Here is a 57,671-nt window from a genome sequence, read left to right as displayed (position 1 = left end):
ATCGCGAAGACCGACGCGAATCGAAGACGAAGACGGATGGGAACAACGGGGGGCCGGCTATGCATCCGATGGTGAAGCCCGCGCTGCGGCGCGCCTGGCGGAATCTGCAGTTCGTGCAGTTCGGCGCTGCGCCGGCGCATGCGGTGGTGGTCGGTCCATTGGACACGACGACGGGCAGCCTCCTCTCGCTGTTCGACGGAACGCGGGGGCTGGGGCTGCTGCGCGAGGAGGCGCGGGCGCTGGGCCTGCCGGACGGGCGGCTGGAGGCGCTGCTGGACCGGCTGGCCGGGGCGGGTCTGCTGGACGACGCGACAGCCGGTGGTCCGGCGGCCGAGGTGCTGCGGAAGGAGGACGGCGCGCTCGACCGGCTGCGCGCCGATCTGGCGTCACTCTCCGTCGTCCACCGGGAGCCGGGCGGTGCGGCAGGGCGCTTGGCGGCCCGGCATGGCATGCGGGTGCAGGTGCGGGGTGCGGGACGGGTGGGTGCGAGCGTCGCGGCGCTGTTGTCCGCTTCGGGCGTGGGCCGGGTGGACGTGCTGGACGGCGAGTGCGTGGAGCCGTGGGACGTGGCTCCGGGTGGTCTGCCGGCCGAGGCGGTCGGTGAGCGGCGGGACGCGGCGGCCCGGCGGTTGGTGGGGCGGTCGGCGCCCGGTGGTCGTGCGCCCCGCGCGGTGCGGGCGGGGAGGGGGGCGGCGTCGGAGCCCGGGCTGTCGCTGGTCGTGGTCGCTCCGCGGGACGGCCTGGCGGCGTACGCGCCGGATCCGGTGCCCGCCGACGACTGGGTGGCCACGGGCACGCCTCATCTGTACGCGGGGGTGATCGAGGCGACGGGTGTGGTGGGGCCGCTGGTGCTGCCCGGCGGCACGGCGTGCGCGGGATGTGTGGAGCTGGAGCGGTCCGATCGTGACCCGGCGTGGCCGCGGATGCTGGCCCAGTGGCGTTCGGGGCGCCAGAGCAGGGTGCCCGCCTGTGATCTGGCCCTGGCGACCGCGGTGGCGGGCCTTGCGGCGGCGCACGCGCTGTCGTTCCTGGACGGGGAGCTGCCGGCGAGCACGGGGACCCGGTGGGAGACCTCGCTGCCGTTGCTGGAGTGGCGCTCGGAGCGGATGTCACCACATGTCGGCTGCCCCTGCGGGGCGGCCGGGGGTGGACAGGGGGAGCGTGCCTCGGGGCCCGGGAGCGGGCAGGACACAATGGCGGGGTAACCGCGGTCGACGCAGTGACGCCGAGGGCAAACGCGGCACGGATTTCTGGGATCTGGAGGGGCGTATGTCTGATCTTCCCCGGAAGGCGGTAACCCGTACCGCCAAGTTGGCCGCGTTGCCATTGGGCTTCGCCGGCCGGGCCACATGGGGGCTGGGCAAGCGGATCGGGGGCAAGTCCGCGGAGATCGTGACGCGGGAGCTGCAACAGCGCACGGCGGAGCAGCTGTTCCGCGTGCTGGGCGAACTGAAGGGGGGCGCGATGAAGTTCGGGCAGGCGCTGTCCGTCTTCGAGTCCGCCCTTCCGGAGGAGGTCGCGGGGCCCTACCGGGCGGCGCTGACCAAGCTCCAGGAGGCGGCTCCACCGATGCCGACCCGTACGGTCCACTCGGTGCTGGAGGAGCGGCTCGGCGAGGACTGGCGGGAGTTGTTCCTGGAGTTCCAGGACAAGCCGTCGGCGGCCGCGTCGATAGGCCAGGTGCACCGGGCCGTGTGGCACGACGGGCGTGAGGTCGCCGTGAAGGTGCAGTATCCCGGGGCGGGTGAGGCGCTGTTGTCCGACCTCGCGCAGCTGAGCCGGTTCGCCCGGCTGCTGGGGCCGCTGATCCCGGGCATGGACATCAAGCCGCTGATCACCGAGCTCCGGGACCGGGTGTCGGAGGAGCTGGACTACGGCCTGGAGGCCCAGGCCCAGCGGGAGCACGCCGAGGAGTTCGCGGACGATCCGGACGTGGTGGTGCCGGATGTGGTGCACCAGTGCGATCAGGTGCTGGTGACGGAGTGGATCGACGGTATACCGCTGGCGGACGTCATCGCGGACGGTACGCCGGAGCAGCGTGACCGGGCGGGGCAGTTGCTGGCGCGGTTCCTGTTCTCGGGTCCCGCCCGCACGGGGCTGCTGCACGCGGACCCGCATCCGGGCAACTTCCGGCTGTTGCCGGGCGCGGACGGCGGCGAGGACGCGGAGTGCTGGCGGCTGGGTGTGCTGGACTTCGGCACCGTGGACCGGCTGCCGGGCGGCCTGCCGGAGACCATCGGAACCTGTCTGCGGATGACCCTGGGGGGCGAGGCGGAGACGGTGTACGAACTGCTCTGTGCGGAGGGGTTCGTCAGGGAGACCATCGAACTCGACCCCGACGCGGTGCTGGAGTACCTGCTGCCGATCATCGAGCCGGCCGAGGCCGATGAGTTCACCTTCAGCCGTGGCTGGATACGCACCCAGGCCGCCCGAATCGCCGACATCCGCTCCCCTGCCCACCAGTTGGGCAAGCAGCTCAATCTGCCGCCCTCGTACTTGCTGATACACCGGGTGACGTTGAGCACAATCGGGGTGCTGTGCCAGTTGAACGCGACGGTACGGCTGCGGGACGAACTCGAGTCGTGGCTGCCGGGTTTCCTGCCCGAGGACGACGAGGAAGTGGTCGCGGCCACGGTGCACGCCTGACGCGGTCCGGCCGGTGGGCCGCGGTGGTCACCACCAGGCGGAGTCGAGTCTGCTCTCGATGGCTCTGAGGTTTTCCCGGGCGCAGTCGTCGCAGAAGTAGTGGCGCGTGCCGGCCTCGACGGAACAGGTCCAGGTCACCGGGAGGCTGTCGGCGGCCTTGCCGCAGCGGGAGCACACCACGCTCTGCGCGCCCGGCTGCGCGGGGTCAGAAGTCTGGTCGTTCACTACGGGACGATAACTCCGTCGGCGGCCGTGGGCGCGCGCAACGCACCGCGGGGGCCGGTCCGTTAGGACCGGCCCCCGCGAGTGGGTCAACGCCGGGTGGCGCCGGTTGCCGGTGGCGTCGCTTGCCGGGTGGCTCTGGCGCGGCCCGGGTGGCTCTGGCTGCCGGGTGGCTCTGCCGGGTGACTTAGTTCATGACGGCCATGGCCAGCGCGCGGCGGGCGCGCAGGGACACGCGCTCGGCGCGGCGCTGCATGCGCCGGGCGGCGACCAGGCGCACGGCCTGGCGTTCCGCGTCGGCTTCCCGCATGCGGTCGTGCATATGAGCACGAGCCAGGGCTTCTTGGATGAGTTGCATCTCACGGTTCCTGTTCTGACGCGAGGCGTTCGCGCCGAAGGTGGTGACGGCTGGGGTCGCGGAGCCGGACGGCTCGCTGGGGGAAGAGGTCATCGGGGCCTGCTTCTGGGGATCGTGCGTGAGGGGGCGGTCGATGGTTCCGGTCGTGACGTTCATGCCGTGACCGGGTTCTTGCGCGGGCGGCCACGGGGCCGCTTGCGGGCGACGACCACACCCTGGACGAAGAGCTCACCGCCCCAGACGCCCCACGGCTCGCGGCGCTCCTTGGCGCCCGCGAGGCAGGCCGCCATGAGCGGGCAGGTGCGGCAGAGGGACTTGGCGTACTCGACGTCCGCCGGCGACTCGGCGAAGAAGACCTCCGGGTCGTAGGAACGGCACGGGACGGGTACGCCGAGGTTCTCGATGGCGTCATCGAGCGCGGTGAGCGCGGTGAGGGGGGTGAGGGCGGTCAAGGTGGAGTCCTCCGTGAGGCCGGGCGGGGGGATCGTTTCGGAAGGCGGTACGGACGGGGCGTGCGCTTCGAGTTGCACGGTGTCGTTTTCCTCGTCTGGTCGGTCCGGCCGGTTGGCCGGTGGGCTGGTACCGGGTTCTGCTTTGTCCCGAGGCCCCTTCGCTCCGCTCCGCCCGTTCGGGCAAAACAGAAGGGCCGCGGATCCCGGGTGGGGTTCCGCGGCCCTGAAGGCGCCGGCCTGATGCTGGATCAGGCTGGATCGCTCCAGGGTTCGAGCCCACGGAAGGCCCACATCATGTGGTGGTGCTGCGTCTGCGTCTTGGTTTCGGCACCGGTCGCCGCGAAGGCATAGGCCTTGGCCTCGCCTGCTGCTACTCCTGCTTCCAGTGCCTTGGTCGGTCGCTCATTGCGCTCCAGGACGGGGAGAGCCGCCAGGAGCGTGGCAGGGCGGACGGCCGCGAAGCCGGACACACCGGTGCCGATGAACGCCGGACCGGAGAAGCCGAGCGAGCAGGCGGAGACGACCGAGCGATCGGTCATTTTGTCGGTGCTGACGAAGCTGGTGTTGATGCTGATCACTGGAATCGCCTCCTCTCGGCGTCTCGGGGGGGATCGGTCGAAACCGGTCCCGCGCGTATTCGGATAAGTACAGCACGAAGACAGGGCTTCGGAGAAGCCGCCGTTTCCGTGGTTAAGAACCTATGGGGCTTCCCGGGGCGGGCGCAAACTATTTTTGCGACGAGTTCGCATCAGACCTCCTCGTCGCCCTCTCCAGGTTCCTGACCTGCACAGATGGCGAGAACGTCGGCCCCGAAGCGGTCGAGCTTGCGGGCGCCGACACCGGAGATGCGGGCCAACTCCCCATCCGTGGACGGGACCGCCTCGGCGATCGCCATCAACGTCTTGTCCGTGAAGACGCAGTACGGGGGCTGGCCCAGCTGCTTGGCCTGTTCCGAGCGCCACTCCCGCAGCCGCTCGTACAGCGCCTCGTCCATGTCGGAGGGGCAGTCCTCGCAGCGCGTCAGCTTCATCTCGCCCGCGTCGGTGAGTGTCGCGCCGCAGACGCGGCAGCGCACCGGACCACGGCGGCCCCGCCGCCTGTCGGCACTCCCGCCGCCCCGTTCGACGCCGCCGCCTCCGCCTGCGGTGCGGGCACCCGGCGCGGTGGAGCCGGGGCGCAGGCCCGAAAGGAACCGGGTCGGGCGGCGCGAGGCGCGGCCACCCGGGGAGCGGGCGAGGGCCCAGGACAGGCAGAGGTGGAGCCGCGCGCGGGTGACGCCCACGTACAGCAGGCGGCGTTCCTCCTCGACCTGTTCATCGGTCTTGGCGTACGTGATCGGCATCATGCCCTCGGTGAGGCCGACCAGGAACACCGCGTCCCACTCCAGGCCCTTCGCCGCGTGCAGGGAGGCGAGCGTGACGCCCTGGACGGTGGGGGCGTGCTGGGCCGCGGCCCGCTCGTCGAGTTCGGCGACCAGGTCCCCGAGGGTCGCCTCGGGCCGGGCGCGGGCGAAGTCCTCGGCGAGCCGGACGAGCGCGGCCAGCGACTCCCAGCGGTCGCGGACCGCGCCGGAGCCGGCCGGGGGCTCGGTGGTCCAGCCCTTGGTGGACAGCACCGCCCGCACCTGCGAGGGCAGGTCACCGGCGTCGTCCAGCAGCGGGTCGTTGCCGCCCGCCCGGGCCGCGCCACGCAGGGCGACGCCCGCCTCGCGTACCTCCGCACGCTCGAAGAAGCGCTCGGCGCCGCGCAGCTGGTAGGGCACGCCCGCGTCGGCGAGGGCCTGCTCGTAGATCTCGGACTGGGCGTTGATCCGGTACAGCACGGCGATCTCGCCGGCCGGGACGCCCGCGGCGATCAGGTCACGGATGCGCCGGGCGGTGCCCTCGGCCTCGGCGGGCTCGTCGGCGTACTCGGTGTAGGCGGGCTCGGGGCCGGGGTCGCGCTGGGAGATCAGCTCCAGGCGGTGTTCGGCGGCGCGACCACGGGCCTGGCCGAGCAGGCCGTTGGCGAGGTGGACGATCTGAGGGGTGGAGCGGTAGTCGCGGACCAGCTTCACCACGGTGGCGTTGGGGTGGCGGGTGCGGAAGTTCAGCAGGTGGTCGGGGGTGGCGCCGGTGAAGGAGTAGATCGTCTGGCTGGCGTCGCCGACGACGCACAGGCTGTCGCGGTCCCCCAGCCACAGGTCGAGGAGCCGCTGCTGGAGCGGCGAGACGTCCTGGTACTCGTCCACCACGAAGTGCTGGTACTGGTGGCGGATCTGCTCGGCGATGTCGTGCCGGTCCTGGAGGATGCCGACGGTCAGCAGCAGGACGTCCTCGAAGTCGATGGCTCCGCGGTCGCGCTTGAGCTGTTCGTACGTGGCGTAGATCTGGCCGATTTCGGCGGGGTCGCGTGGGGCGTCGCGCAGGGACTTGGCGACGGCGGCGGGGTAGTCGGCGGGGACGGTCTGGGTGACCTTGGCCCACTCGATCTCGCCCGTGGTGTCGCGCAGCTCGTTGCGGTCGAGCCGGACGCGGCAGCGGGCCGCCGCCTCGGCGACCAGCTGGACCTTGCGCTCCAGCAGCCGGGGCAGGTCACCACCGACGGCTTTCGGCCAGAAATACTGCAGCTGGCGCAGGGCCGCCGAGTGGAAGGTGCGCGCCTGGACGCCGCCCGCGCCGAGCTGCCGCAGCCGGCCGCGCATCTCACCGGCCGCCCGGTTGGTGAACGTGACGGCCAGCACGCTGGCGGGCTGGAGTATGCCCGCACGCACCCCGTACGCGATCCGGTGTGTGATCGCGCGCGTCTTGCCCGTGCCGGCGCCCGCCAGCACGCACACCGGACCGTGCAGGGCAGTCGCCACCTCGCGCTGCTCGGGGTCCAGCCCGTCGAGCACCGCGTCCGCCGTCTGCGGGACCTGCGGGAAGAGAGTGGAGTGCGTTGCTGCTGTCACCCTGCCATGCTGCCAGGTCGCCGGTTGCCCGAGTGACGGTTGTCCACAGGGCCGGAGTCGCAGTCGTACTTATACGTACATCCGCTTATACGTACACGTGCTGGGTGGGGGCCGCGGGCGCGGGACGCCGGTGCGGTGTGCGGGGTGCGGGCTGGGTGTGGGAATGGCGGCGCGAAGCCGTACGTTCTGCTGAAGGACAACGCACCACCAGTGAACGCCGAGGAGCGCGAGACGATGCAGGGATCCGTCACGATGTACAGCACCACCTGGTGCGGCTACTGCCGCCGGCTGAAGAGCCAGATGGACCGCGAGGGCATCGCGTACACCGAGATCAACATCGAGCAGGACCCCGAGTCGGCCGCGTTCGTCGAGAAGGCCAACGGGGGCAACCAGACCGTTCCCACGGTCCTGGTGGTTCCCTCCAACGGTGGCCAGAACGTCGTGATGACCAACCCCAGCCTGGCCCAGGTCAAGCAGGCCCTGGCCGTCTGACGCACGCCTCCCTCCTCTGGGACCGGCCACGGATCACGCCGGGCCGGCTCAGGGGGTGCGGGCTGCGTCGCCGTCCCCGATACGCGCGGAGATGGCCCGCAGGCGGCGCTCCGTCCACGCGATGGGCCGGCGGTCCTCCCCCGCGGCCTCGTGCCACATCGCCAGCACGTGCCGGCCGACCTCGAGGGCGGCCGAGGGGTCGGCCACCTCTTTCCAGCTGGCGTAGGCGTTGCGGGCCGCCTTCTGAACGGCCTCGTGCGGCGCCCCGGCCGCCGCCATACGGCGGGCCGTGTGCGCGTACAGGAGGGCCGCCCGGACGTGGTCCCGGCCGAGCAGCGCGAAGTACGCCTCGGTGAGCTGCGCGTTGAGGGTGAGCGGATGGTCGGGGCCATGGCTCTGCGTGAGCACGCCGACCAGCTCCGCGACGAGTGCCGCCGCGGACCTCAGGTCGCCCCGCTGTTCGGCCGCCCGGATCCTGTCCCACCGCGCGGCGTGCTCCGCGGGCAGCGGAGCGTCCCAGTCGGCCGCCGGCTGCGCCGGAGGCCGGGCGGGCGCGGGGACGGGGGCAGGCGCGGCGGCGGGGGCGGGGGCGGGCGCCGGGATCTCCGCCTCGGGCCGTGGGTGCGGCTCGGCCAGTGGGGTCACCGCTCCATCCACATCCACGATCAAGGCCCAGGCGGACCCGTCGGGCTCCTTGGCGATGACCCGGACGGGCCGCCCGAGGAAAGCGGCCTTGATCCGTACCTCGGCCAGTCCGGCCACCCGGGGATCACCATCGGCGGGCAGCACCTCGCCGTTCACGCTGACGCTTCCATCGGCACCCAGCAGGATGGTGACGACGGGCGTCAGCGGCACGGTCGAAGGGTCGGCGATGACAGGCACGGGTATCAGTTCCTCCCCAGGTGACGCGCCGGCTCACGGTACTGGAGCCTACGGCCTGGTGACCGGCTCACGCTCATCCCCCGTTGGGGTAGTAGGGCGGTGACCAGCCGAGGTACGTGGCCCCCCACTTCGTCTCGGGGTCGGTGGCCGGCACCACGTCGATGTATCCGGGGCGCCTGATGTCGTTGCTCGCGATCTTCCCCTCCCCCACGTACACCGCCACATGGCCCGCCCGGCTTCCGGTGTCCCAGTACATGAGCGCTCCGGGCGGAGGCTTGCGGTCACCGTCGTGACGCATCGAGGCCGGCATCACCTTCTGGTAGTGGTCGATGGCGTACGCGGTGCCGGAGAAGCCCCAGCCGTACGAGCGTGCCGTGAACGCCAGGCACATCCGGTACCAGTCCGGCCCTCCGTGGGCCTCCTTCTTCGCCCAGGCGATGGCGTCCGCGGTGGAGCGCGGGTTCTTCACCTGCGCGGGCCAGTCGGCGGCTCCGTCGTGGAACGGCTCCCCCGGCTTGCCGGGCTCCCCGCCGTCGCCGCAGGACGTGCCGCCGTCGATCGGCGCGACCGGCTCCCCGGTCGCGCCGCCCGCCCGCTCCAGGTCGATGCCGGCCTGCCCGGCGATGGTCCGGGCCTGGCCCTCGCGCGGCGCGTACAGATCGGGGAAGGCGGAGACCTGGACGGCCTGGGCCACCACCCCGAGCGGCTTGAGCTGCCAGTCCTTGATGTCCACCAGACCGCGCGGGTGACCGGCCCCGCGTCCGCCGAAGAAGGCGTTGGCGGAGTACTCGGGGTTCATGATCTGCGCCACGCTTCCCCAGCCGGCCGAGGGCCGCTGCTGGAAGAGGCCGACCGAGTCGCGGTCCCCGTAGTCGATGTTCCGCAGCCCCGATTCCTGAAGCGCCGTCATGAGGGCGATCAGCGTCGCCCGGCCCGGGAGCTTCCGCTTCACCGCCACACCATCGATGATCTTGGCGTTGGTGATCTGGTCCTGGCTCGGCGGCAGTCCGGTGTCCCCGACGTCGCCCACGTCCGCGTTGCCGGGACAGCTGCCCGAGTCGGCCGCCGACTCCCCGCCTCCGGAGACGAAGCCCAGGAGTACGAGGAAGACCAGGAACACCGCGGCGCCGAAGGCACCGACCTTCAGTCCCAGCGCCCGGCCGGCCACCCCGTTGAGTACGGCTTGGCCCTTCACCGCTAGACCAGGTCCAGGATCCGGGCGACGAGCCAGCCCTCTGTGGTGTAGACGAGTTCGAGGTGCAGTGTGCGCACCTCGGTCTTCGTCTCCCACTCCTTGACGGCGATCGATGCCCGCACTTCGCGGAAGGCGCGCACCTTGGGGATGTCGACCGGCAGCTCGTCACCGGCCTCGGCGACCTCGACCTTGCCGACCGTGGCGACTCCCCCCCGGATGACGAGGCGCTTGTAGGCGGGGTCGGGGTGGGCGGCGAGGTTGTCCCGGAGACTCTTCGTCATCCAGGGCTCCGCCCGCTCCACGGACGCCTGCGGTCCCTGGTCCTTGACGGGGTCGCGCGTCAGGTACGCCTTGATGAAGGCGGCGCTGACCTCGTCCGGCTGCGACAGGTCGACGGCCGGTGCCGAGGGCGAGGCCGAAGCCGGCGGCTGTCCCGCCGTCCCGGAGGAGGAGTCCGCCCCGGAGACGGCGGCCGTCGGGCTCGCCTGCACATGGTCCGCCGCTTTCGCGTCGTCCTCGGAGTCCTTGGGGAACAGCCAGGAGGCGACCCCGCCGATCACCAGGAGCGCCACGATCAGCACGATGACCCCGCCGGGGGAGGCGGGCTCCCGTTCCCTCACGCCGCGTATGTAGGCGCGGCGACTCTCGCGGTCGGCCTCGCGCCACTCCTTCTTCGCTCTGCGGCGCGCCTTGCGTCCCGCGCCCTCCGGGGCGAGATCCTCCGGGTAGTCGTACTGGGTCCTGAGGAGTTCCCTCCAGTCCTCCGGCCCGGACGGCCGTTCCCGAGGCTTCTTCTCCACCGATGTACCTTCCCGTCTCGTGATGTGGCTGGGGGCCCCGTCTCGTGATGTGGCTGGGGGCGGGACGCCGGCCGGGGCGGGCGGCCTGCCCACCCCGGCCGGCCGCCGTCGCGGCTACCGGTCCCCGGTGGTGCGGCGTTCACCGGCCGGCTGCTGGAGCAGGGCCGCCCTGCTCCCGCGCTGCACCGGCAGGGTGCGGGGGGTGGAGGAAGGTGCCGGCCGGCGGCTGGGCTGCATCCTGCGGAAGTTGAAGTCCGAGGTGCTCGCGGCCCGGCGGCGCGGCTTGGGGACCTGGCCGCCCTGACCACCGCGGCGCTCGGCACGGTCGAGGCGTGCGCGCTGACGGTCCTGCATCGCGTCCAGCGAGGAGCTCTGGCGCTGCGGCGGCGCGGTCCGTCCGCGCCGTTGCGCGGCGCGCTCGCCCGCGGCCTTGTCCCCTTCGGGCCTGCCGTACTTCCCGCGGGTTCCGGGCCCGCCCGGGGCGCCGACGGACTGTGCGCCGTCGCGCCCGGCCCCTTGGCCCGGCCCCTTGCCCAGGTCCTGGCCGGGACCCTTCCCGAGGCTCTGGCCGGGTCCCTTGGCGAGGTCCTGGCCGGCGCCCCGGCCCGTGAGCTGCTCGCCCGGAGGGGGCGGTGGCGGGCTGCTGCGGAACCGGCCGCCCCGAGTGGTCACACCGGCCACCGTGCCGCCTTCGGCCGCGCCGTCCGCGCTCCCACCGCCGCGCCCGCTCATCCGCTTCCCGATGAGGTCGCCGGTCTTCCTGCCCGCCCTGAACGGTGCCCTGGCACCAAGGGCCGCCGCCTTGCCCGCGAGAGCGCCGGCCTTGGCGGTGGCGAGTCCGGCGATACCCGCCTCGCCGCTCAGCCCGCTCATCGAGCCCATGATCGTCTCGACCAGCCGGCGCAGCTTGAAGGCCACGATGGCCGCGGTGATCGACAGGCCCGAGGACAGCAGCCAGCCGAGCCTTCCGGCGGTCTGCGTGCACACGACCGTGATGATCAGTACGCAGGACAGGACGAGGGTGGCGATGCAGGACTGCAACACCATGCCCAGCAGCGCGTCGAACCACTTGACACCCCACTGCCGGGGCCGTCCCGGGATGACCCACAGACAGGCGAACACCGCCCCGGCCACCAGCAGCATCAGCGCGCCCAGCAGGGACGCGATGGACGCGAAGGCCAGCATCAGCGCCAGAACCGCGTAGATCACCACGGCGACGATGCCCAGGAGCAGCACCATCATCCGGCCGGAGGGGTTCATGCCCTGTCGCCAGTCGACGGAGGCGTCGCCGACGTAGGTGCCCGAGTTCTGGTCCGGGTCCCCGTGGACGTTGTGGTGCAGCCACTTCCCCCGGTCGCCGCCGTCCTTCTTGGCCTCGTTCAGCAGGCCCTCGCCGGCCTTCTCGCAGACCTCCAGGCTGCCGAACTCCGCCACGCACCAAGGGGTCGCGACGTAGGTCCGCCATACGGCGTCACCGGCCTTGCGCATCACGGTGTTCTTGGCGTCCCCCGCGAACTCCGGTTTGTGCGACAGCTTGATGGGGGTGTCGCCGGGCTGGCCGATCCCGGCGTTGGCGACGGTGAACGAGACGTCCGAGCCGATGTTGCGGACGGAGTTGATGCCGTCGACCCACACGGCGGGGCTGGTGAGGAGGGACAACGAGAAGATCGCGGCGGCCGCCAGCCAGCCGATCTGCGACATCTGGGAGCCCTGTGCCTTGCGGTGGTTTCCGTAGGCGACGAGGGCACCGATGACCAGACAGGCCGGCAGGACCGTGGGGACGAGGGTGCCCGCGGCCCCGGAGACCGCGTTGACGATGGGCCCGGTCAGCTCGTCGATCGAGGCGCCCTTGATCGCCCACTGGGTGATCACCACGCAGGCGCGGCCGACCAGCACGATGATGCCCATCAGCACCTGGTTGATGAGGTGCTGGGCGTAACGGGCGTTGTTCTTCCACTCGGTGACGCCGGTGTCGAGGTCTTCGTCGAGGGTCCAGACGCCGAGGTCCGTGGAGTACGTCTCATAGAGCGTGCCGGCCCCGCTCGGGGGGCCGGTGACCTCGGGGATCAGCCCGCCCGCGCCGATCGGCGGGATGGGGTCGGCCGCGTAGGCGACGTTGGCGAGGAGCATGACGGTGGTCAGCGCCCCCATGGCGGGGACGGCGAGCGTACGCAGCCTCATGGGCGCCGCCCCCCTCGTACGGTGTCCGCGCTTCGTACGGTGTCCGCGGTCCCGCTCACGCCATGGCCTCCCGCATCGTGTCCGGCCCGGTGCCGGTGGCCGCCCCGGCCGCCGCCTCCGCGCCGAAGCGGCTGATCTTCGGGGTGGTGCTGAGCAGACGGAGCAGGTCGCTGCTGGGGATGTCGAACTGCGTGGTGGCGCAGGAGAACCGGCGGTCGCGGGTGATGCAGTGACCGTGCCGGATCTCGCCGTCCGGCTGGAGACCGATCGCCTGGATCAGGCGACGGGTGTGCTCGTCGTCCGGCAGCCCGAGCAGCGCGGCGAGCGCGCTCTGCTGCTGGGGCGTCGTCAGCTGGAAGCCGAACACCGTGGTCAGCTGCTCGACCAGGCCGGTGAGGCCGGCCAGGCTCTCCGGGTCCTGGGTGTCCACGACCAGTGCGGTCGACAGCGCGCGGCCGACCCGGGCGATGTACTGGAGGAACGCGCTGCCCTCCCGGGTCGCGGTCAGCACGTGCACCTCGGGGACGGCCACGACCTTGCGCAGTCCGCGGAGGTCCTTGCGGCCGGCCGTGGTGACGGCGTAGGCGATCATCGAGTGCATCAGGGCGACCGACAGACGCTGGGTGACGTTCCAGTCCTCGCGGTCGCTGTCGGCGTCGGGCAGCGACAGCCCGGGCATCTGGACCACCCACAGGCCGGGCCTGGGCACCAGCATCGGCTCGCCCGACGGCCGCCCCATGAAGGGCGCCCCGACACCGGTGAGGGACAGTTCGTAGAGGGCCTCGCCGGTCTCCTGGGCGAGGGGGTCCTCGCTCGTGCGCAGGCGCTGGATCACCTTCCAGGTGGCCGGTTCGCCCTCGGCGACGACCTGGTTGACGGCCTTCTGGATCGGGGTCTCGGCGCCACGGGCCCGCAGGTGCGAGGGCAGGGCGATGCCCAGCTGGGCCGGCACCTCGACCTGTGCCCGCTCGTCCTCGCCGAGCATGCCGAAGAGGTCGGCGACGCCCGCGTAGTGCGTACCGGTCTGGACGAGATGGGAGTTGAGCCCGAAGGACTGGGCCGCGGTGACCAGTCCGCCGATGTCGCCCTTGAAGTCGAGGGCGAGCACGAACGCCTCACGGAAACCGGCGTCGAGCAGGCTCAGCATCATGCCGGTGGTCTTGCCGCGACCGGAGCGGCCGATGAAGGCGGTGGTGGTCGCGTCTCCGCGCTCACTGCCCGCGGTGAGGTCGTTGCGCACGACGCCGGGGGTTGAGCCGGTCAGGTAGCCGATGATCGGTCCCTTGTCGTCGCCGACCTGCGCGCCGCCCCAGAACCAGGAGCCGGCGAAGGCGTCCACCGTGCGGGTGTGGCCGAGGTCCGCGACCCGGACGAGGTCTCCGGGCTGGGACTCGATCCACAACTCCCGCTGCTCGTCGGTGCCGACGACGACCTCGATGCCGAGACCGCCGTAGTAGGAGATGACGGCGTCGACCTTGGCCCGCAGGTCCTCCACGCCGACGTCGCTGGTGACGACGAGCCGCGGGTGGTCCTCGATCAGGGTCACGTCGTCCCGCTTCATGTCGCGGGCGAGCTCGGCCATGACCTGCTCGGTCTCCTCGATCTCCCGGCCGGCCTCGCCCGCCGAGTGCTTGGCGGCCGACTGGCGCTGCTCCTTGGCGAGCCTGCGCACCTCGTCGATGGTCTTGAGGGCGTCCCGCTTGTGCATCACCTCGAACCGCACGGAGACCTCGGGATTGACGGGTACGACGGGGATCTGCCCGTAGTCGTGGAACGTCTCGCCCTCGTTCTCCGGGATGTAGGTGATCTCCGAGACCGCCCGCAGCCACTCGCCGCTGCCCGGGCTCTCCATCTCCTCCGGGAATCCGGTCATGGCCAGCACCGAGACCCAGGCCGCCACCTCGCCCCGGCCGTCGACGATCTGGAGGTGGTCGGGGTGGGGCATGACCTTGCCCTGGGTGAGCTGGGCGAGTTTGGCACCGGAGATCGCTCCGTCGCCGTTGGCCGCGGGGAGCGGCGCGGCGCGGTGCTGTTCGCGCGCGATCATCCAGGCGAGCATCTCCACCGTGGCGGGCCGCGCCTTCCAGGGGGTGCTCTCCAACTGCCGCCCGAGGCGCCGCGTGAGCGCGTCGAGGCGGGCGAGTTCCTTGTACGAGACGGCGCGCGTGCCCAGTCCCAGGGCCTCCTGGAAGCCGGCCCGGCTCTTGGCCTTGGTCTGGTTGTTCCGTTCGGCGATCCGCACGCCCAGCAGCAGGTGCCTGCTGGGGAGCTGGAGCATGTCGAGCCGGTCGACGCGCAGTTGCGTCCAGTCCCGGTAGCGGCCGGCGGAGAACAGTTCCTCGGACTCGTCGACGTAGTCGGCCGCGTTGAGCGGCGACCACAGCACCTTGAGGTGGCATTCGTAGCCGGCGAGGGTACGGGCCAGGACGGAGGCGATGGTGTCCTGCTCGGCGTCGCGGGCCGGCTCGGCCATGAGGTCGGTGTTGGATCCGGAGAGCACGAACCATGCCTCGGCGGCGGTGTCGGTGATGACCAGACCGTCCGCGAGCGCCTCGTAGCGAGGGGGAGGCAGGGCTCGCTCGGGTCCGAGGCCCATGAAGCGTCCGAGTGCCTTGGTGAGCTTCACACCTTCGCCTTCCTGCTGGGTCGGGACGTCTTCTTGTCGGTCAGGCCGGCCTTCTTGCGCGCGTGCCACACGCGGTCGGGGCCGTACATGCGCGCCCGGGCGTCCAGCCGGACGGGGGAGGCCGCCGGAGCCGGCTTGTTCTCGCCGCTGAGCAGGGGTTCCAGGCCGCCGAAGCCGGGGAGGTCGAGCAGCTTGTCGATCCGGTCGCCCCAGCGGGCCCGCACCGGAATCCACTCCGAACGCTCGGCGGCCCGGCGGCCGCCGTTGATCAGGGGGCGGTGGCCGCTGGTGACGTACCGCCAGGTCAGCGCCCAGCAGGTGAGGTTGCGCCGCCGGTCCACCCTGCGGTTGCGCTGGGCTCCGAGCACGGCGATGATCAGCGGCGGCAACATGTACGCGGAGAAGGTGTACTTGGACGGCGCGCCGAAGATCAGCACGAGAGCGCCGCACCACGTGGCGAACAGCGCCACTCCGAGTATCAGGGTCCGCCTCGGCACACCTTCACCCAGGTCCAGGCCCATCAGCTCGTGCTGCCGCGTCTCCAGGTCGAAGTGACGGGTGAACGTGTAGCCCTTGCGCATCAGGCCCCCGCGACCTTCTCCCAGATCCCCCGGAACAGGCCGATGGCGACGTTCGGCGCGTACACGATTCCGGCGATCACCACGGCGGCCATGAGGTGGCCGATCAGCTCGCCCCATTCGCGCTTGGCGTAGTAACCGATGCCGCGGACCGCGAGGATGACGATGAAGATGTTGCCTGCGATGAGCAGAACCCAGTCCTTGAGCTGCCCCCCGTCCGTCAGCGGAGCGGCCATTTCGATCATGGACATGCCATGCCCTTTCAGTGGTTCCTGTCTTCGATGAGCCTGCGCACCCGTGCTCCGGGTCTCAGTACGCTCCGCCGTGGAGCCCGGAGACCTGCCAGCGCCCTGCCTCTGCGGAGGCCACACGAGTGATGCTGACGCGATACGTCTGCGAAACGGTTCCGCCGGAGGTACTCCACGTCACGACGGCCGTCCCTGTCCGGTCGTCACCCTTGGCGAAGTCGACCGCCCAACTGTTCACCGACACCAAGCCGTAGCCCTTGGGCAGCGGCGGGATCCGCACACCAGGCGCGGCGACCGCTGAGGGGTCCCCGGTCGCGTACTGCCGGAAGAACTGGTCCACGACGCTCTTCGTCCGTGTGGACATCTCGGCGTCGGACTCCGGTGCCTCCCAGGCGGGCGGCGCGCTCGGCCTGCCGAGCGCGACGGTTCCGGGCGCGCCGGTCACCACGATCCGCTCGCCCACCTGGACCACCGGAACGTCCAGCCCGATCCACCGCGCCGGCGCCTTCGCCTTCGGGGCGGCGCCGCCCGACACCAGCGCTTCCACCCGGACCCGCGCCCGGCCGTCCTTGAGCACGGTCACCGTCCCCGCGTACAGCTCCTCCACGCGCTGGGCGCCCTTGCCGTCCCAGCCGAGCCTGACGTCCACACCGGGCGCCAGGTCCAGGGACAGGGCACTCTCCCGCTGCGCCACGGCGTCCTCGCTCCACGTCAGATAGGCGCGGGCGAAGCGCGAGGCGACCGCCTGGGCCTGGGCCTCGGCATAGCGGGGCGGGGCCTGCACGACCGGCGCCGGTGCCGGCGGCGGCTTGTCGGGGAAGAACCACGAACGGACACCGGTGATCGCGGCGAGCACCACCACCGTCCACAGCAGGCCCCGTCCGAACCGGCGGGCGAACCTGGCGCCGCTCGTCTCCTCGTGGACGTTCCACGGCACGCCGGAGTCCCCCTCGGACCCCTTGCGGCCGCCGGCCCCGCCCGTGCCACGGGCCGCGGGGCCGCCCTCGCCCCTCCCCCGGACGGCCGGCCCGTCCGCCGGCTCCAGCCGACGGGCGGCCTCCACCCAGGGATTGACCTGACCGGGCGCGCTGGCGCCCCCCGCGGGCCCCGGCTGCACGGTGCCCCCCTGTTCGGAAGGCGCCCGGCTCTCGGTCTGCTGCTGCCGTGGTTCCGGCAGGTTGAGAATGACGCGAATGGCCTTGGGCAATGCCCCCATGCCGACTTCCCCGTACCCCGTTGATCTCTCCAACAGCCGGACCCGTAAGGCCGGCCGACGGCCCCGTGCTCAGGGCGGCGCCGAGTCTAACCACAACGTCCGACAATCCCCATGCTCCGTCCGCGCACCGGGCCTCTCAAGCCCTTTTGACATTGCGGCTGCTACGGTCGTGCAGCATCATGACGTCGCCCGTTCGGGCGAGTTCGGTACTTCGGGGGAGCGGTAATGAGCCGCGGACGTGATCTGGGACGCAAGCCGCAGAGGGCCGGTTCCAGCGGTGAGACGAGCATCCTGAAAGCCGTCTGCGCGATCGCCGCCGCGGCGGTCTCCTGGCACCTGGCGGTATGGGCGACCGCGGACGGCCTGGCCGTGTCCGACGTCGCCTCGACCGTTGCCGCGCTCATCGTCCATGAACCGCTCGGCGCGCTCGGCGACGGGGTACGTCCGGCCTCGGCCGGCGTCACGCTCAGCGTCTGGGCCGCCTTCCTCCTCGGACCGGCCCTCCTCGTGTGGTCGGTGGTCCGCTGGGCGCGGCAGCGGTCGAGGAGCCGGAGCGGCGAGGGACTCGCCTCGGCGATCGAGGCCCGTTACGCCCTCGGTGAGCAGCGGGCCCGCAAGTCGGCCGCGCAGACCCGGGCGACGACGTTCGCCCGCAGCGACGGCAGCTTCGACGCACGAGCGGCGGCCAGGGCGGACCTCAGCGAGGTCGGCTGGCTCCTCGGCCGTCAACTCGGCACCGGGCAAGCCCTGGTGGCCACGCCCGAGGACTCGGTCGCCGTCATCGCCCCCTCCGGGGCGGGCAAGTCCCGCACCGTCGTCATCCCGGCCTGCCTGGACGCGCCCGGCCCTCTGGTCGTCACCTCCACCCGCGCCGACGTCCTGGACGTCATCGCCGAACCCCGCTCCCGCATGGGCCGGGTGTGGGTCTTCGACCCGCTCGACACCGTGGGCTGGCCCGAGCGGATGGTGTGGGACCCGGTCGCCGGCTGCCAGGACGGCGAGACGGCGACCTCACGGGCGCTGTCGTTCTCCGTGGGCATGGGCGCCGACGACTCCTCGTCCACCAACGCCGGCTTCTTCCAGCAGACCGCGTCCTCCGCCCTGACCCGGCTCCTCCACGCCGCGGCGCTCGAAGGCCGCACCATCGAGCACGTGATGCGCTGGGCGACCAACCTGGAGAACGCCGACGAGCCGCGCACCATCCTCACCGACCACCCGGGCGCGGAGCCGGGCTGGGACGTCCTGCTGAGGTCGGTCTCCACCGGAGCGGACGAGACGGTCGCCTCCACCCGGCAGACCCTCGCGGCGCAGATCGAACCGCTCGCGCTGCGCAAGGTGCTGCGGTGCGTCACACCGCAGAAGGACGTGCCCGCCTTCGACCCCGACCGGTTCGTGGCCTCCCGCGACACCCTCGTACTGATCAGCGACGCCAACGCCTCCACCAACGTCTCGCCGCTCACCACGATGCTGCTCGGCGAGGTCGTCGACGCCGCCAAGCGCCGCGCCCCGAGACTCCCCTCGGGGCGTCTCGACCCGTTCCTGCGCCTGGTCCTGGACGAGGTCGCCAACGTCGCACCCCTGCCGAAGCTGCCCTCGCTGGCCTCCGACGCGCGCGGTTACGGCATCCACCTCGTGTACGCCCTGCAGTCCCTCGCCCAGGCCGTCCTGCGATGGGGCGAGCAGGAGGCCGACACCCTCCTCGACAACGCCGCCGCCACCCTGGTCATGGGCGGGCTCAAGGACATCGAGGCACTGCGCCGCTTCTCCGAACTCGTCGGCGAGACCGAGATGGCGGAGGTGTCGACCTCCCGCGAGTCCAACCGCCTCTTCGTCTCCACCACTTCGCAGGCCGAGCGCGAGCGGCGGGTGCTCCGCCCGGAGGAGATCCGGCAGTTGCCCGGCGGCCAGGCGCTGCTGCTCTTCCGTGGCGCGCCCGGTGTCATCGCCGAGCTCGTGCCGTGGGACGCACGCCGCGACGGCAAGCGGCTGCGGGCCGCCGAGCACGCCACGAGGGCGCGCCGAGTCGGACCGGGTGCCGGACCGGGCACCGGACCGAGCGCCGGATCGAGCGCAGGATCGAGCCTGGAGAAGCCGTGAGCACGGAGCAGACGCCTCCGGTCGCCCCGGCCGTGCTGCGCCTCGCCCAGGACGTCGAGGCCGTACGGCAGCACCGCGAGAAGCTGGAAGCGCTGGTACGCGCCTTCGCCACCCGCGTGAAGAACGACCAGCGCGAGGTGGAGGAGGTGCTGAGGGAGATCCTGGCCCGCCTCGACACCTTGGAGCGGGGCCCGCACGGCGGCCCCGGTGGCCCCGGCAGGCCCGGCCCCTCCGCCGCCTCGCCGCCCGGGACGGACCGGCCCGTGGGCAGCCCCTGGTCATACCGGGCGACGGAGCGCGATTGGCGGGACCTGGCAGCCTGGGTCGACTGGCTCAGCGGCCACTACGCGCCCCAGCTCCACCTGCGTATCTGGCCCTGCTGGCCCGCGCACGGCGGCGTGACCGAGGAACTCGCCGGGCTGCGCGCGGCCTGGCTCGCCGCTTCCGAGGCCGACGCGGCGTCGGGAGGAGCGGGGCAGGAGATGGCCTACTGGCACCAGATGTGGCTCTGGCCGACGCTTGAGCGGATCCGGCAGAACTACATGTTCAAGGGCTGCGAGTCCGACCACTCACCCGACCGTCCGGGCCGCCTCACCGACCAGGCGGCACTTGAGGCACGTATCGACGCCTCTAGCGCAAGGAGGAACACCGCATGAGCGAGCAGTACGAGTACGAGTATTTCGTCGACACCGATCCCGGCTACACCGTGGAGCGGCCGAGCAGCCTGTGGCGGCGCAGCGGCGACTCCTGGGAGTACCTGTCCCTGCTCACCTGGGAGTGGCGCAGGGTGGGCGGGGACAACCCCGTCAGGCAGCAGCCACTGCCGGAGGCGCTGCACCCGGTGACGGCGGAGCGCGCCAAGGAGCTGGAGGCGGACCGCCAGGGGTGGGTGCGGTACTGGGCGGAGTACGAGGACGAGGCGGCCTGGCGCGCCGGTGAGGCGCCCTACTCGGTGGTGCGGCGGCGGCGCAGCCCCGAGCGGATTTACGACGAGGCCTTCATGGCCACCAACACGTGGGAGCCGACAGCCCGGGTCTTCGACCACTTCAGTGCGCGGGCCGACGAGTTGACGTATCTCGCCGAGGTCACCCCGGATGAGGCCGAGCGTCTGCTGCGGCAGGTCCGCGGCGTGAGCGGAGCGACCGATCTGTGATCGACGACACGGGGGCATGGCGCGGCGAAGGAACCGATTCCGGCTTCCGGCTCACGCCTGAGCAGAACAAGGTCGTCACCGACCGCTGGCAGGAGGCCCGGAAGGTCCAGGCCGAGCTCGACCGCAAGATGCGAGCGATGCAGTCGTCGGTCGCCGGCCGGGGCGGCCGACTCGAGGGGCTGGAGTACTCGCTCAAGGGCCTCGACTCTCTGCGCCGCAAGGTCGCGGAGCCCGCGATGCGCGGTGTCCCGGTCGAGAAGCCGTTGTCGAAGAACAACGACCTCCACCGCTACACCCTGACGTTCCCCGCCGAGGAGTACACCGCCGGCACGAAGCAGGTGTACGAGCAGCTGCGTGAGCAGGGGTACCGGCCGGTCCCGGGATCGGAGAAGAACACCTGGGAAGACCCGGTGTACAAGGGCCTCAACACGACCTGGGAACACGCCGAGAGAGCCGAGAAGTTCGAGCTCCAGTTCCATACGCCGGAGAGCTTCCGGGCGAAGATGGACAACCACGAGCTGTACGAGATCTCCCGGGCCAACACCTATGCGAAGAAGTTCGAGAACGATCCGGAACTCGCGAAGGAGTACGAGCAGGCGATCGACCTCCTCCAGAACGAGCGCTACCAGAACGTCCCGATACCGCCAGGCGTCGAGGAGCTCGGGGAGCGCAAGGTCCGGGCCACGCTCAACCCCGCGGTGCGGCCCCAGATCATCGAGGAGGTCCGGGCCTACGAGGCGGAAGTACGCGCCGGCAACGAGGCGAAGGCGGCCGGGGCCACGGCCACCGCGCCCGTGGACGCGGAGGTCAGCGAGGACCTGGCGGCCCTGCTGGAGGACGACGGGCCCAGCCTGCGTGATCGCATCACTCCCCCGGCCGCTCCGGGGCTTCCGGCACAGCGCACGCAGAACCACGCGCCTTCGCTCACCGACTCGCCGCTGCCCGACCTCAAGCAGGGCCCCAAGGGCCCCCGCCTGTGACGACGACATGATGAAAGGCTCCTCTGTGCGATCCCGACGACCACTGACCGCGCTGGCCACGGCCGCCCTCATAGGAGGCGCCCTCACCGCGTGCGGCGGAAGCGACGAAGCGGGCGCGGGCGGGGGCGGCCAGGCCGGTCCGAAGGCGTCGCCGTCCGCCTCCGCGTCACCGTCCCCCGCACCGCGTAAGAGCTATGACCCGCCGGTGAGGTTCGACGCCCGGAAGGACACCCGGCTGCCGGACGCCCTGAAGGTGTCACCGGAGGACGTGGGCCAGACCCGGTTCAGCCGGGCCTCGTTCGCCCTGCACAAGGGGATCGCCTACGCGGCGGACGGCAAGCGGGTGTCCGCCTACGACACCGCGAATGGCAAGGTCGTCTGGTCCGCCCCGCTCAGTGACCGTCCGGTGGCGGAGGTTCCGGTCCCCGTGGTGGTCCAACTCCCGGGCCGTACCGTGGTGATCGCCGCCGTGCGCACGGTGACGGGCGGTACCGGCACCTCGAAGGAGTCGGCATCGTCGACGGCGGTCGTGGCTTTTGACCCCCGTTCCGGCGCCAAGCAGTGGAGCGAGGTGATCGACGCTCCGGGGATGCTCATCGGCGCCGACAGCAGTGCGGCCGTCTTCTCCGACGAGGGCTCCGTGTGGGCGCTCGACCCGGCGACCGGGAAGAAGCTGTGGGACAAGCAGGGCGCCGGTCTGACCGACCCCGTCTACAGCGGCGGAGCGGTCATCGGCGTGGTCAAGAGCTCCGAGGAGATCAAGGTCGAGCCCCACGACCAGCCGTTCACGCCCGAGTTCACCCGGCTGGTGGGCCTGTCGCCGAAGGACGGCGGCACGCTCTGGGAGCAGTACGCGAGGAGCAACACGCTCAAGGCGCGGTCCATCGGCACCGGTACCGTCCAGGTCGAGGCGACGTACTCGTCCCCCTTCGGTGACTTCGGGGACGACTCCGTGGACGTCATCGACGCCAGGACGGGCAAGCCGCGTGTCCGCCTGCCCCTCGACGGGTCCACCGACACGGAGGACTGGGTGTGCGCCTTCGACGAACGTGGTGTCGTCGTGTGCGGCATCGCGTACACCTATGAGCGCGTGCACGCCTACGACGCCATCTCCGGCAAGCAGCTGTGGGCGCTGCCCACCGAAGACCGCAAGTCGCTGGAGGTCACGGCCGTCTGGCACGGCGCCGTGTACGGCGAGGTGGAGGGCGGCGGGCCCGTGGTCCTGGACGCGCGCACCGGTGCGGACCGCGAGGTGAAGCCGGGGGTGGCCCCGGCGTTGGTCGATGGCACCGTCGGCCTGGTCAAGGGCAACATGGGCAGCCTGGAGGCGTACCCCGCGGTGGGATGACCGGCCCGGTTACCCGCCCGGCCCCGCCCGCTGCCCCGGCCGCTCGGCGGGGCCGAGGGGCGGGGCCCGCCGTACCGGCGCGCGTCAGGCGACGTTTCCGGGCTTCGGCAGCGGCTTGCCGTACCAGAGCTCGATCAGACGGGCCGCGATCGAGATTCCGTACGGGGGAAGGACCTCGCCGGACTCGAACGCGGCCCGCAGCTCCTCCCGGGAGAACCAGCGGGCCTCCTCGATCTCGTCCCCGTCCACGTTGATCTCGGACGACGTGGCCCGCGCCATGAAGCCCAGCATCAGGCTCGACGGGAAGGGCCAGGGCTGGCTGGCGACGTACTCCACCTCGCCGACCGTCACCCCGGCCTCCTCGAAGACCTCCCGGGCCACCGACTGCTCGATCGACTCACCCGGCTCGACGAAGCCCGCGAGCGTAGAGAAGCGGCCCTCGGGCCAGTGGACCTGGCGGCCCAGCAGCGCCCGGTCCTCCTCGTCCGTCACCAGCATGATCACCGCCGGGTCCGTACGCGGGTAGTGCTCGGCGCCGCAGGCCGGGCAGCGGCGGATGTGGCCCGCGGCAGCGATCACCGTGCGCTCGCCGCAGCGCGAGCAGAACCGGTGCAACCGCTGCCAGTTCTCCAGTGCCACGGCGTGCGCCATCAGTCCCGCGTCACGCGGCGACAGCAGCAGCCCCGCCTCGCGCAGACCCGCCGGGCGGGCCGACTGGTCCATGCGACCGGGCAGGGCGTCCTTCTGGAGGGCGAAGTAGCTGACGCCGTCCTCGTCCCTGCCCAGGAAGTACCGGTGCGTCTCGGTGACGGGCGCCTCGAAGGACGGGGTCATCACCAGTTCGGTGCGGCCGTCGGGGGTGTCGTCTATCAGCACCTGCCCGCCGGAGACCACGAACACCCGGGTCGTGGGGTGGCTCCACGCCGCGGCCAGCCACGCCTCGTCCAGACGGTGGTGGGCGGCGCGGTCGATGCCGCTCGGGGCGGTGAGGACGATCGGACGGTGCCCGGCCTCGTTGCTCAGGATGCTCACTGGTGCTTCCAACTCCCCCGGGTGGGTGGGTGTCTCTTCAGCGGAGTACGGCGGACAGGTCGCCCCACAGGTGGGCGGTGGTCTCCACGCCCTTGAGGAGCAGGTCCAGCTCGACCTTCTCGTTGGGCGAATGCCAGCCGTCGGACGGTACGGAGATGCCCAGGAAGAGCACGGGCGCGGCCAGTACGTCCTGGAGGTCGGCGGCCGGGCCAGAGCCGCCCTCGCGCGTGAAGCGGATCTTCGCGCCGTCGAAGGCCCGGCTCATCGACCGTACGACGGCCTTCAGGGCGGGGTGGTCGAGCGGGGTGAGGCAGGGGCGGGTGGCGGCGCCGAAGGTGATCTCGTGGCGGATGCCGGCCGGGACGCGGGCCGCGACCCAGTCGCGTACGGCCGCCTCGATCTTGTCCGGGTCCTGACCGGCGACCAGGCGGAACGACAGTTTCAGGTGGGCGGACGACGGGATGATCGTCTTGCCGCCGGGGCCCTGATAGCCGCCGCCGATGCCGTTGACCTCGGCGGTGGGGCGGGCCCAGACGCGCTCCAGGGTGGAGTAGCCGGCCTCCCCGAGGGTGCCGTGCGACGCGGCCGTGGCCAGCCAGGACGCCTCGTCGAAGGGCAGCTCGGCGATCAGCTCCCGCTCCGCGTCGGTGAGTTCCGCGATGTTGTCGTAGAAGCCGGGGATCGTGACGCGCTCGTCCTCGTCGTGCAGCGCGGCGACGAGGCGGGCGGCGACCGTGGCCGGGTTCGGTACGGCGCCACCGAAGGAACCCGAGTGGATGTCCTGGTCGGGTCCGTACAGGTCGATCTCGCAGTCGGCCAGGCCGCGCATGCCGGTGCAGACCGTGGGCGTCGTCTCCGACCACATGCCCGTGTCCGAGACGATCACGACATCGGCGGCGAGGCGGGCGCGGTGCTCCTCGACCAGCGCCCGGAAGTGCGGCGACCCGGACTCCTCCTCGCCCTCCACGAGCAGCTTGAGGTTGACGGCGGGGGCCGTGCGGCCGGTCAGCGCCAGGTGCGCGCGCACACCCAGGGTGTGGAAGAACACCTGGCCCTTGTCGTCGGCCGCACCGCGCGCGTGGAGCCGGTTTTCGCGGATCACCGGCTCGAAGGGATCCGTGTCCCAGCCGTCCTCGCGGGCGGCGGGCTGCACGTCGTGGTGGCCGTAGACCAGGACCGTGGGCGCGTCCTCGTCACCCGAGGGCCACTCGGCGAAGACGGCGGGTGCGCCGGGCGTCTCCCAGACCTCCGCGACCGGGAAGCCCGTCTCCTTCAGCTTCATGGCGAGCCACTCGGCACTGCGCCGTACGTCCGGGGCGTGCACCGGCTGCGCCGACACGGACGGGATGCGCAGCCACTCGGCGAGGTCGTCGAGGAAGGCGGCGCGGTGCTGCTCCACGTACGCACGTACGGTCGGGACGGCGCTGTCCGGGGTGTCGCTCATGCCCTTGAGCCTATCCGGCCTCGTCGGTCGTCTCGTCGGCCGTCCCACGGAGCAGGATGGCCTCGATCCCGGCGCGCCCGGGCAGGTGGTCGGGGCGGACCACTTCGCCCGTGCGTACGTAGACGAAGGCGGCCGTGACCGCGGAGAGCGGCAGGTCGTGCTGCTCCGCCCAGGCCAGGCGGTAGACCGCGAGCTGGAGGGGGTCGGCGGTACGGGAACGGCTGGTCTTCCAGTCCACGATCTCGTAGGTGGGGGCTCCGGTGGCCGGGTCGCTGTCGCGGTAGACGGCGTCGATACGGCCCCGGACCACGCGGCCGGCCAGAGCCAGCTGGAAGGGTGCCTCCACACGGTAGGGAGTGCGGTGGGCGTACGCGGTGTTCTCGAACGCCTCCTTGAGGGCGGCGAGGTCCCGCTCGTCGGTGATCTCGGGCTCGTCGGCGAACACCTCGCCGCCGGGCAGTTCGTCGGGGCCGAGCATGGGCAGCGGCAGTGCCTCGAACCGCGCCTCCACCCACGCGTGGAACCGCGTACCGCGCCGGGCGGCGGGCTGCGGCGGGCGCGGCATGGGGCGGGCCAGTTCCTGCGCGAAACCGTCCGGGTCGGCGGCGAGACGCAGCAGCTGGGAGGCGGACAGGGACGGCGGGAGGGGGACGTCGCGGGTGGTGGCGCGGGCGCGGAGGAGCTCGCCGGTGAGGGCGTCGAGGTCGCGGTCCCAGGAGGCGATGGTGCGGGCCTCTTCGGGGGCGAGGTGTTCCCCCCGCCGCGTGGACGGGCCCCCGGGCCCCCGGCCGCCGGCCTCCGGCGCGCGCGCCGCGGCACCCCCGGCGTCGGCGTCGCCACGCCGAGGGGCGGGCACGTCGGCGTACGGGGTCGCGGGCACGTCGGCGTACGGGGCGGCGTTCGCCGGCGGGACGGGGGCGGCTCCGCCGGGTTCGCCGGGTTCGCCGGGTCCGGGTAGGGGCGCGCCTGGCAGCCCGGTCGCCCAGTCGTCCCAGTCCGCGAGGTCGTCGGGCCACGGCTCGTCAGGGTCGGGGTGGCCGGGGTCGTCGGGGTAGCCCGGATCCGGGTGGTCCGGGTCGTCAGGGTGGTTCCGGTGGTTCAGGTGCTCCGGGGGGTCCGGGGGGTTCCGGTGGTCCGGGTGGCCGGGGTCGTCGGGGTGGTTCCGGTGCTCCAGGTCGTCCGGGGGGTCCCGGTGGTCCGGGTGGTTCGGATGGTCCCGGTGGTCGGGGCCCGGGCCTTCCGGTTCCGGAGAGGTCGTCGCCGTCGGGGCGCCGGGGGGCACGGGGTCCGCAGGGGAGTCCAGGTACTCCAGGACCTTGTCGGCGGCCGCGCGCCGCCGGGCGAGCGAGGTGGGGTCCAGCGGGAGCGGCCAGGCGCGGTCGGCCGTGGACTCGTGGAGCGTCGGGTTCTCGGCGTCCTCGGCCGGTTCGCCGGCCCAGACCTCGATGTCGCCGAAACCCGCCGCGCAGTGCTCGTACAGCGCGTGCAGGAACGGGGACGGGCCGCGCGGGCGCTTCTGGGTGGGGCCCCACCAGTGGGCCGAGCCCAGCAGGAGGGAGCGGGGGCGGGTGAAGGTCACGTACCCGAGGCGCAGTTCCTCGGTGTGCTGGTGGTCCTTCATGGCGTCCTTGAAGGACTTCAGGGACTTCGCGTCCCACTCGTCGATCGCCGGAAGGGTGGGGGCGTCGCCGCGCAGGGCGTGCGGGAGGACCTGGGGCTGGGCCGTCCAGGACTCGCGGGACCTGGTGCTGGGGAACTGCGTGGCGACCAGGCCGGGGACGGCGACCACGTCCCACTCCAGGCCCTTGGACTTGTGCGCGGTCAGGACCTTGACCGTGTTCTCGCCGCCCGGCAGGGCGTTGTCGAGGCCCTTCTCGTACTGCGCCGCGGTGCGCAGGAAGCCGAGGAAGGCCAGCAGCGTCGCGTCGCCGTCGAGGGAGGCGAAACCGGCGGCTATGTCGAGGAAGTTCGAGAGCGTCTCACGGCGGCGGGCGGCCAGGGCGTGCGGGGAGGCGGCCAGCTCGACCTCCAGGCCGGTGGTGGCCAGGACCCGGTGCAGGACGTCCATCAGGGGGTCGGCCAGGGAGCGCCGCAGGTCGCGCAGCTCGGTGGCGAGGCGGGCGAAACGGACCCTGGCCTCGGCGGAGAAGGGCAGGTCGTCGTCGTGACCGGCCGGGTCGAGGAAGGTGTCAAGGGCGTCCGCCAGCGAGATGACCTCCGCCGGGTCCACGCCTTCGACCGCCGCCGCCAGGCGCTCGTCGGGGTCGGCGTCGGCGTCGTCCCCCGACCGGTGGACCAGCAGCCGGGCACGCCGGCCCAGCAGCGCCAGGTCCCGGGCGCCGATCCGCCAGCGCGGGCCGGTGAGGAGGCGCACCAGGGAGGCGTTGGCGCCCGGGTCCTGGAGGACTTCGCAGACCGCGACCAGATCGGCGACCTCCGGCAGGTGCAGCAGCCCGGACAGGCCGACGACCTCTACGGGGACGTCCCGCGCGACCAGGGCGGCCTGGATCTCGGGGAAATCGGTCGCCGTACGACACAGGACCGCGATCTCGCCGGGCTCCTTTCCCGTGCGTACGAGGTGGGCGATGGAGTCGGCGAGCCAGGCGATCTCCTCGGCCTGGGTGGGCAGCAGCGCGATCCGGACGGTGCCGTCGCGCTCGGCGCCCGGCGCCGGACGGAGGGCTTCGACGCCTTGGTGCATGGCCCGCAGGGGCTCGGCGAGCCCGTTGGCCAGGTCCAGGAGGCGGCCACCGCTGCGGCGGTTCTCGCTGAGCGAGAAGCGGGTGGCGGGGCTGCCGTCCGCGTACGGGAAGTGCTCGGGGAAGTCGTCCAGGTTCGCGACGGACGCTCCGCGCCAGCCGTAGATCGCCTGGCAGGGGTCGCCCACGGCCGTGACGGGGTGGCCGGTGCCCCCGCCGAACAGGCCGGACAGCAGCAGCCGCTGGGCGACGGACGTGTCCTGGTACTCGTCCAGGAGGACGACCCGGAACTCGTCGCGCAGGATCGCGCCCACCTCCGGGCGGGTCAGCGCGAGCCGGGCGGACAGGGCGATCTGGTCGCCGAAGTCCAGCAGGTCGCGGGCGCGCTTGGCGTCGCGGTAGCGGACGACCAGGTCGGTGAGCTGGCGGCGGGCGGCGGCCGCCTCGGGGACCTTGCGCAGGTCGGCGTTGGTCAGGCGGGCGCCTTCGAGGGCGGCGAGGAGGCCGGAGTCGTACGCGAGGAGGTCGGCGGGGCGTACGAGGTGTTCGGCGAGCTCCGCGTCGAGGGCCAGCAGGTCGCTGACGAGCGTGGGGAACGACCTGGTCAGGGTCGGGTACGGACCGGGCGCCTCGCGCAGGACCCGGGCGGCGAGCTGGTAGCGCGTGGCGTCGGCGAGGAGGCGGGCGGTGGGCTCCAGGCCGATGCGCAGGCCGTGGTCGGTGAGCAGCTGCCCGGCGAAGGCGTGGTACGTGGAGATGCGCGGCTCGCCCGGCGGGTTGTCGGGGTCGATGACGTCCGGGTCGGTGACCCCGGCCCGTACCAGGGCCTTGCGCACCCGTTCGGCGAGTTCACCGGCCGCCTTGTTGGTGAACGTCAGTCCGAGGACCTGCTCGGGCGCGACCTGGCCCGTGCCGACCAGCCAGACCACGCGGGCGGCCATCACCGTCGTCTTGCCGGAACCGGCTCCGGCCACGATGACCTGCGGGGCGGGCGGCGCGGTGATGCAGGCCGTCTGCTCCGGGGTGAACGGGATGCCGAGGAGCTCCTTGAGCTGCTCGGGGTCGGTGAGGCGAATGGTCACGGTCAATGAGGCTAACGGGCCCCACTGACAGTCCTCACTCGGTCGTCATCCGGTGCCCGTCCGGTCCTCATCCGGTCCTCACCGTCCTCACTCCACGATGTGCCGGCCCTCCGGGCGGGCGCTGCACGAGGTCTGGAACGCGCAGTGGCCGCAGTGCTGCCCGGTGGACGGGGTGAACCGTTCGTCCAGTACGCGGCCGGCGGCCGTGGCGAGGAGGTCGCCGACCCATTCGCCGCTGAGCGGTTCCTGTGCCTGCACCTTGGGGAGCTGGTCCCCGCCCTCCTTCTTGGGGGCGGCCTGGCGCAGCTGGACGAGTTCGGCGCCGCCGGGCTCGGGGCGGCGTCCGTCGAAGACCTCGTCCACGGCGCCTTCGCGGACGGCGAGCTGGTAGACCGCGAGCTGCGGGTGGTGGGCGACCTCGTCCTTGGTGGGGGCGGACTTGCCGGTCTTGAAGTCCACGACGTACGCGCGGCCGTGCTCGTCCGCCTCGACGCGGTCCATGGAGCCCCGGATCCGTACCTCGTACTCCCCCGCTTCCAGGGTGACGTCGAAGTCGTGCTCGGTGGCGGCGGGGGTGCGGCCGCCGCGGTCCATGACGTGCCAGCGCAGGAACCTTTCCAGCGCCACGCGCGCGTGCTCCTTTTCCTGGGCGGACTTCCAGGGGGCGTCGAAGGCGAGGGCGTTCCACACGGAGTCCAGGCGCTCCATGAGGACGGCGAGGTCGGCGGGGGTGCGGCCGGAGGCGACTTCGTCGGCCAGGACATGGACGACGTTGCCGAAGCCCTGGGCGGCGGTGGCGGGGGCGTCCGCCTTGACCTCACGGCCCAGGAACCACTGGAGGGAGCAGGTGTTGGCGAGCTGGTCCAGGGCGCTGCCGGACAGCGCGACGGGGCGGTCCCGGTCGCGGAGGGGCACGGTGGAGTGGGTCGGGTCGTACAGGCCCCACCAGCGGTAGGGGTGGGCGGCGGGTACGAGTGGCTGGCCCTCGTCGTCGGTGAGCGCGGCGAGCTTGGCGAGGCGCTGGGCGGCGGCGTCACGCAGGGCCGGGGACGCGTCGGGGTCGACGGTGGTGGCGCGCAGCTCGGCGACGAGGGCGGCCACGGCGAGCGGGCGGCGGGGGCGGCTGGTGACGTCCTTGGGCTCGACGCCGAGTTCGGTGAGGAAGCGGGAGGGCTGGTCGCCGTCGTCGGCGGGCGCCTTGACGGCGGTGACGACGAGGCGGTCCCGGGCGCGGGTGGCGGCGACGTAGAACAGTCGGCGTTCCTCGGCGAGCAGGGCGCCGGGGGTGAGCGGCTCGGCGAGGCCGTCGCGCCCGAGCCGGTCGGCTTCGAGGAGCGAGCCGCGGCGGCGAAGATCGGGCCACAGGCCCTCCTGTACGCCGGCGACGACGACCAGGCTCCATTCCAGGCCCTTGGAGCGGTGTGCGGTCATGAGCCGGACGGCGTCGGGGCGGACGGGCCTCTTGGAGAGGGTGTCGGCGGCGATGTCCTGGGCGTCGAGCTCTTCGAGGAAGTTGAGCGCCCCGCGGCCGCCGGTGCGTTCCTCCGCGCGGGCGGCGGTGTCGAACAGGGCGCAGATGGCGTCGAGGTCGCGGTCGGCGTTGCGGCCGGCCGCGCCGCCGCGGAGCGCCGCGCGCTTCAGCCGCGCCGGCCAGGGGGTGCCGTTCCACAGGTGCCAGAGGGCTTCTTCGGCGGTGCCGCCGCTCGTGAGCAGCGCGCGGGTGTCACGCAGGAGCGCGCCGAGGCGCTGGGCGCCGCGGGCGTACGCGGGGTCGTGCGCGACGAGCCGCTCGGGTTCGGCGAGGGCGCGGGCGAGCAGCACGTCGGAGGGCGGCGGGACCTTGTTGCCGCCGGCCCGTTCCTCGTCGCGCAGGGCGCGCCCCAGGCGGCGGAGGTCGGCGGCGTCCATCCCGCCGAGGGGCGAGGCGAGGAGGCTGATCGCCGTCTCGGTATCGAGCCACGGCTCGCCCCCGGCCGCACCGGCGGCCTCGGAGCCTTCGGCGTCGGCGTCGGCCTGTGCGGGCGCCTCCGTCGTGCCGGCGGCCGGGGCCGGGGCGTCGGCATCGGCATCGGCATCGGCATCGGCATCGGCGTCAGCGGGGCCCGGCAGAGGGGTCGCCGCCGCGCGGAGGGCCGTGAGCAGCGGGGTGACCGCCGGTTCGTGGCGCAGGGGGACGTCGTTGCCGTCGACCTCCAGCGGCACGCCCGCCGACGTCAGTGCCCGGCGCAGGGTGGGGATGGTGCGCCCGCCCGCGCGGACCAGGACCGCCATGTCGCTCCACGGGACGCCGTCCTCCAGGTGGGCGCGCCGCAGGATGTCCGCGATGTTGTCCAGTTCCGTGGAGGGGGTCGGGAAGGTGTACGCCTCGACGCGTCCGCCCTCCCGTACCGCCGCCAGGTCCCGGTGCGCCCGGGCCTTTTCGGCGGGCAGGCGCGGCAGCGGCATCCGGGCGGTCAGCAGGCGCGTGGCCGACAGCAGCGCGGCGCCCGAGCGGCGCGAGGTGGTCAGGACGGCGACCGGCGCCGGCGTACCGTCCGCGCACCGGAAGGTGTCCGGGAAGTCGAGGATGCCGTTGACGTCCGCCCCCCGGAACGCGTAGATCGACTGGTCCGGGTCGCCGAACGCGTACAGCGTCCGCCCGCCCCCCGCCAGCGCCCGCAGCAACCGCACCTGCGCGGGGTCGGTGTCCTGGTACTCGTCGACGAACACGGCGTCGTAGTCCGGCAGCGTCACCGAGCCCGCCAGCAGCACCGCCCGGTGGACCAGCTCCGCGTAGTCGAGGACGCCCTGCATGTCGAGCACGTCCAGGTACTCGGCCAGGAACGCGGCCGCCGCCGACCAGTCCCGCCGCCCCTGCCGCGCCGCGAAGTCCGCGAGGGATCGCGGTCCCAGGCCCAATTCACGTGAGCGTGCGAGGACCGCCCGTACCTCGTCGGCGAAGCCGCGCGTGGTCAGGCAGGCGCGCAGTTCGTCGGGCCAGTGGATACGGGCCAGGCCCTCCCGTTCCAGGTCCAGCTGCCCCGCCAGCAGTTCCCGGACGGCGAGGTCCTGCTCGGGTCCGGACAGCAGCCGCAGCGGTTCGGCGAAGAGATCCGCGTCCTGGTGGGCGCGGATCAGCGCGTAACAGAAGGAGTGGAACGTGGTGGCCTGGGGCCCGCGCGCCCCGCCGAGCCGCGCCGCCATCCGGTCGCGCAGTTCCACGGCGGCCTTGCGGCTGAAGGTGAGGACCAGGATCCGTTCCGGGTCGGCACCCTTGGCGACGCGGGCGGCGACCGCCTCCACCAGGGTGGTGGTCTTCCCGGTGCCCGGCCCGGCCAGTACCAGGAGGGGGCCGCCGGGATGGTCAACCACAGCGCGCTGCGATGCGTCCAGGAGAGGGGGGTTCACGGGGGCCGGCGGGGTACGCACCAGTCGGTACGCGCCCGGGGTCCGCCCACGGTATGGCGTACGCCCGGTGGTAATCGAGGAGGAGCTCACGTGGATCGCCGGTCCTGGTCGGTGTGCGGGTGATGCGGATGCTGGGTGGTGAGGACGCTACGCGTACTCCGTGCGGTCGCGCCCGCGCCGCCGCCGGATCGCCGCAGCCGCCACGTACGACGGAGCCGTCACGTGCGTCGCAACGGTCACGTATGTCGCAGCGCCCACGGACCCCCGAGCCGCCACCTGCGCCCGAGCCGTCACGTACGCCGCGGCCGTCACGCATGTCGCAGCGCCCACGTACGCCCGAACCGCCACGTGCGTCGCCCGAGCCGCCACGTACGCCGCAGCCGCCACCTGCGCCGCCGGGGCCGTCATATGTGAGCCACCGCACGCTCGCCGTCGCCGCCGTCCCACCGCGCGCGCCTCATGTCGAGCCGCGGCAGGTGGCCGTCGGCGTGCCGCGCCGCCTCGCGCAGCGGGGTCCCCTCCTGCCGGTAGCGGTCGAGGGCGCGCAGCTCATGGCCCGGCAGGAGCCGCCCGTCGGCCCGCACCACCCGCCACCACGGCACCGCGCCGCCGTAGAGCGCCATGACGCGGCCGACCTGGCGCGGACCGCCCACCCGTCGCCCACCACCACCCTTGTCGGAGAGCGCCTCGCGCTCCTCCTCCGCCTGGGCGAGCCATTCGGCGACGTCTCCGTACGTCATCACCCGGCCGGCCGGGATCAGCTCGGCCACTTCCAGCACCCGTTCCGCGTACTCCGGAAGCTCCTCAGCACTCACCCGGTCCATCCTGCACCACACCACCGACAACGCGGGCAATGCACCCTGATGCCCCCCTGTACCGACCGGTCATGCCACCATCTTCCGGGCGGTGACCGGTGACACGAGATCGACAAGACGCGGAAACGGCGAAGGGGCGGGATGTGCGGCCTCCCGAGGTGGCGAGCACTCCGGGGTCTCCTGAGACGATGGAGATGAGTGAGACGAAGGAGACGGTATGCGTGAACGCGGAGGGGCACATCGACCGCGTCTCCGGTGACGAGCCGCTTCTCGCCGCCCGCGTACACCGGCCTTCCGACCTGCTGCGGATGCTCATCGGCATCCTGGCGATCGGCCTCGTCATCGCCATCGCCGCCTTCGCCCACGCCACCACCTCCGGCCTCGAGGAGGACATCAGCAAGGGCACCGGCCAGGCGCCCGACGTCTTCGTGAAGGTCGGCGGGCTCGTCTCCAGCATCGCCGTCCTCCTGGTCCCCGTCGCCTTCGCGATCGAGCGGCTGATCAAACGGGACGGGCTGCGCATCGCGGACGGTGTGCTCGCCGCCGTCCTGGCGCACGGCGTCACCCTCGCCACCGACCTGTGGGTCGCCAGGGCCGCGCCCAGCAGCATCCAGGAGGCCCTCACCCAGCCCCAGCCGGGCGGTGGCCTGACCGACCCCGTACATGGCTATCTCGCCCCGGTCATCGCCTATATGACGGCGGTCGGCATGGCCCGCCGGCCGCGCTGGCGCGTGGTGCTGTGGGCGGTGCTGCTGCTCGACGCGTTCGCGATGCTGGTCGCCGACTACACCACCCCCTTCTCGATCATCCTGACCGTGCTGATCGGCTGGACCGTCGCGTACGGCACCCTCTACACGGTCGGCTCCCCGAACGTGCGGCCCACCGGCCAGACCCTCCTGGCCGGGCTGCGCCACGTCGGCTTCCGGCCGGTCACGGCGATGCGCGCCGAGGACGTCCCGGACTCCGCCGAGCAGGCGGACCGCGGCCGCCGCTATCTGGTCACGCTGGAGGACGGCCCGCCGCTCGACGTCACCGTCGTCGACCGCGAGCAACAGGCGCAGGGTTTCTTCTACCGGGTCTGGCGCCGGCTGACCCTGCGCGGCATCACCACCCGCCGTTCCCTGCAGTCCCTGCGCCAGGCCCTGGAGCAGGAGGCGCTGCTGGCGTACGCGGCGATCGCCGCCGGCGCCAACGCGCCCAAGCTGATCGCCACCGCCGAGCTCGGTCCGGACGCCGTGATGCTGGTGTACGAACACCTCGGTGGCCGCGCCCTGGACTCGCTGTCGGACGAGGAGATCACCGACGAGGTGGTGCGGGGTGCCTGGCAGCAGGTGAAGGCGCTGCAGTCGCGGCGTATCGCGCACCGCAGGCTCACGGGCGACGCGCTTCTGGTGGATCGTTCCGGCAAAGTGATCATCACAGATCTGCGGGGCGGTGAGATCGCCGCCAGTGACCTCGTCCTGCGCATGGACATCGCGCAGTTGCTCACCACGCTCGGCCTGCGGGTCGGTGCCGAGCGCGCGGTGACCGCCGCCGTGGAGGTGCTCGGCCCGGACAAGGTCGCCGGCTGTCTGCCGCTGCTCCAGCCGATCGCGCTCAGCCGCTCGACCCGCGCCACCTTGCGCAAGCTCGCGCGGGAGCGCGCGCAGCGGGAGCGGGATGCGGTACTGGCCGCGTCCGAGGCCGCCAAGCAGGCGCGGCCGGCGAGCCACGAGGGGAAGGGCGAGCCCGACCGCAAGGCCGTACGGGTCCACAAGCAGGCCGAGAAGCGGGCCCTGGACGAGGCGATGGACGAGGTCCGCGAGGAAGACCTGCTGGCGCAGATCCGCCGGCAGGTGCTGCTCATCAGACCGCAGGCGCCGGTGGAGCCCGTACGGCTGGAACGCATCAAGCCGCGCACGCTCATCAGCATCATCGCCGGTGCCATCGCCCTGTACTTCCTGCTCTCGCAGATCGCGAGCGCGCCGCTGTCCCTGTCCACGTTCGCCGAGGCCCACTGGGCGTGGGTCACGGCCGGGCTGCTCTTCTCCGCGCTCAGTTACGTGGCCGCGGCGATGAGCCTGCTGGGCTTCGTCCCCGAGCGGGTGTCGTTCTGGCGGACGGTGATCGCCCAGGTCGCGGGGTCCTTCGTCAAGATCGTCGCCCCGGCGGCGGTCGGCGGAGTGGCGCTCAACACCCGCTTCCTCCAGCGTTCCGGCGTACGGCCCGGGCTGGCGGTGGCCAGCGTCGGCGCCTCACAGCTGTTCGGGCTCGGCGCGCACATCATGCTGCTGCTCGCCTTCGGCTATCTGACGGGTACGGAGAAGACGCAGGACTTCACTCCTTCCAGGACGGTCATCGCGGGGCTGCTGACGGTCGCGGTGCTGGTGCTGGTCGCCACGGCGATCCCCGCGCTGCGCAAGTTCGTCTCCACCCGGCTGCGGTCGCTGTTCGCGGGCGTCGTGCCGCGCATGCTGGACGTGCTCCAGCGGCCGGGGAAGCTGCTCACCGGCATCGGCGGCATGCTGCTGCTGACGGGTACGTTCGTGATGTGCCTGGACGCCTCGATCCGCGCCTTCTCCGACGGCGAGCAGCCGCTGAGCTACGCGAGCCTCGCCGTGGTGTTCCTGGCGGGCAACGCGCTGGGGTCCGCGGCGCCCACACCGGGCGGTGTCGGTGCGGTGGAGGCGACCCTGATCACCGGTCTGGTGGCGGTGGGCGGGCTGCCCGTGGAGGTCGCGACGCCGGCGGTGCTGCTGTACCGGCTGCTGACGCTGTGGCTGCCGGTGCTGCCGGGGTGGTTCTCGTTCAACCACCTGACCCGGAAGGGCGCGCTGTAGCCCCGTACGGGACGGGCGCTGTCCAGATCCGCCCGGCCACCCGCATGGCCCTCGTCCCGGGCGCCGGACAGCAGCCGGGCGCACCATGGATTCATGACCACCCGCGCCGCCCGGCCAGCCGCCACCCGCACCCGTAGGCCTCGGCGTGCCTGCGTGCTCGCCGTCGCGGCCGCCGCCGTACTGGTGGCCGCCGGCTGCTCGGGCGGCGGTGACAAGAGCCCGGACCAGGGCCGGGCCACGGAGCTGGCCGCCCAGGAGCTGACGTGGGAGGCGTGCCCCGCCCCCGCCCTCCAGGAGGGCGACGGCACCGCCCCCTCCCCGCTGCCCGGCGGCACCACATGGGAGTGCTCCTTCATGGACGCCCCGCTCGACTACGCGGACCCCGGCGGCGAGACCATCGAGCTGGCGCTCATCCGCGCCAAGGCTTCCGACCCGGCGAAGCGGATCGGCTCCCTCATCTTCAACTTCGGTGGCCCGGGCGGCTCCGGGCTCACCGCCCTGCCGTCCTTCGCCAAGGACTACGAGTCGCTGCGCACCCGCTACGACCTGGTCAGCTTCGACCCGCGCGGCGTCGGCCGGAGCGCGGGCGTGGAGTGCCACGACGACCCGGAGCTCGACGCCTTCTTCGCGCTCGACTCCACGCCCGACGACGCGGGTGAGGAGCGCGCCTACCAGGAGGGCCTGAAGGAGTTCGCCGAGGCCTGCGAGGAGAACTCCGGCGACGAGCTGCCGCACGTCGGCACCGTCAACGCCGCCCGTGACCTGGACCTGATGCGCCAGGTGCTGGGCGACGACAAGCTGTACTACTTCGGCATCTCGTACGGCACCGAACTGGGCGGCGTCTACGCCCACCTGTTCCCGAAGAACGTCGGCCGCGCGGTCTTCGACGCCGTCGTCGACCCCACCGGCACCGCGGAGGAGGGCGCGCTGGGCCAGGCGAAGGGCTTCCAACTGGCGCTGCGCAACTTCGCCCAGGACTGCGTACGGCGCGGCGAGGCGTGCAGGCTGCCGGGCAGCAACGCCCAGGAGATCGAGGGGTTCATCATCGATCTGCTCGCCCGGCTCGACAAGAAGCCCATCCAGGGCATCGGCGACCGGAAGCTCACCCAGACCCAGGCCACCAACGGCATCGCCCAGGCCCTGTACTCGAAGGAGTACTGGCCCTATCTGGAACAGGGCCTCGACGAGGCCGACGGCGGCGACGGCGGGCTGCTGCTCGCCCTGTCGGACTCCATGAACGGGCGCGACCAGAACGGCAACTACAACAACCTCCAGGCGGCCAACGCGGCGATTAACTGCGTGGACGACAAGGCGCGTTACTCGGTGGAGCAGGCGAAGGCGAAGCTGCCCGAGTTCCGCAAGGCGTCCCCCGTGTTCGGCGACTTCCTCGCCTGGGGTCTGATCGGCTGCTCCCAGTGGCCGGTCCCCGGCACCTCGGAGCACCCCGACGTCAGCGCCCCCGGCGCGGCGCCGATCGTCGTCATCGGCAACACCGGTGACCCGGCCACGCCGTACGAGGGCGCCAAGGCGATGGCGGCGGCGCTCGGCAAGGGCGTCGGCGTGGAGGTCACGTACCGGGGCCAGGGGCACGGCGCGTACAACAGCGGTGACGCGTGCGTCCGGCGGGCGGTGGACGCCTACCTGCTGGACGGCAAGGTCCCGGCGGAGGGGACCGTCTGCCCGTAGCCGTCGCATGGCGCTGCGGCAGTACATTTCCCGGCGCCCCGACGTCCCGGCGCGATCCGCCGGCCGTTCCGGGAAACATCCCCGGCGGCCAGCCAATAAAGCGTATGTGACCTAGCTCTCATCCCACCGTGAAAGAGTGACGCGTCGCTTTCGATGATCATACGATCTCGCTCGTGATCTTCCCCGCCTTATCCACGGCGCCCGTAAGCCAGTCGAACGAGAGGTCCGCCACCACTGTCAGCGGAATAGCGGATTCCCATTCCCGGCCGCCGGCATACCCGTGGAGGGCCGCCCGGAGAATCCCGGTCACCACCCCCCACCCGTAAGGAAGATCGCCCTTTCCGTCCGCTGCTGTTCATCTGGTCGCCACCCCTGAGCACTGACTCTCCAGGCACGATGAGCCCCGGCAAGGCGCACATTTATCCACCATCGCTCGTCGTCTCACTTCGGGGCGTCCTTCCGAAAGATTCAGTCACTCATGGAATGGCAAGCTGTAGTCGCCCTGTTAGCGGTCGCCGCGATGGCAGGGTGGGTCGACGCGGTGGTCGGAGGTGGCGGCCTTCTGCAATTGCCCGCACTTCTCGTCACGGCCAACGCCTATCCCGTGGCCTCCGTCCTGGGAACGAACAAGCTGGCCGCCACACTTGGCACCTTCACAGCGGCCCTGGTGTACCGGCGCAAACACCCCATTTCCCGGAAAGTGGCGGCAGTCGGCGGCAGCGCGGCGATCGCGGGCTCCGCGGGCGGCGCGATGGTCGCGACGGCGGTCTCCTCGGATTTCCTGCGGCCGGTCATCCTCGCCCTCCTCATCGCAGTGGCGGCCTTCGTCCTGATGCGCCCGCAGTTCGGCACCTCGACCACCGCCGACCTGGACGCTTACCGTGACGCCCCGGACCGGCGACATGTCGCCCGGCTCGTCCTGCTCGCCGGGACGGGAATCGGCTTCTACGACGGTCTTGTCGGCCCGGGCACCGGAACATTCCTCATCATTTCCTTCACCACGCTGCTGAGCCTGACCTTCATCCAGGCCCTCTCCACCGTGAAGATGATCAACGTGGGCACCAATCTCGGCGCTCTCCTGGTCTTCGCCGTCCAGGGTCATGTGCTCTGGGTGCTGGGACTCGGCATGTCCGTGTTCAACGTGGCCGGCGCGCTGGTGGGCGCACGGATGACCATGTCCCGGGGCAGCGGGTTCATCAGGGGCGTCCTGCTGGTGGTCGTAGCGGCCATGGTGCTCCGCCTCGGATACGACGAGTTCACCTGATGGCCGAAGAAAAAGACCGAAGAGAACAGTAAACCCATGCAATCCGACCACGCGGCCTCGGTCACGAGTCGCCTCGCCGTCAGGCCGCGCTTTCCCGCACCACCGCAATTACCCACCCACCACTGGACAAGAACAAGGACCGGTCATGCCGAAGTCTCCTGACAGCGTTCTCTCCTGCTATGACGTCAACAACGACCCGCTGCCGGACAGCGTCCTGCGGTACGCGTTCCGCCAGCTTCTGGGCAACAACGGCTACGTCCAGATCGTGAACGTGCCGGACAGCTTCGACCATGTCGCTTTCCTCAAGGAACTGGGCGACTTCCAGCCGACACCCACGGGGACCGTGGTCGGCGACCTCAAGCCCGAGGCCGACATGGACGACATCTACCACGCCCAGAACCGCAGACCGCTGGTTCCGCACACCGAGGGTTATGAGTTCCGCGGCCTGCCGCCCCGGTACATGGCCCTGTGGTGCGTCAAGCCGGCGTCCGGACTGGGCGGTGAGACGACCCTGCTCGACGGAGACCGCATCCTCCGTGAATTCACCGAAACCGAATTGCGGCACTTCTCCGAGACGCCCTACGCGTGGACATCCACGGAAGGCCTGGCCCGTCGCGGTGTCCACCACCATGTGGAGCACCCGGTTCTGGAAGAAGTCGACGGCGAGCGCGTCCTCCGCTTCTCCTACAACAACCTGGTCGTGCCCGAGGGAGACGAACTGGCGGCCCGGCTGCTGGAGCGGGGCAAGGAGATCTATGACGAGAGCCATGTCGCCGTGGAATACCAGGAGCGCGACATGATCGTCTGGAACAACTGGCGGATGCTGCACTCGCGCAACGCGTTCGAGGACCCGACGCGCCACCTCAAGCGCGTGCAGATCGCCGCCCCCATTGGCGGGCCCTACGCCGCCTGACGGCCAAGAGGGAGCCGCCTCAGGGGCCATGCGCGATGGGCCGGACCCCGTCCCGGGTCCGGCCCATCGCACTCGTACGGAGAGCCCGTACGCACCTCCCGCGCGAACAGCCCTACGAGCGGCCCGTGCGAAAACCGCCGTCTAGTAGATCGGCTTCTCCGGCTCGATCTGGTTCACCCAGCCGATGACCCCGCCACCGACGTGGACCGCGTCCGCGAAGCCGGCGGACTTCAGCACCGCGAGGACTTCCGCACTGCGGACACCCGTCTTGCAATGCAGGACGATCTTCTTGTCCTGGGGCAGGTCCTGGAGGGCGGTGCCCATCAGGAACTCGTTCTTCGGGATCAGCCGGGCGCCGGGGATCGAGACGATCTCGTACTCGTTCTGCTCACGGACATCGATGATGTCGATGCTCTCGCCCTCGTCGATCCACTCCTTGAGCTGCTTGGGAGTGATCGTCGAGCCGAGCGCCGCCTCCTGGGCCTCCTCGGACACGACGCCGCAGAAGGCCTCGTAGTCGATGAGCTCGGTGACGGTCGGGTTCTTGCCGCAGACCGCGCAGTCGGGGTCCTTGCGGACCTTGACCTGGCGGTACTGCATCTCCAGGGCGTCGTAGATCATCAGGCGGCCGACCAGCGGCTCACCGACACCGGTCAGGACCTTGATCGCCTCGGTGACCTGGATGGAGCCGATCGACGCGCACAGCACGCCCAGGACGCCGCCCTCGGCGCAGGAGGGGACCATGCCCGGCGGCGGGGGCTCCGGGTAGAGGCAGCGGTAGCAGGGGCCGTACTCGGACCAGAAGACGGAGGCCTGGCCGTCGAAACGGTAGATCGAGCCCCATACGTACGGCTTGTTCAGCAGCACGCACGCGTCGTTGACCAGGTACCGCGTGGCGAAGTTGTCCGTGCCGTCGACGATCAGGTCGTACTGGCTGAAGATGTCCATCACGTTGTCGGCTTCCAGCCGCTCCTCGTGAAGGATCACGTTCACGTACGGGTTGATGCCGAGGACGCTGTCGCGCGCGGACTCGGCCTTGGAGCGGCCGATGTCCGACTGGCTGTGGATGATCTGGCGCTGCAGGTTCGACTCGTCGACCTCGTCGAACTCCACGATGCCGAGCGTGCCCACCCCCGCCGCGGCCAGGTACATCAGGGCCGGGGAGCCGAGGCCGCCGGCGCCCACACAGAGCACTTTGGCGTTCTTCAGCCGCTTCTGCCCGTCCATCCCGACATCCGGGATGATCAGGTGGCGGGAGTACCTGCGGACCTCGTCTACGGTGAGCTCGGCAGCCGGCTCGACCAGGGGTGGCAGCGACACGGAGACCTCATCAATACAGCTGGTCGGTAGTCAGTACGGTTGTTCTTCCGTAACACTGCCACGGCCCTCCTCATTCCGAGACGCCTGGTCCGATCTGCGAGACGATTTCGTCCCAGTAGCCGGGCAGAGTCTCGAATGGGCTGTTCTGTCCGGTGTGGTCACCGGCGCGCGCGGTGCGGTCCGTGAAGAAGATCGTCCCGGCCCCCTGCCACCGCGCGATGCGCACCGCCTCCTCCAGATGGGTGCGCGGCACTCCGTGGACGAGGTGCGCAAACCGTTCGGGCGGGTGGTCGGCGGTCCATTCGGGCGCCTGTGACCAGCGGTAATCCGTCCACGGCCCGGAAAACGTCACCAACTGGTCGGCGATTTCGGCATACCCGGGGTACGGGTGGGAGCCGTGCCCCAGCACCAGATGCGCACCGTCCACGCCGTCGAGGACGGCCTCCAAGGTGGCCGTCGTACGCCGTACCGCGGCCAGGTCCGCCCGGTCCGTGGGACAGCGGTCCAGCAGATAGCCGTCCACCAGGTACCAGTCCAGGTAGCGGTGGGCGTCGGAGACGAGCTCGCCGAAGGGCCGGGAGCCGTACCCGAGGTCGAGGTGGCCGAGGACGCGCACGCCCGCGTTGCGCAGCTTTCCGGCGGCCTCCAGGCAGTGCGGGTCGGGCCGGGCACCCGGGCCGTCCGCGACGTTGAGGACGGCCCAGTGCAGGGGCGTGCCGGGGCGGGTCAGTTCTGCCCACTCGACGGGCGCCAGCAGGGGGTGGGCGTAGCCGGGGATGCCGAACCCGAGCCGTTCCGCGCCGGTCGCGGACAGCTCCGTGCCCGTACTGATCAGATGCGGCATGCGGCCTCCATCCAGATGTCGGCGAGGGATTCCTCCAGGTTGATCCGGGGCCGCCAGCCGAGCCGGTCGCGCGCCGTGCGGACGTCGGCCTGCTGCCAGCTGCCGCAGCCATCGGGGTACGGGGAGGGGCCTGCGGCCGGGTGTTCGGGCGGGCTCTCACCGCGCTGGACGCCGATGGTCGCCATGGCGGGCCTGCTCGGCGGCGCGTCCAGCTCGTGCAGGGCGCCCGCGTAGCCGGCGACCCGGGCCAGGACGGCGGCCGCGTCCCGGAGCCGTACGGCACGGCCCGTACCGATGTTGACGATGCCCTGCGCCGCGGAGAGGGAGGCGGCGTGCACGGCGCGCGCCACATCGCGTACGTCGACGAAGTCGCGCTGTACGCCGAGGCCGCCGAGTTTCAGTTCACCGTCGCCGGACTGCATGGCCCGGCGCATCGCCTCCGCGAGCCGCCCGAGCGGCGACCCGGCCGGGGTGCCGGGGCCGACCGGCGAGAAGACCCGCAGGACGACGGCGTCCAGCCCGGAGCCGAGGACCAGTTCGGTGGCGGCCAGCTTGGAGACGCCGTAGGGCCCGCCGGGGCGCGGCACCGCGTCCTCGGCGGTGGACGAGCCGGGCTGCGAGGGCCCGTACTCGGAGGCGCAGCCGACCTGGACCAGCCGTGCCCCGCAGCCGCTGCGCCGCAGCGCCTCGCACACGGTCGCGACGGCGACCGTGTTGTGCCGGGTCAGCTCGCGGGCGCCGCCCCGGGTGGTCCCGGCGCAGTTGATCACGACTCCGGGGTGGACGGCGTCCAGGAACCGGGTGAGCGCGCCGGGGCTTCCGCCGGCGAGGTCGAAGCGTACGTCGGCGTCGTCACCGCGCCCGAGGGCGGTGAGGTGGACGGCCGGGTCGGCGAGCAGCCGGTCGGCGACGAAGCGGCCGAGGAATCCATTGGCACCGAGCAGCAGCACCCTCATCGCGCGCCCCCTTCGCGCCGACCGGCCGTTGCTGGGGATTGGGGGGTCATGTCCGTTGTCTCCTCGTTCGGATCGTGTGGCGGGACTGGTCGGGCGTGCCGGTGAAGGGGCCGCACCGGGTCAGGTGGTGGCGGTGGTCGTGGTGGCGTGGGCGGAGGCCCGGGCGAGTACGGCGGTGGCACGGGCCAGCAGGGCGAGGGCGGCCGCGCCGCACACGAGGGTGGGTACGGATGCGGCGCCCCAGGTGGCGACGGCCGCCTCGACGGGGCGGGCGAGCCAGTCGCAGCCGGGGACGCGGCCGGCGGGGACGGACGCGAGGGCGAGTGCCTGGGCGGCGCAGGCCGCGAGGAGCCCGGTGGCGGCGGGTGCGGCGAAGCCGTGGACGGTGAGCAGCCGGGCGACGAAGAGGAGGGTGCCGAGGGCCAGGGTGGCGCCGGGGGAACCGTTGCCGAGCAACGCGCCCACGAGCGCCACCAGACCTGCCAGGGCCGCCGTATGGAGCGCGACGACCGCGAGCAGCAGGGGGCGCGTCCCGGCGGCGAACTCCTCCAGGCCGCGGCTGCGCGCCAGTTGCCGCCGTGCCCGTACGGAGAAGAGGTGGGCGCACCAGGCCGCGGGCGCGACCGCGAGGCAGAGGGTGACCAGCGGCGCGGTGGCCGCCGGCCAGGCGCCGTCCGGGCCGCCCGCCACGAGCTGATCCAGCAGCCCGTCGCCGAACACGGCGTACGCCAGCAGAAACCCGGTCCACGCGCGCGTGGACCATGCCGTGCGTCCGCCCGGTCGCAGCGGGCCGCGCCGCGGGCAGGCGGTGAGCGCCACGATCAGCCCGATGGCGCCGGCCGCGCCGATCGCCGCCCGTGACGGCCCCTCGGTCGCCGCGAGGCCCGCGACGGTGAGCGCGGCCAGGGCGCCGGGCAGCAGCGCCGGCAGGACGGCGCGGCCGTTCCACGCGGCGGCCGTGTCGTCGGGTACGGCGGCGGCGCCGGGGCGGGCGCTGTCGTCGCCGCGCGGCACGCGCGCGTACAGCTCCTCGGCGAGCGAGAAGACATCGCGGTGCCGGAACCGGGCGGCGGTGCGGTCGGTGATCCCGTGGGCCTCCAGCCCGGCGGCGATCTCCAGCGGGTCGACCGCCCGCCGGCACAGCTCCCGGTGCCGGTGCAGCAGCGCCTTCACGGGGTCGGCGGGCCCGCGCCGGGTGCCCGTCACTCGGCCGCCGCCTGGTGTCGCGGAGTCTGGCTCAGGCATCGCCGTGCCCCTTTCCCGCAACCGCGCCCACGCCCGAACCGGCGCCCACGCCCGGAACCGTCCCCAAGACCGCCCCGGAGACCGCGCCCGGGTCCGCGTCCCCCCGCTGCTCCGCCCACAGTGGCGTGGTGCCGCGCCCCGAGGGCCCGGTGCCGCTCGCCGCGCCGCCCGCCGCCCCGCGGCTCACGCGGCACCCGTCGTCGCGCCGCGTCCAGTGCCCGGGCAGGTACGCCTCGGCGGGGTGCGCGAAGGGCAGCGGCCGGCCGTCCGCGCCGACGCACTCGGCAGGGCGGCGCACGGGCGCGTGCGAGATCAGCTGCAGGTAGATGTCGCGGAACGCCGCGAGATTCTGCTCCACGGTGAACAGTTCCAGCGCGCGGGCACGCGCGGCGGCGCCCAGCCGGGACCTGCGCTCCGGGTCGCGCAACAGCGCCAGGCAGGCGTCGGCGAGCGCCCGCGGATTGCGCGGGGGCACGACCAGTCCCGTACCGCCGATGACTTCGACGACCGCGCCGACGTCCGTCGACACGGTGGCGCGGCCGCAGAGCATGGCCTCGACCAGGCCGACCGGGAAGCCCTCGACCACGCTGGAGAGGACGACCACCGCGCCCGCGGCGTACGCGTCCGCGAGACCGGGTGCGTACGGGCCGCCGACCTCCTCGAAGGAGACCGGGTTGTCACCGACGGCGTGCGCGTCGGCGGCCTCGTCGGGGAACAGCTGGGCGGCCAGGGCCTGGCAGTGCGCGAGGTACGTGGCGGTCCCGGGCTCGTGGCGCGGCACCGACAGGAGCCGGAGCCGGGCGTGCGGCTCGGCCTTCCGTACCTCCGCGAAGGCGTGCAGCAGGCCGACGAGGTCCTTGGCCGGCTCGATCCGGCCCACCCACACCAGCGTGTGGGGGTCGCCGCCGTCGTCACCGTCGCCGACCGCCGCGAACTGTTCGGCCTCCAGGCCCGGGTAGACGGTCCGCACCTTGGCCCGGTCGGCGCCGCACCTCTCCTGCCAGCGGCGCGCGTGGGTGTTGCCGGGGGTGATGACGGCGGCCTGCCGGTACACCTCGGTGGCGAGGCAGCCGTGGAAGGCGGCGAGCAGGGCGCGCACGGGTGCGCTCAGCGGCGCGTCGGCGGCCGCCAGGTAGTGCGCGCGCAGGTGTACGCCGTACTCGGTGACCAGCAGCGGAACGCCGAAGAAGCGTTTGGCCAGAAGTCCGGGGAGGGCCGCCGGTCCGCCGGAGGCGGCGTGGCAGAGGTCGACCGCGCCGAGGCCGTCCTCGGCGCCGTACCAGTCGAGCGAGAGGGGGCGCAGGGCGCGCTCCAGCCGGTCGGCGAACACCAGGTAGTCGGGGACGGTCGCGCCGTGCAGGCTCCGGCGTGCGCCAGGGGCGCGGCAGGCGGACTCCAGCGCGCGCACGGTCGTTTCGGAGCGCAGGGCGGCGTGCAGGCCACCGTGTTCACGGCCGAGCTCGGCGAGCCCGTACAGCCCCTCGGCGAAAGCCTCATCGGCGAGACCGGCGTCCGTTCCGCACACGGCGGCGGCCAGTTGCGTGACGTGGGTGGTGAAGCGACGGCGCTCGCGCCGTCCGTAACGGCGCGGACGACCGCGCCGGTCGCTCGCGGGGGCCCACGGGGAAGCCGTGCGCACGCCCCGCACCTGGGGCGGGAGCGGGAGCCGGCCGCCGTTCTCCTGGCGGGCGCTGCGGCTGAGCGCGTAGATGTCGAACTCATGCTGCGCGAGACCGCGCACGAGCCGGTCGCACCAGAGCCTGGATTCCCCCGTGGCATACGGGTATCCGCCCTCGGTGAGCAGTCCGATCCGCATGAGTACACCCCCGATCTCCCTTGCGCCGGCCGCCGTTGGTCCGGCGACTCACAGCGGGAAGAACGTAAGCGGATATGCCGGTGGCGTGATGGACGGTTGTCCGTCGCGCCACCGGAAGGGGTGAATGCACGTAACTTTCCCGCACCCGTTGCGTTTCTTCGCGCTACGGGCGAATTTCCTGGAATCCGGGCAGCGGGGAAAACGGCGGGAAGGCAACGGGGAAGGGGAAATCAGCCGCCGGGGAAGACCCAGGGGTTCGGGCGGCACTTGATGCCGTCTATCTCCAGCGACTTGGTCTGCTGCTGCATCACCGGCGCGAGCGCGCCCGGCGTGCGGCAGGTCACGTGGTTGTGCCCGAGCCGGTGCCCGACCTCGTGGTTGATCAGCATCTGCCGGTAGGTGTGCATCGCCTTGACGCCGTACGTCTGCGAGCCCTGCGCCCACCGGTACGCGTTGATCATCACGCGCTCGGTGGCGGCGGAGTCGCAGGAGACGTTGTCGACCGTCGTGTCCAGCCCGGACTTGGCGCACCAGACGCCGGTGGTGCCCGGGCTGGCCAGGGTGATGACGAACTCCGGCTGCCCGGTGGAGATCCGCTCGAAGGTCATGGCACCGCCGTGCGCCCAGCTGCGGTCGTCGTTCAGCGTCTCCTGGACCGCCCGGGCGAACAGCTGGGGGTCCAGCCCGAGGCCCTTCTCGACGTCGACGCGGTAGCGGACCTTGCGGCCGGTGCCGGGCGCCTTGTCGAATCCCGGTACGGCCTGGAACTGGCCGGATCCCTTCAGCTTGGGGTCCAGCGGGAACCGCTTGGCCATCAACTGGCGGTACGTCACCGGGGCGGCCCGGCGCGCGGGCGGCGGCGGGACGGCGCGCTCGTCGGAGCGGTGCGAACGCGCGTCGGAGGAGCCGTCGGCGACCGGCCGCTCGGCGGCCTGGCCCGGCGACCGGGAGGCGGACGCGCCCGGCCCCGCGCCGGTGACCTGTCCGGCGACGACGACGGCGAGGACGGTGGTGACGGCGGCGGCCGCGATGCCGGCGAAGGTCAGGCCCTTGCCGCCGCGGCCGTCCTTGCCCTCCTTGACGGGCTCGCCGAGCTCTTCGGGCGGGTCACCGGCGGTCGGCGGCCGCTCGCCGGGGGCCGCCTCGGGCGCGGCGGCGTCGAAGGCCTCGACGAACTCGCGCCGGGGTCCGGGGATCCGCGCTCCGGCGCCCACCCCGGTCGCGGGGTGGCCGGCCCGCGCCGCGGCGGGGGGCGCCGGGTGCGGGGCGCCGCGCCCCTCGCCGTACCGGCCGGGCTCGCCCCAGCCGCCGCCCGGCTCGTGCTGTTCCGGATGGCCGCCGCGCACCTGCTGCGCGCCGGGGTGCGGCGGGATGCCGCTCCGGTGGTCGGGTTCGGGAGCCGTGGAGGACTTGCGCCGGCGCCCGATGCCGGGGGGTGCCCCCTCCCGTACCGTTCCCGTGCTCTGTTCGGAGCCCTGAGGTGCGGGGCCTTTACGGCTATGTCGTCCCACGCCCCGGATCAGCTCCCGTCGTAGTCGTCGATCAGTTCCCGTACGGCCTGGGCGACCGCCTGCGGGTACTCCATCATCGCGACATGCCCCGCCTCCGGAAGCGTCAGCAGCCGCGAGTCGCGGAAGGCGGCCGCCGCCCTGCGCGCCATCCGGAACGAGACGAGCCGGTCACGCCCTCCGTACACCAGCAGCGTCGGCGCGAGCACCCGCTCCGCCTGCCGCCACAGACCGTGCTGCCCACCCAGCGTGTACGCGTCAACAATGCCACGTGCCGAACGGGCCATGGCGTCCCAGAAGTACGGCAGCGCCAGGCGCCGTTCCATCTCCTGGACGGCGTGGCGGAACGCCTCGTCGGTGACCCGTCCGGGGTCCCCGTAACAGAGCGACAGCACGCCCCGCACCCGCTGCTCCGCCGTCCAGTCCCTGGTCATCCGGGTGAAGAAGGAGGCGACGCCGGGCAGCGCGAGCAGCGCGGTGGGCCAGGCGCCGCGCTGGGCGCGCAGCTCCGGCAGCGCGGGCGAGACCAGCGTCAGCGTGCGTACGAGATCGGGGCGGGCGGCGGCGACGCGGGTGGAGACCGCGCCGCCCAGCGAGTTGCCGATCAGGTGCACGGGGCCGCGCGCACCGGCGTCCAGCAGCCGGATGACGGCCCGGGCGTGCGCGGTGAGGGAGTAATTGCCGTCGTCGGGCGGCGGGGAGTCCCCGAAGCCGGGCAGGTCCACCGCCTCGCCGTCCACGACGTCTTCCAGCAGCGGCATCAGGTCCGACCAGTTCTGCGACGAGCCGCCGAGCCCGTGCACATACAGCGCGGGCGGCCGGCCGGTGCGGTCCGACGGCCTGAACCGCACCTTCAGGGTCAGTCCGGGCAGCGTCACGGAGCGCAGCCGCTCCCCCTCCGCGACCCGCACGGCACTCACCCGCAGGCCCGCCGCGGTGGCGGCGACGGCTCCCGGCAGCTCGGTCGAAGACATGCGGCAATGTTACGAGACGATCACGCGGGCAATCATGTGTTCGGCGTCACAGATCGCATAGCGCCAGAAGGGGGTACCTCCTAGGCTCATACGTGAGGGCAGTACGCCCAGGCCCCCGCCCGTCCATGTGAACCCACGTGAAAGGGAGCCCATGACCGTCGACCCGACCGACCCGGAGACCTTCGAGGACTTCGACGACACCGCCGACAACGAGGAGGAAGCCACCGCCGTGCTGGACGAGGAGACCCCCGAGGCCGACGCCGCCGAACAGCACGCGGAGCTCCAGCCGAGCGAGGACGACCCGCTGACCCGCATCGATCCGGCAGTGGCGAACGAGGCGGACGCCATCGAACAGACCCGGGTCGTCACGCTGGACGAGGACGACTACCGCTGATTTGGTCGCTTTAACGTTGAATCACCGGCTACCCCACGCGTCCGGTACGTGAAATTCTGCCCTCGCACCGCGCACACCCGGGTTACCCAAAAGTACGATGGCGGGCGCGGCGCACAGCGCCTATGGATCGATTTTGGGAGGCGGCGTGACAGCCATCGAGCAGACAGAGGCGGCGCGCCCGCGGGGCACGCGCCTGCCGCGCCGAGCCCGACGCAACCAGCTCCTGGGCGCCGCCCAGGAAGTGTTTGTCGCACAGGGGTACCACGCGGCCGCGATGGACGACATCGCGGAGCGCGCGGGCGTCAGCAAGCCCGTGCTGTACCAGCACTTCCCCGGAAAGCTGGAGCTGTACCTGGCGCTGCTGGACCAGCACTGCGAGTCGCTGCTCCAGGCCGTGCGCACCGCGCTCGCCTCGACCACCGAGAACAAGCTGCGCGTGGCGGCCACGATGGACGCCTACTTCGCGTACGTGGAGGACGAGGGCGGCGCCTTCCGCCTCGTGTTCGAGTCGGACCTGACCAACGAGCCGGCGGTGCGCGAGCGCGTCGAACGCGTCTCGCTGCAGTGCGCGGAGGCGATCTCGGAGGTCATCGCGGAGGACACGGGACTGTCGAAGGACGAGTCCATGCTGCTGGCCGTGGGTCTGGGCGGTGTCTCCCAGGTCGTCGCGCGGTACTGGCTGTCCAGCGAGTCCGCCATTCCGCGCGAGCGGGCGGTCCAGCTGCTGACGTCCCTGGCGTGGCGGGGCATCGCCGGCTTCCCGCTGCACGGCTCCGAAACGCACTGATGATGTTCGCTCCTGGCGTTCACGGCTGAGACCTGCCGTGTCCCCTCTCCGGGCTAATGTGTGCTGCGTACGGCGCGGCTGACCGCGCAACGCTGACCGTTCGGAGGGACATAGCCGTGGAGGTCAAGATCGGCGTGCAGCACGCGCCCCGGGAGATCGCGCTGGAGAGCGGGCAGTCCGCCCAGGAGGTGGAGCGCGCGGTGGCCGATGCGCTGGCCGGCAAGACGCAGCTGCTCAGTCTGACGGACGACAAGGGCCGCAAGGTGCTGGTGCCGTCCGAGCGGATCGCCTACGTGGAGATCGGCGAGCCGGCGAAGCCCCGGGTGGGCTTCGGCGCGCTCTGAGCGGTACGGCAGTACGACGCGAAGGCCCGGCGGGGGTGCTCCCGCCGGGCCTTTGGCGTACCCCACCGCGCCACGAGGATGATTGCGTTTCGCGCGCATCGGGTAGTACGGGCTGTGACCGTTTTGCCCGGCCCGCCGTCCGCGAGGTGATCCGTAGTGTTCTGGGAAGCTCTCGGCTCCGTCGTGCTCGGACTCGCGCTGTCCTGGGCGGCGGCCCACCGACTGGCCGACCGGCTCCCGTCGCGCCGCGTGGTCCTCGCCGCCGGCGCGCTGGGCGCGCTCTTCGGCGCCCTGCTCACGCACGCGGCGCTCGGCCCGGGGTACGGGGCGGCGACCCTGATCGGCGCGGTCGCGGTCGCGGCCGTCGTACTGTCGCTGCTGCTGCGCCCGGCCCGGCGCCGCTTGCGCCGCCCGGCGGCGACGTGAGCGGGCCGACCGCTCCTTGAGGGGCGACGGGCGGGGCCCAGCGCCCCGCCGGCGTCAGACACGGACGGGGCCCAGCGCGCCCCGCCGGCGTCAGGCACGGGTGGGGCGAGTGCCCCGCCGGCGTCAGGCGGCCAGGCCCAGCGCGGCCATGCGCTTGGTGTGGGCCTTGGTGATACGGGAGAACATCTCGCCCACCGCCGCCAGGTCGAACCCGTCCGCGACGCCGCCCACGAGCATCGTCGACAGCGCGTCCCGCTCCGCCACCACCCGCTGGGCCTGGGACAGGGCCTCGCCCATCAGCCGCCGGGCCCACAGCGCGAGACGGCCGCCCACGCGCGGGTCGGCCTCGATCGCGGCGCGCACCTTCTCGACGGCGAAGTTGCCGTGGCCGGTGTCGTCCAGCACCGCGAGGACCAGCGCGCGGGTGTCGGAGTCCAGCCGGACGGCGACCTCGCGGTAGAAGTCGCTGGCGATCGAGTCGCCCACGTACGCCTTGACGAGGCCCTCCAGCCAGTCGGACGGCGCCGTCTGGCGGTGGAAGTCGTCCAGCGCCTTCGCGAAGGGCTCCATGGCCGCCGTCGGCTCCGCGTCGATCGCCGTCAGCCGGTCCCGGAGCCGCTCGAAGTGGTGGAACTCGGCCGACGCCATCTTCGCCAGCTCCGCCTTGTCGGCGAGCGTCGGCGCCAGCTTCGCGTCCTCGGCGAGCCGCTCGAAGGCCGCCAGCTCTCCGTACGCGAGCGCGCCGAGCAGGTCCACGACCGCCGCGCGGTACTGGGGCTCGGCGGAGGCCTCGGCCCAGCCCAGGGCGGCGATCCCGGTCGGTTCCTCGGCGGCGGTGGCGGAAGCAGCGGCGTTGTCAGGCGTCTCCATGAAGCGCACAATAGCCCGCCCGCCGCACCCGGGAAGGCCCTGGTCAGTCACTGTGACCTCCCCCTCCTTATCAATTGACCCAACACGCCTGCGCGATTCCGGGGTACAGTGGTATTGCGCCTGCTGAGTATTCAGTCACGTTCGGTACGTACTCGGCGGGCCATCTCATGAATGAGGATGCCCGGTCGGTGGCCCGATCGGCTCCGACCCGACAGCCCTCCGTGCGCGTTCGCCGCACATGAGGGGCCCCTCAGCGGTATGACGCTCGAGCGACGGCAGTGGTCCCGCGCCACCCGACCGCGCGGTCCGCGGCCGGACGTGACCGGCACGGTAAGACCCCCAGCGTTCGCCTCATGCCGCGTCTCACAGAAGAGGCAGCACCCTGACTACGACTTTCCGAGAGCTCGGGATCCTTCCCGAGACCGCCGAGGCCCTCGAAGCCGTCGGCATCATGTCCCCCTTCCCCATCCAGGAGATGACCCTTCCGGTCGCGCTCTCCGGCACCGACGTCATCGGCCAGGCCAAGACCGGCACCGGCAAGACCCTCGGTTTCGGCCTGCCGCTGCTGGAGCGGGTCACCGTCCCGGCGGACGTCGAGGCGGGCCGGGCAAAGCCCGAGCAGCTGACCGACGCCCCGCAGGCGCTGGTGGTCGTCCCGACGCGCGAGCTGTGCACCCAGGTCACCAACGACCTGCTCACCGCCGGCAAGGTCCGTAACGTCCGCGTCCTCGCGATCTACGGCGGCCGTGCGTACGAGCCGCAGGTCGAGGCCCTGAAGAAGGGCGTCGACGTCATCGTCGGCACCCCGGGCCGCCTGCTCGACCTGGCCGGCCAGCGCAAGCTGGACCTCTCGCACGTCAAGGCCCTCGTCCTGGACGAGGCCGACGAGATGCTCGACCTGGGCTTCCTGCCCGACGTCGAGAAGATCATCAACATGCTTCCGGCGAAGCGCCAGACCATGCTGTTCTCGGCGACCATGCCGGGCGCGGTCATCGGCCTGGCCCGCCGCTACATGTCGCAGCCCACGCACATCAGCGCCACGGCGCCGGACGACGAGGGCAGGACGGTCGCGAACATCGCGCAGTACGTGTACCGCGCGCACTCCATGGACAAGCCCGAGATGGTCTCGCGCATCCTCCAGGCCAACGGCCGCGGGCTCGCGATGATCTTCTGCCGTACGAAGCGCACGGCGGCCGACATCGCCGAGCAGCTGGAGCGGCGCGGTTTCGCCTCGGGCGCGGTCCACGGCGACCTCGGCCAGGGCGCCCGCGAGCAGGCCCTGCGGGCCTTCCGCAACGGCAAGGTGGACGTGCTCGTCTGCACCGACGTCGCCGCCCGTGGCATCGACGTCGAGGGCGTCACGCACGTGATCAACTACCAGACGCCGGAGGACGAGAAGACCTACCTCCACCGGGTGGGCCGCACCGGCCGCGCCGGCAACAAGGGCATCGCCGTGACGCTGGTCGACTGGGACGACATCCCGCGCTGGCAGCTGATCAACAAGGCGCTGGAGCTGAACTTCAACGACCCGGTCGAGACGTACTCCACGTCCCCGCACCTCTTCGAGGAGCTGGACATCCCGGCCGGTACGAAGGGTGTGCTGCCGCGCGCCGAGCGGACCCGCCAGGGCCTGGACGCGGAGGAGCTGGAAGACCTGGGCGAGACGGGCGGCCGCGGCCGTTCCTCCCGTACGTCGCGCTCGGCGCGTCCTGAGCGTACGGAGCGTACGGAGGAGGAGCGCCCGGCGCGTACGCGCGCCCCGCGCCAGCGCCGCCGTACGCGGGGCGGCACCCCGCTGACCGACGCCCCGGCGCCCGCCGCCGAGACGCCCGCCAAGGCGCCCGCCGAGGCGCCCGCCGCCGACGAGGCCGCCGAGTCCGGTGCGCCCCGTACCCTGCGCCGCCGTCGCCGCACCCGCGCGGGCGCTGCGCCGGAGGCCACGCCGGTGGCGGCCGCGCCGGTCGCCGAGCCGGTGGCCGAGCCGGTGACGGAAGCGGTCGCGGTTGCGGTTGCGGAGGAGCCCGTGAAGCCCCGCCGCCGTACCCGCAAGGCAGCAGAGCCGGCCGTGGACGCCGTGGACACCGCCGAGGCGGCCGAAGCCAAGCCGCGCCGTACGCGCAAGAAGGCGGCGGCGTCCGCGCCGGAGACCACGGAAGCGGCCGAGCCGGAGGCGACGAAGCCCCGTCGCCGTACGCGCAAGGCGGCCGAGCCGGTGACCGAGGCCTCCGCCCCGGCCCCCGAGGCCGAGGTCAAGCCGCGCCGCACCCGCAAGGTCGCCACCGCCGCCCCGGAAGCCGCCGAGGCCGCCGAGGCCACGGAAGCCAGGCCCCGGCGCCGGACCCGCAAGACCGCGGCGGCCCAGCCCGCGAGCTGACCCGCCCGGCACGCCACCGACGGCCCCGCTCCTTCCCGGAGCGGGGCCGTCCCCGTATCCACACCCGGCCCACCGGGCGCGCCCCCACACGGCCCGAACGGTCCGGCACCGTTAGCCTCGTGGCATGAGCAGGCCGCCCACCTTCACGCCTCCGCCCTGTACCCGCGCCCATCGCCTGCGGACCTCGCGCGGCGAGTTCGCCGTGCTGGACGCGGCACCTGCCGACGGCACGCCACCGAAGGCGACGGCGCTCCTCCTGCCCGGGTACACGGGGTCCAAGGAGGACTTCATCGCGATGCTGCGCCCGCTCGCCGACGCCGGCTACCGAGCCGTCGCCGTCGACGGTCGCGGCCAGTACGAGACCGAGGGCCCCGCCGACCAACGCGCCTACGCGCAGGAGGAGTTGGCGCGCGATGTGCTGGCGCAGGCGGCGGCCCTCGACAGCGGGCCGGTCCACCTCCTCGGGCATTCCCTGGGCGGCCAGATCGCCCGCGCCGCCGTGATGCTGGACCGGTCGCCCTTCGCCACGCTCACGTTGATGTCGTCCGGGCCCGCCCAGGTCTCCCCGGCCCAGCAGGAGAAGATCAAGCTGCTGAGCGACGCGCTGGCGGTGATGAGCATGGGTCAGGTCTGGGAGGCCATGCGCGCACTCGACCCGCCCGAGGACGCCGACGAGGCGGGCAGCAACCGGGCGGACCTGCGCCGCCGCTGGCTGCTCCACAACCCGGCCCAGCTGCTGGCCACCGGCCGCGGGCTGACCGTCGAACCGGACCGGACCGATGAGCTCGCCGCCGTCCGCCCGCCGCTACCCGTGCACGTGATCTCCGGCGTACGTGACGACACCTGGCCCGTACCGCTGATCGACGCCATGGCGCAGCGGCTGGGCGCGCACCGCACGCGCGTGGACGGGGCCGAGCACTCGCCGAACACCGACCGGCCGGTCGAGACCGCGAGGGCCGTCGCCGCGTTCTGGGACCGTGGCGACAGCGCTCAGAACCGCGACTGAAGGTGCTGCCAGAAGCCGTCCCGCAGCGCCCGCCGCAGCACGGCGTACCCGCGCAGCGAGCGGCTGAGCTGCCGTTCCGCCTCCATCAGCAGATCCTGGTCCACCGGACCGGGCAGGTAGGGGTGGCCGGGCAGCAGCTCGGCCATCGCGCCGGGCCCCCGCTCCGCCAGCCAGGTCTCGGCGATCCGGGCGCCGATGAAGCGCACCTCGTCGCGTGACGGCGGCGGCTCGCCCTCGTTCTCGTACGTCGTCACCGGGCGCCGGGTGACGTAGGGGCGGCAGAAGTCGAGGTCGAAGGTGCGCTGGCTGTCGACCTCCCAGAGCAGGGGCTCGGCCTGGTTGCGGCCGTCCGCCGCCTCGATGCCCCACAGGTGGACGCGGGCCCCGTACCCCTGGGCGGCCTCGACCGCCGAGACCAGGTCCTCATCGCCGCCGACCAGCGCCGCGTCGCTGATGGCGCGGTGGCGGGCCAGCGACTCCAGGTCGGAGCGGATGAGGGAGTCGACGCCCTTCTGCTGGTTGTTGGCGTTGAGGTTGCCGAGCCTGACCTTGACGTCGGGCAGTTCGGCGATCGCCTGCTGCTCGGGCGTGTGGATACGGCGCCGGGCGCCGTCGTACCAGTAGACGCGCAGCAGGCGGCTGTCCGCGAAGATCGTGCGGGCCTTGTCGATGAAGGCCTCGATGAGCCCTTCCGCGTCCAGGTCGAAGGCGCGCCGGTCCTCGGTGCCCGCTACAAGCAACCCGGCCGCAGCATAGACGTAACCGGCGTCGACGAAGATGGCATGCGTGGAGGGCGTCTTGGCGACCTCGGCCAGCATGCGCTGCAGGAGCTCATTGGTGCGCTCCACGCGGGCGCCGAGTTCGGTGATCCGGTCGGCGCCGGCGGGCTGGCGGGGGGTGTCTGGGTCGTCGTTCATACGGGGCTCATTGTCCGCCCGCGCTGCCACGGCCGCCAACACGCTCCCTGCCCGACCAGTAGTTAGACACTCGAAAATTTTCTTTAGCGTAGGGAATGTTTGCTGGCTACATGCCGTTGGCACACGTAAGGGACATGGTTCCTCGCACCCCGTTCTCCTCCAGGAGGATCAACTCAGGACGAAGGGAGAAGCCCATGCGCTTCGAAATTCTGCGACTCGACGACGTCGACGGCACGCCCGTGGACACCACCGTCGTGGACGCCGCCTCCGTCAACCGGATCGTGCAGCAGGCCGCCTCGATCGGCCAGCGCCTCTGGATCCGCCCGGCCGCGACCTCGGCCTCGTAACACGTCGACGCTCTGCCACCGCGCCCCCGCGCGGACTCCGGCCGCTTGAAGGAGCCGGAATCCGTACGGGGGCGCAGTGTTGTGTCAGTGAAGTGTCAGGAACCCTGGATGACCTGGGTCACACCGTTGATGATCTGCTGCACCGCGATCGCCGACAGCATCATCCCGGCGAGCCTGGTCACCAGCACCACACCGCCGTCCTTGATGACCCGGATGATCAGCAGCGAGTAGCGCATGGTCAGCCACAGCACCACGTGCATGGCCGCGATCGCCGCCCACACGGAGACCTGCTGAGCCGCGCCGTCCGCGTGCTGCACGGCGAGGATCACCGACACGATGGCGCCGGGCCCGGCCAGCAGCGGCATGCCGAGCGGTACGAGGGCGACGTTGACGTCCTTCGTCTGCTTGGGCTCGTCGGTCTTGCCGGTCAGCAGGTCGAGCGCGATGAGCAGCAGGAGCAGGCCGCCCGCGATCATCAGCGCCGGGACGGAGACATGCAGGTACCCGAGGATCTGCTGACCCAGGATGCCGAAGACGGTGATCACGCCGAAGGCGACCGCGACCGCCTGCCAGGCCATCCGGCGCTGCGTCTTGGCGGGCCGACCGGAGGTCAGCGCGAGGAAGATCGGGGTGATCCCCGGGGGATCCATGATGACGAAGAGGGTGAGGAAGAGGGAGCCGAAGACGGCAGCGTCGAACACAGTGGGGCCTTGCGGGAGAGGGTGGTACGGGAAAGGGGTGTCGTCACGGACGGAACGACGCCCGTCGGATGCCGGGCGTCCCGGTGTTTCACCGGTGCCGTCACTGACGGATGCGCGGCGAAAAGAACCTTTACGGTCGGCGTCCGCCCGTGCCCGGCACCGGGAACGCCCCGGTCGCACGCCGGGTGATCTCGCCGTAGATCTCCGGGTCGGTGGTGTAGTCGCCGAGCCGGCAGGTCTTACGGGTGCCGTGGTAGTCGCTGGAGCCGGTGGTCAACAGGCCGACATCGGCGGCGAGTCCGCGCAGCCGGTCGCGCGTCGGCCCGTCGTGGTCCATGTGGTCGACCTCTATGCCGTCCAGGCCGTACGCGGCGAGTTCGGCGATGACCGCCTCGGGCACCGTGCGGCCGCGCTTGACGGCGCCCGGGTGCGCGAAGACGGTGACGCCACCGGCGGCCTTGACGAGACGGATCGCGGTGAACGGGTCGAGCTCGTGCTTCTCGACGTACGCCCGGCCGCCGTCGGCGAGCCACTGCGGCGTGAAGGCGTCGGAGACGCTGCGGACGGCGCCGAGCTCGACGAGCGCCTCGGCGATGTGCGGGCGGCCCACGGAGCCGTCCCCGGCGATGGCGGCGACCCGCTCCCAGGTGACGGGCACGCCCAGTTCCTGGAGCTTGCCCACCATGGCGCGGGCGCGCGGCACGCGGTCGTCGCGCACGAGCTCGCGTTCGCGCGCCAGCTCGGGCTCGTCCGGGTCGAAGAGGTAGGCGAGCATGTGCAGGCCGACGCCGTCGATCCGGCACGACAGCTCGGCGCCCGTGACGAGCGTCAGGCCCTCGGGCAGTGCGGCGATCGCCTCGGCGTGGCCGCGCGTGGTGTCGTGGTCGGTCAGCGCCACGACGTCGAGACCGGCCGCGGCGGCGCCGAGCACCAGCTCGGCCGGGGTGTCCGTACCGTCGGAAGCCGTGGAGTGGGTGTGCAGGTCGATGCGCACGACGCGTGACTCCGAGGCTCGGGAACGGACAGGGGACGCTCAAGGATAACGGCCCCCGGGCCCCACCCGACGCCCCAGCCCGGCCCGCCGAGCCCCGCCACCGAGGCGGCCCCCGGTCCGTCAGGTGAGCAGTCTGGGCGACAGCGCTCCGCAGGGCAGCAGTTCCACTTCCGAGCCCGCTTCGCGCAGGTCGGTCAGGACCAGTTCGTCGTACATCAGCAGCCCCGACTTCTCCGGCCAGACGATGGCCCACAGCCACAGCCCGCACGCCTCCCCCGCGAAGACCGCGCGGTCCTCGGGG

49 protein-coding genes (1 of these 49 running past the window's edge) are annotated in these 57,671 nt (G+C 72.3%); 19 read left to right on the top strand and 30 right to left on the bottom strand.

Annotated elements, in window-relative coordinates; genetic code table 11:
- Window positions 1-59: 59 nt before the first annotated feature.
- Together QWM81_RS11415 and QWM81_RS11410 are read left to right on the top strand one after the other, a co-directional pair.
- The gene (locus QWM81_RS11415) at window positions 60-1,205 is read left to right on the top strand and encodes a ThiF family adenylyltransferase (RefSeq protein WP_290111723.1); all 1,146 of its coding nucleotides are present in this window, start codon (window positions 60-62) and stop codon (window positions 1,203-1,205) included.
- Between the two features lie 64 nt (window positions 1,206-1,269).
- Window positions 1,270-2,646 carry an ABC1 kinase family protein gene (locus QWM81_RS11410; protein ID WP_290111722.1) on the top strand — a complete coding sequence of 459 codons (1,377 nt, stop codon included), beginning with the start codon at window positions 1,270-1,272 and terminating at the stop codon, window positions 2,644-2,646.
- Between the two features lie 27 nt (window positions 2,647-2,673).
- Here the strand turns inward: QWM81_RS11410 and QWM81_RS11405 are convergent, their stop codons facing one another.
- The 5 genes from QWM81_RS11405 to QWM81_RS11385 all read right to left on the bottom strand — a co-directional run bounded on the left by QWM81_RS11405 (window position 2,674) and on the right by QWM81_RS11385 (window position 6,610).
- Window positions 2,674-2,871, bottom strand: a complete 198-nt coding sequence (locus QWM81_RS11405) for a hypothetical protein (RefSeq protein WP_290111721.1) — start codon at window positions 2,869-2,871, stop codon at window positions 2,674-2,676.
- Window positions 2,872-3,055: 184 nt separating this feature from the next.
- Entirely contained in the window at window positions 3,056-3,382 is a 327-nt protein-coding gene (locus tag QWM81_RS11400; protein WP_290111720.1) for a putative WhiB-interacting protein, read from the bottom strand.
- Window positions 3,379-3,756: a WhiB family transcriptional regulator gene (locus QWM81_RS11395; protein ID WP_290111719.1), complete on the bottom strand. Its 378-nt coding sequence runs from the start codon at window positions 3,754-3,756 to the stop codon at window positions 3,379-3,381. Before QWM81_RS11395 ends, QWM81_RS11400 begins: the two co-directional genes overlap by 4 nt.
- A 170-nt stretch (window positions 3,757-3,926) precedes the next feature.
- The gene (locus QWM81_RS11390; protein ID WP_290111718.1) at window positions 3,927-4,256 is read right to left on the bottom strand and encodes a hypothetical protein; all 330 of its coding nucleotides are present in this window, start codon (window positions 4,254-4,256) and stop codon (window positions 3,927-3,929) included.
- Window positions 4,257-4,426: 170 nt separating this feature from the next.
- The gene (locus QWM81_RS11385; protein ID WP_290111717.1) at window positions 4,427-6,610 is read right to left on the bottom strand and encodes an ATP-dependent DNA helicase UvrD2; all 2,184 of its coding nucleotides are present in this window, start codon (window positions 6,608-6,610) and stop codon (window positions 4,427-4,429) included.
- A 234-nt stretch (window positions 6,611-6,844) separates the two neighbouring features.
- Between QWM81_RS11385 and QWM81_RS11380 the strand changes: the two genes are divergently transcribed.
- Window positions 6,845-7,102 carry a mycoredoxin gene (locus tag QWM81_RS11380; RefSeq protein WP_290111716.1) on the top strand — a complete coding sequence of 86 codons (258 nt, stop codon included), beginning with the start codon at window positions 6,845-6,847 and terminating at the stop codon, window positions 7,100-7,102.
- A 48-nt stretch (window positions 7,103-7,150) separates the two neighbouring features.
- Here QWM81_RS11380 and QWM81_RS11375 read toward each other — a convergent pair whose 3' ends face one another.
- The 8 genes from QWM81_RS11375 to QWM81_RS11340 all read right to left on the bottom strand — a co-directional run bounded on the left by QWM81_RS11375 (window position 7,151) and on the right by QWM81_RS11340 (window position 16,828).
- Complete coding sequence (locus tag QWM81_RS11375) at window positions 7,151-7,984, bottom strand: hypothetical protein (protein ID WP_290111715.1); 834 nt, start codon at window positions 7,982-7,984, stop codon at window positions 7,151-7,153.
- A gap of 73 nt (window positions 7,985-8,057) precedes the next feature.
- Window positions 8,058-9,179, bottom strand: a complete 1,122-nt coding sequence (locus QWM81_RS11370) for a peptidase M23 (RefSeq protein ID WP_290111714.1) — start codon at window positions 9,177-9,179, stop codon at window positions 8,058-8,060.
- A gap of 2 nt (window positions 9,180-9,181) precedes the next feature.
- Entirely contained in the window at window positions 9,182-9,979 is a 798-nt protein-coding gene (locus QWM81_RS11365; protein ID WP_290111713.1) for a hypothetical protein, read from the bottom strand.
- A gap of 114 nt (window positions 9,980-10,093) precedes the next feature.
- The gene (locus tag QWM81_RS11360) at window positions 10,094-12,160 is read right to left on the bottom strand and encodes a hypothetical protein (RefSeq protein ID WP_290111712.1); all 2,067 of its coding nucleotides are present in this window, start codon (window positions 12,158-12,160) and stop codon (window positions 10,094-10,096) included.
- Between the two features lie 55 nt (window positions 12,161-12,215).
- Window positions 12,216-14,786 carry an ATP-binding protein gene (locus QWM81_RS11355; RefSeq protein ID WP_290111711.1) on the bottom strand — a complete coding sequence of 857 codons (2,571 nt, stop codon included), beginning with the start codon at window positions 14,784-14,786 and terminating at the stop codon, window positions 12,216-12,218.
- Complete coding sequence (locus tag QWM81_RS11350) at window positions 14,783-15,367, bottom strand: hypothetical protein (protein WP_290111710.1); 585 nt, start codon at window positions 15,365-15,367, stop codon at window positions 14,783-14,785. The genes QWM81_RS11355 and QWM81_RS11350 overlap by 4 nt, the downstream gene beginning before the upstream one ends.
- On the bottom strand, window positions 15,367-15,615 hold the full coding sequence (locus tag QWM81_RS11345) for a hypothetical protein (protein WP_290111709.1): 249 nt from the start codon (window positions 15,613-15,615) through the stop codon (window positions 15,367-15,369). The genes QWM81_RS11350 and QWM81_RS11345 overlap by 1 nt, the downstream gene beginning before the upstream one ends.
- A gap of 58 nt (window positions 15,616-15,673) precedes the next feature.
- Window positions 15,674-16,828 carry a conjugal transfer protein gene (locus QWM81_RS11340; protein WP_290111708.1) on the bottom strand — a complete coding sequence of 385 codons (1,155 nt, stop codon included), beginning with the start codon at window positions 16,826-16,828 and terminating at the stop codon, window positions 15,674-15,676.
- A 225-nt stretch (window positions 16,829-17,053) separates the two neighbouring features.
- Between QWM81_RS11340 and QWM81_RS11335 the strand changes: the two genes are divergently transcribed.
- The 5 genes from QWM81_RS11335 to QWM81_RS11315 are packed head-to-tail and all read left to right on the top strand — an operon-like array spanning window position 17,054 to window position 22,406.
- Window positions 17,054-18,925: a type IV secretory system conjugative DNA transfer family protein gene (locus QWM81_RS11335; protein WP_290111707.1), complete on the top strand. Its 1,872-nt coding sequence runs from the start codon at window positions 17,054-17,056 to the stop codon at window positions 18,923-18,925.
- Window positions 18,922-19,581, top strand: coding sequence for a hypothetical protein (locus tag QWM81_RS11330; protein ID WP_290111706.1), 660 nt, complete (start codon window positions 18,922-18,924; stop codon window positions 19,579-19,581). The genes QWM81_RS11335 and QWM81_RS11330 overlap by 4 nt, the downstream gene beginning before the upstream one ends.
- Complete coding sequence (locus QWM81_RS11325) at window positions 19,578-20,078, top strand: hypothetical protein (protein ID WP_290111705.1); 501 nt, start codon at window positions 19,578-19,580, stop codon at window positions 20,076-20,078. Before QWM81_RS11330 ends, QWM81_RS11325 begins: the two co-directional genes overlap by 4 nt.
- Window positions 20,075-21,058 (top strand): hypothetical protein, encoded by a 984-nt coding sequence (locus tag QWM81_RS11320; RefSeq protein WP_290111704.1) that lies wholly within the window; start codon window positions 20,075-20,077, stop codon window positions 21,056-21,058. Before QWM81_RS11325 ends, QWM81_RS11320 begins: the two co-directional genes overlap by 4 nt.
- 25 nt (window positions 21,059-21,083) lie before the next feature.
- Window positions 21,084-22,406, top strand: a complete 1,323-nt coding sequence (locus tag QWM81_RS11315; protein WP_290111703.1) for an outer membrane protein assembly factor BamB family protein — start codon at window positions 21,084-21,086, stop codon at window positions 22,404-22,406.
- 84 nt (window positions 22,407-22,490) lie between these two features.
- Here QWM81_RS11315 and nudC read toward each other — a convergent pair whose 3' ends face one another.
- The 5 genes from nudC to QWM81_RS11290 all read right to left on the bottom strand — a co-directional run bounded on the left by nudC (window position 22,491) and on the right by QWM81_RS11290 (window position 32,874).
- Window positions 22,491-23,438, bottom strand: a complete 948-nt coding sequence (nudC, locus tag QWM81_RS11310) for an NAD(+) diphosphatase (protein ID WP_290111702.1) — start codon at window positions 23,436-23,438, stop codon at window positions 22,491-22,493.
- A 37-nt stretch (window positions 23,439-23,475) separates the two neighbouring features.
- Window positions 23,476-24,882, bottom strand: a complete 1,407-nt coding sequence (locus tag QWM81_RS11305; RefSeq protein WP_290111701.1) for a dipeptidase — start codon at window positions 24,880-24,882, stop codon at window positions 23,476-23,478.
- A gap of 10 nt (window positions 24,883-24,892) precedes the next feature.
- Complete coding sequence (locus tag QWM81_RS11300) at window positions 24,893-28,663, bottom strand: ATP-dependent helicase (protein ID WP_290111700.1); 3,771 nt, start codon at window positions 28,661-28,663, stop codon at window positions 24,893-24,895.
- An 87-nt stretch (window positions 28,664-28,750) separates the two neighbouring features.
- On the bottom strand, window positions 28,751-32,140 hold the full coding sequence (locus QWM81_RS11295; RefSeq protein ID WP_290111699.1) for an ATP-dependent helicase: 3,390 nt from the start codon (window positions 32,138-32,140) through the stop codon (window positions 28,751-28,753).
- 314 nt (window positions 32,141-32,454) lie between these two features.
- Window positions 32,455-32,874, bottom strand: coding sequence for an MGMT family protein (locus QWM81_RS11290; protein ID WP_290111698.1), 420 nt, complete (start codon window positions 32,872-32,874; stop codon window positions 32,455-32,457).
- A 185-nt stretch (window positions 32,875-33,059) separates the two neighbouring features.
- Between QWM81_RS11290 and QWM81_RS11285 the strand changes: the two genes are divergently transcribed.
- From QWM81_RS11285 to QWM81_RS11270, 4 genes are all read left to right on the top strand, one after another.
- Window positions 33,060-35,684, top strand: coding sequence for a lysylphosphatidylglycerol synthase transmembrane domain-containing protein (locus QWM81_RS11285; RefSeq protein ID WP_290111697.1), 2,625 nt, complete (start codon window positions 33,060-33,062; stop codon window positions 35,682-35,684).
- 93 nt (window positions 35,685-35,777) lie between these two features.
- Complete coding sequence (locus QWM81_RS11280) at window positions 35,778-37,370, top strand: alpha/beta hydrolase (RefSeq protein WP_290111696.1); 1,593 nt, start codon at window positions 35,778-35,780, stop codon at window positions 37,368-37,370.
- Window positions 37,371-37,848: 478 nt separating this feature from the next.
- Window positions 37,849-38,634 (top strand): TSUP family transporter, encoded by a 786-nt coding sequence (locus QWM81_RS11275; RefSeq protein WP_290111695.1) that lies wholly within the window; start codon window positions 37,849-37,851, stop codon window positions 38,632-38,634.
- A gap of 145 nt (window positions 38,635-38,779) precedes the next feature.
- Window positions 38,780-39,547, top strand: a complete 768-nt coding sequence (locus tag QWM81_RS11270) for a TauD/TfdA family dioxygenase (RefSeq protein WP_290111694.1) — start codon at window positions 38,780-38,782, stop codon at window positions 39,545-39,547.
- 141 nt (window positions 39,548-39,688) lie between these two features.
- Here the strand turns inward: QWM81_RS11270 and moeZ are convergent, their stop codons facing one another.
- From moeZ to QWM81_RS11235, 7 genes are all read right to left on the bottom strand, one after another.
- Window positions 39,689-40,867 (bottom strand): adenylyltransferase/sulfurtransferase MoeZ, encoded by a 1,179-nt coding sequence (gene moeZ, locus QWM81_RS11265; protein WP_290111693.1) that lies wholly within the window; start codon window positions 40,865-40,867, stop codon window positions 39,689-39,691.
- A gap of 70 nt (window positions 40,868-40,937) precedes the next feature.
- Entirely contained in the window at window positions 40,938-41,711 is a 774-nt protein-coding gene (locus QWM81_RS11260) for a spherulation-specific family 4 protein (RefSeq protein WP_290111692.1), read from the bottom strand.
- Complete coding sequence (locus QWM81_RS11255) at window positions 41,699-42,667, bottom strand: SDR family oxidoreductase (protein WP_290111691.1); 969 nt, start codon at window positions 42,665-42,667, stop codon at window positions 41,699-41,701. The genes QWM81_RS11260 and QWM81_RS11255 overlap by 13 nt, the downstream gene beginning before the upstream one ends.
- Before the next feature lie 120 nt (window positions 42,668-42,787).
- On the bottom strand, window positions 42,788-43,912 hold the full coding sequence (locus QWM81_RS11250; protein ID WP_290111690.1) for a hypothetical protein: 1,125 nt from the start codon (window positions 43,910-43,912) through the stop codon (window positions 42,788-42,790).
- Complete coding sequence (locus tag QWM81_RS11245) at window positions 43,905-45,728, bottom strand: DUF3492 domain-containing protein (protein WP_290111689.1); 1,824 nt, start codon at window positions 45,726-45,728, stop codon at window positions 43,905-43,907. The genes QWM81_RS11250 and QWM81_RS11245 overlap by 8 nt, the downstream gene beginning before the upstream one ends.
- A 230-nt stretch (window positions 45,729-45,958) precedes the next feature.
- A complete protein-coding gene (locus QWM81_RS11240) occupies window positions 45,959-47,239 on the bottom strand; it encodes a DUF3152 domain-containing protein (protein WP_290111688.1) in 1,281 nt (426 codons plus the stop codon).
- Between the two features lie 8 nt (window positions 47,240-47,247).
- Window positions 47,248-48,210: an alpha/beta fold hydrolase gene (locus QWM81_RS11235; RefSeq protein ID WP_290111687.1), complete on the bottom strand. Its 963-nt coding sequence runs from the start codon at window positions 48,208-48,210 to the stop codon at window positions 47,248-47,250.
- A gap of 151 nt (window positions 48,211-48,361) precedes the next feature.
- Between QWM81_RS11235 and QWM81_RS11230 the strand changes: the two genes are divergently transcribed.
- The 4 genes from QWM81_RS11230 to QWM81_RS11215 all read left to right on the top strand — a co-directional run bounded on the left by QWM81_RS11230 (window position 48,362) and on the right by QWM81_RS11215 (window position 50,161).
- Window positions 48,362-48,604, top strand: a complete 243-nt coding sequence (locus QWM81_RS11230) for an Rv3202a family protein (RefSeq protein WP_290111686.1) — start codon at window positions 48,362-48,364, stop codon at window positions 48,602-48,604.
- 145 nt (window positions 48,605-48,749) lie between these two features.
- The gene (locus tag QWM81_RS11225) at window positions 48,750-49,391 is read left to right on the top strand and encodes a TetR/AcrR family transcriptional regulator (protein ID WP_290111685.1); all 642 of its coding nucleotides are present in this window, start codon (window positions 48,750-48,752) and stop codon (window positions 49,389-49,391) included.
- Window positions 49,392-49,507: 116 nt separating this feature from the next.
- Window positions 49,508-49,735 (top strand): DUF3107 domain-containing protein, encoded by a 228-nt coding sequence (locus tag QWM81_RS11220; protein ID WP_290111684.1) that lies wholly within the window; start codon window positions 49,508-49,510, stop codon window positions 49,733-49,735.
- 156 nt (window positions 49,736-49,891) lie between these two features.
- Complete coding sequence (locus QWM81_RS11215) at window positions 49,892-50,161, top strand: hypothetical protein (protein ID WP_290111683.1); 270 nt, start codon at window positions 49,892-49,894, stop codon at window positions 50,159-50,161.
- A 123-nt stretch (window positions 50,162-50,284) separates the two neighbouring features.
- Here the strand turns inward: QWM81_RS11215 and QWM81_RS11210 are convergent, their stop codons facing one another.
- Window positions 50,285-51,031, bottom strand: a complete 747-nt coding sequence (locus tag QWM81_RS11210; protein WP_290111682.1) for a ferritin-like fold-containing protein — start codon at window positions 51,029-51,031, stop codon at window positions 50,285-50,287.
- Window positions 51,032-51,482: 451 nt separating this feature from the next.
- Between QWM81_RS11210 and QWM81_RS11205 the strand changes: the two genes are divergently transcribed.
- Both QWM81_RS11205 and QWM81_RS11200 read left to right on the top strand, forming a co-directional pair.
- Window positions 51,483-53,405, top strand: coding sequence for a DEAD/DEAH box helicase (locus QWM81_RS11205; protein ID WP_290111681.1), 1,923 nt, complete (start codon window positions 51,483-51,485; stop codon window positions 53,403-53,405).
- Between the two features lie 124 nt (window positions 53,406-53,529).
- A complete protein-coding gene (locus QWM81_RS11200) occupies window positions 53,530-54,411 on the top strand; it encodes an alpha/beta fold hydrolase (RefSeq protein ID WP_290111680.1) in 882 nt (293 codons plus the stop codon).
- Here QWM81_RS11200 and QWM81_RS11195 read toward each other — a convergent pair.
- On the bottom strand, window positions 54,396-55,328 hold the full coding sequence (locus QWM81_RS11195; RefSeq protein WP_290111679.1) for an NYN domain-containing protein: 933 nt from the start codon (window positions 55,326-55,328) through the stop codon (window positions 54,396-54,398). The genes QWM81_RS11200 and QWM81_RS11195 overlap by 16 nt on opposite strands.
- Window positions 55,329-55,522: 194 nt before the next feature.
- Here QWM81_RS11195 and QWM81_RS11190 point away from each other — a divergent pair, with 194 nt between their 5' ends.
- Window positions 55,523-55,675 carry a DUF8834 family protein gene (locus QWM81_RS11190; RefSeq protein WP_290111678.1) on the top strand — a complete coding sequence of 51 codons (153 nt, stop codon included), beginning with the start codon at window positions 55,523-55,525 and terminating at the stop codon, window positions 55,673-55,675.
- 95 nt (window positions 55,676-55,770) lie between these two features.
- On the opposite strand, the gene QWM81_RS11185 is transcribed toward QWM81_RS11190, so the two are convergent.
- The 3 genes from QWM81_RS11185 to QWM81_RS11175 form a co-directional block, all read right to left on the bottom strand.
- Window positions 55,771-56,376 (bottom strand): MarC family protein, encoded by a 606-nt coding sequence (locus tag QWM81_RS11185; RefSeq protein ID WP_290111677.1) that lies wholly within the window; start codon window positions 56,374-56,376, stop codon window positions 55,771-55,773.
- A 130-nt stretch (window positions 56,377-56,506) separates the two neighbouring features.
- Window positions 56,507-57,370 carry a PHP domain-containing protein gene (locus tag QWM81_RS11180; protein WP_290111676.1) on the bottom strand — a complete coding sequence of 288 codons (864 nt, stop codon included), beginning with the start codon at window positions 57,368-57,370 and terminating at the stop codon, window positions 56,507-56,509.
- A gap of 120 nt (window positions 57,371-57,490) precedes the next feature.
- Window positions 57,491-57,671, bottom strand: partial view of a DUF6758 family protein gene (locus QWM81_RS11175; RefSeq protein ID WP_290111675.1) — the end only. 458 nt of this gene lie beyond the right edge of the window; 181 of the gene's 639 nt are visible here — the last part of the coding sequence; the start codon falls outside the window, past its right edge — the gene reads right to left on this strand; it ends in the stop codon at window positions 57,491-57,493.

The organism is Streptomyces ficellus, from assembly GCF_030406405.1.
Classification (GTDB): Bacteria; Actinomycetota; Actinomycetes; order Streptomycetales; family Streptomycetaceae; genus Streptomyces; species Streptomyces ficellus_B.
Note: the sequence above shows the minus strand (reverse complement) of the source record. Positions and strands in the feature narration are given on the sequence as shown.

Coding starts and splice junctions, on each gene's coding strand:
- QWM81_RS11340 (WP_290111708.1), bottom strand. CDS start 16,828: ATGGGGGCATTGCCCAAGGCCATTCGCGTCATTCTCAACCTGCCGGAA.
- QWM81_RS11260 (WP_290111692.1), bottom strand. CDS start 41,711: ATGCCGCATCTGATCAGTACGGGCACGGAGCTGTCCGCGACCGGCGCG.
- QWM81_RS11350 (WP_290111710.1), bottom strand. CDS start 15,367: ATGCGCAAGGGCTACACGTTCACCCGTCACTTCGACCTGGAGACGCGG.
- QWM81_RS11255 (WP_290111691.1), bottom strand. CDS start 42,667: ATGAGGGTGCTGCTGCTCGGTGCCAATGGATTCCTCGGCCGCTTCGTC.
- QWM81_RS11325 (WP_290111705.1), top strand. CDS start 19,578: ATGAGCGAGCAGTACGAGTACGAGTATTTCGTCGACACCGATCCCGGC.
- QWM81_RS11195 (WP_290111679.1), bottom strand. CDS start 55,328: ATGAACGACGACCCAGACACCCCCCGCCAGCCCGCCGGCGCCGACCGG.
- QWM81_RS11410 (WP_290111722.1), top strand. CDS start 1,270: ATGTCTGATCTTCCCCGGAAGGCGGTAACCCGTACCGCCAAGTTGGCC.
- QWM81_RS11305 (WP_290111701.1), bottom strand. CDS start 24,882: ATGAGCGACACCCCGGACAGCGCCGTCCCGACCGTACGTGCGTACGTG.
- QWM81_RS11345 (WP_290111709.1), bottom strand. CDS start 15,615: ATGTCCATGATCGAAATGGCCGCTCCGCTGACGGACGGGGGGCAGCTC.
- QWM81_RS11335 (WP_290111707.1), top strand. CDS start 17,054: ATGAGCCGCGGACGTGATCTGGGACGCAAGCCGCAGAGGGCCGGTTCC.
- QWM81_RS11250 (WP_290111690.1), bottom strand. CDS start 43,912: ATGCCTGAGCCAGACTCCGCGACACCAGGCGGCGGCCGAGTGACGGGC.
- QWM81_RS11280 (WP_290111696.1), top strand. CDS start 35,778: ATGACCACCCGCGCCGCCCGGCCAGCCGCCACCCGCACCCGTAGGCCT.
- QWM81_RS11360 (WP_290111712.1), bottom strand. CDS start 12,160: ATGAGGCTGCGTACGCTCGCCGTCCCCGCCATGGGGGCGCTGACCACC.
- QWM81_RS11400 (WP_290111720.1), bottom strand. CDS start 3,382: ATGAACGTCACGACCGGAACCATCGACCGCCCCCTCACGCACGATCCC.
- QWM81_RS11275 (WP_290111695.1), top strand. CDS start 37,849: ATGGAATGGCAAGCTGTAGTCGCCCTGTTAGCGGTCGCCGCGATGGCA.
- QWM81_RS11415 (WP_290111723.1), top strand. CDS start 60: ATGCATCCGATGGTGAAGCCCGCGCTGCGGCGCGCCTGGCGGAATCTG.
- QWM81_RS11290 (WP_290111698.1), bottom strand. CDS start 32,874: ATGGACCGGGTGAGTGCTGAGGAGCTTCCGGAGTACGCGGAACGGGTG.
- QWM81_RS11205 (WP_290111681.1), top strand. CDS start 51,483: ATGTCCCCCTTCCCCATCCAGGAGATGACCCTTCCGGTCGCGCTCTCC.
- QWM81_RS11380 (WP_290111716.1), top strand. CDS start 6,845: ATGCAGGGATCCGTCACGATGTACAGCACCACCTGGTGCGGCTACTGC.
- QWM81_RS11245 (WP_290111689.1), bottom strand. CDS start 45,728: ATGCGGATCGGACTGCTCACCGAGGGCGGATACCCGTATGCCACGGGG.
- QWM81_RS11285 (WP_290111697.1), top strand. CDS start 33,060: ATGAGTGAGACGAAGGAGACGGTATGCGTGAACGCGGAGGGGCACATC.
- QWM81_RS11235 (WP_290111687.1), bottom strand. CDS start 48,210: ATGTCTTCGACCGAGCTGCCGGGAGCCGTCGCCGCCACCGCGGCGGGC.
- QWM81_RS11210 (WP_290111682.1), bottom strand. CDS start 51,031: ATGGAGACGCCTGACAACGCCGCTGCTTCCGCCACCGCCGCCGAGGAA.
- QWM81_RS11230 (WP_290111686.1), top strand. CDS start 48,362: ATGACCGTCGACCCGACCGACCCGGAGACCTTCGAGGACTTCGACGAC.
- QWM81_RS11270 (WP_290111694.1), top strand. CDS start 38,780: ATGCCGAAGTCTCCTGACAGCGTTCTCTCCTGCTATGACGTCAACAAC.
- QWM81_RS11190 (WP_290111678.1), top strand. CDS start 55,523: ATGCGCTTCGAAATTCTGCGACTCGACGACGTCGACGGCACGCCCGTG.
- QWM81_RS11200 (WP_290111680.1), top strand. CDS start 53,530: ATGAGCAGGCCGCCCACCTTCACGCCTCCGCCCTGTACCCGCGCCCAT.